Origin of the sequence: Bacillus sp. AFS077874 (assembly GCF_002566505.1) — a bacterium.
Taxonomy (GTDB): domain Bacteria; phylum Bacillota; class Bacilli; order Bacillales; family Bacillaceae_G; genus Gottfriedia.
Map to the genome: position 1 here is coordinate 57672 of NZ_NUYF01000010.1, position 57671 is coordinate 115342.

Below are 57671 nucleotides of genomic sequence, written 5' to 3' on the forward strand. Positions count from 1 at the left end.
CTAATTTAATATCATTTACTTGTTTCATAAATTCTTCTTCTGTTAATTCAACATGGAAGCCTTCTACAGCTTCTAATTTATCGATTGTACCACCAGTATGACCTAAACCACGTCCGCTCATTTTGGCAACTGGAATATCTAAAGAAGCTACTAATGGACCTAATACAAGTGTAGTTGTATCACCTACTCCACCAGTTGAATGCTTATCAACTTTGATTCCTTCAATGTTAGAAAGGTCAATTGTATCACCAGAATGTACCATTGCCATTGTTAAATCACTATATTCTTTTTCAGTCATACCTTTTAAGAAAACTGCCATTGCAAAAGCACTCATTTGGTAATCAGGTACACTACCATCAGTGAAACCTTTGATTACAAAATTAACTTCTTCTGTTGTTAATGTTTTTCCGTCACGTTTTTTTTCGATTAAATCTACCATTCTCATTTTCGAAACGCCTCTTTCTAATTTGTATATATTACTTCTAATGAAAAGTGACTTCCACATAATGTAGAAGTCCTTTTATATTCGTTAACTTTTGAATTAACCGATTTTACGAATAATCTCTTTTACTAATGATAAAAATGAAGCTCTTACTCTTTGTGTTGTTTCAATAACTTCTTCATGGTTTAGCGGTTGATCTAAAATGCCTGCTGCCATGTTTGAAATACATGAAATACCAAGTACTCTTAATTCAGCATGACGTGCCACAATTACTTCAGATACAGTTGACATCCCAACAGCATCAGCACCTAATGTTCTAAACATGCGAATTTCAGCTGGAGTTTCATAAGATGGTCCTGTCAGTGCAGCGTAAACTCCTTCTTGAAGTTTTACATCTACTTCACTAGCAGCATTTTTTGCAAGCTCTCTTAATTCACGGTCATATGGATAAGACATATCTACAAAACGAACGCCTAGCTCTGGGTTATTTGGTCCAATTAGTGGACTAGTACCAGTAAAATTAATATGGTCTGTAATTAACATTAAATCTCCAGGTTCGTATGAAGTATTAACTCCACCTGCAGCATTCGTTACGATTAATTTTTCTACACCTAATTCTTTCATGATACGTACAGGGAATGTAACTTTTTCCATGCTATATCCTTCGTAGTAGTGAACTCGTCCTTGCATTGCTACTACTTCAATACCGTGTATCGTTCCAAAAACTAGTTGTCCTTCATGTCCTTCAACTGTTGATGTTGGATATTCAGGAATTGTATGATACGGAATTTTTTCTTGATTTTCAATTTCATCAACAAGAACTCCTAAACCTGATCCTAAGATCAATCCAATTTTAGGCTGTCTGTCAACTTTACTTTTAATAAAATCAGCGGCTTTATCGATATTTTCTTTATTCATATGTAACTCCACCTTATCTCAATTTTTCAAAAAAACTTGATCCATGTGATGGCATTGAAACTTTAAAGTTTTCTGCAATGGTTGCCCCAATATCTGCAAAAGTTTTTGGTATTTCTAATTCTTTACCTTCTGAAAACTGTTTACTATAAACTAGTAATGGAACATATTCTCTTGTATGGTCTGTACCAGTATATGTCGGATCATTTCCATGATCGGCAGTAATCATTAATAAATCATCTTCTTTTAATAAATCAAATACTTCAGGTAATCTTGCATCGTATTCTTCTAATGCTTTACCGTAACCTAGTGGATCTCTTCTATGACCGTATACTGCATCAAAATCAACTAAATTTAGGAAGCTTAAACCAGTGAAATCCATTTTTAATGTTTCAACTAATTTATCCATACCGTCCATATTTGAAACAGTACGTAATGCTTTCGTAATTCCTTCACCATCGAAGATATCAGCAATTTTACCGATTGAAATTACATCAAAATTCGCATCTTTTAATTCATTCATAACAGTACGTCCAAATGGTTTTAATGCATAATCATGGCGATTTGGTGTACGTTTGAAGTTTCCAGGCTCACCTACAAATGGTCTCGCGATTACACGACCAATCATGTAAGGATCATCTAATGTTAATTTACGTGCAATTTCGCAATAACGATATAAATCTTCTAAAGGAACAACTTCTTCATGAGCTGCAATTTGTAAAACAGAATCAGCAGACGTATAAACGATTAAATCGCCTGTTTTCATATGCTCTTCACCAAGTTCAACTAATATCTCAGTTCCAGAAGCAGGTTTATTTCCGATTATTTTACGATCAAAATGAGTTTCCAATTCGCTTATTAATTCTTTAGGGAATCCATCAGCAAAAACTTTAAATGGCTTATCAATATGAAGACCCATGATTTCCCAATGTCCAGTCATTGTATCTTTTCCAACTGATGACTCTTCCATTTTTGTGTAATAAGCAAGTGGCTTATCGGCCTTTGGAACCCCTTTCAATTCTCTAATATTACTTAATCCTAGTTTTGCCATGTTCGGCATATGTAAACCATTCATTTCTTCAGCAATATGGCCTAGTGTATCTGAACCAACATCATTAAATTTTTCTGCATCGGGAGCTTCTCCGATCCCTACAGAATCCATAACAACGAGGAACACTCTATTAAATTTTCTATTCATTTGTTTTCCTCCTAACTCATCGAAACAAACTGAAACATAAATGATAGCGTCAGATGTCTGACAACTAAAGTATACTTATTGTCCTAATTCTTTTCAAGAATTATATTTTCCAATTTGTGTCTATTGATACTATATTTCCCCAGAATACTGTTATTTTGACATAAATATTTCATAATTTTATTCTTTTTTAGCCGCTAATAAAAATGATATGCTAAAAATTCCTCTTACATACTGTATTGAAAAAATAAAAAGCCCAAGCTTATAAGCTGGGCCTTTTAGCGTATTATGCTGTTTGATTTTCTGAACTTGCAACTTGATGTTTTTGTGCTTTTCTTTTAGCAACTATTGTACCAGCTGCAATTACGATTGCAGTCATGACAATTTTGAACGCTATAATAATTGTTTTACTTTCAAAAACATCATGAATCATTTTTTCATGAGTAATCATACCGGCTGCAGTCCAAGCTAAGATACCTGAACCAATTGTTGTAATAATTGGGTATTTGTTCATAATTTTCATTAATAATGAGCTTCCACCAACAATAATTGGAATTGAAATTAAAATACCAATTACGATTGCAACTAAGCTACCATGTGATACACCAGCTAAAGCTAAAACATTATCAAGACTCATTAACGCATCAGCAATGATGATTGTTCGAACTGCTCCCCATAATGTAGCACCACTTTTAACTTCGCCGTGTCCAGAGTCATCGACTAATAATTTAAAAGCAATCCATAATAACATTAAACCACCGATTGCATAAATAAACGGAATTTTTAATAAATACACGATTACTGCTGCAAATACTATACGTAGTCCAATTGCACCTAATGTACCAAATAATACTGCTTTTTTCTTTTGGTCTGCTGGTAAGTTTTTCGCTGCTAATGCGATAAGAATAGCATTGTCACCACTTAATAACAGGTCGATAAAAATTACATTCAAAAGTACGCCAATACTTAATCCACCTAATAAATCCATGACTCTTCCCCCTTATGAAACTACTATTTTTAATTAAACAACCTGTACCCGTGACTACAAAATAAAAAGACCTTTGCCAATAGTTGTAGTTCTACGGCAAAGGTCTTGCTGAGCATACATATGTATGCCAACAAAGCCGATGAGAATTTCTTCTCATGTAATGACGACTTTGTTTCAGGATCTCTCCTGACGCTACTCCCCTTTGGAGTATTCGATTGTTTATTAATAATATAATAGTATTCTAGCTAGTCCATTATGTCAATAGATTTTTAATTGGTTTTTAATTATCGTTTTTATGCTTTCATTTCAATGTAGATAATTAACTTATTGTTTTGTCAATATTTTTGGTCCATTACTTGTAATCGCTAAAGTATGTTCATATTGTGCTGAATTTTTTCCATCTCTTGTTCTAGCTGTCCAGCCATTTGAATCCATTGTTGATTGCCATGATCCTAAATTAATCATCGGTTCAATCGTAATGACCATCCCCTCACGCAGTCTTAAACCTTTACCAGCCATACCAAAATGAGGAACATATGGCTCTTCATGAAGAGTTGGTCCTATGCCATGTCCAGTAAAATCACGTACAACAGAATAACCTAATGACTCAGCATAAGATTGAATCGCAAAACCAATATCACCAATACGGTTTCCTACTACAGCTTGCTCTATACCTTTATATAGGCATTCTTGCGTAACTTTTAATAAGTCTTTGTTTTCTTTAGCTATATTTCCTACACCATATGTCCAAGCCGAATCAGCAAGCGCACCATTTAAATTTACAACCATATCAATCGTTACAATATCTCCATCTTTTAATGGTTTTTTACGAGGGAATCCGTGGCAAATCTCATCATTAATTGAAGCACAAGTTGCATATTTATATCCTCGGTAACCTTTTTGCTCCGGTTTCGCACCATTTTCAGCTAAAAACTTTTCTACAAATTGATCGATTTCCCAAGTCGTAATCCCAGGTTTAATCATTTTTGCAATTTCCTTATGCGTAGCAGCTAATAAAGTACCTGCTTCATCCATTAAGTTAATTTCACGTTCAGTCTTAATCGTAATCATTTATTTCATCCTTTCAAGTCACCTAAGTTTCAGTTCATACATGATTAATTTAATATATTATGCTTTTCACATTATAACAATCATTTTACAAGAAAAAAGAGCTTAATTTAAGCTCTTAATGTGTAAACAAAATTTTAAAAATCTGAGGTTCAGACTGATTGCAAGCGCNNAGCAACGAAGAAAGCGAGCGTTTTGCGGGCAGTCTGAAATTAGGCTCTTGGATGAAACTCTTTATAAACATCCTTCAGTCTATTTTTCGTTACATGTGTATAAATTTGTGTTGTCGATATATCCGCATGTCCTAGCATTTCTTGAACTGATCTTAAATCAGCGCCATTTTCTAATAAATGTGTTGCAAATGAATGACGTAAAGTATGCGGTGTTAATTCATGTTGAATATTTGCTTTTTCAGCTTGTTTTTTTAAGTTTTTCCAAAATCCTTGTCTAGACATTCTATTACCATGATGATTTAAGAAAAATGCATCATTATTTTTTTTACCCTTTAATTCATTTCTTGACAATTTTAAATAATTTTCAATTGATTCAATCGCAAGCTTACCTAAAGGAATAATTCGTTCTTTACTTCCTTTACCTAAGCATCGCACAAATCCCATAGTTAAATTAATGTCAGATAGATTTAATGATAATAACTCTGACACTCGCATGCCAGTAGCATATAACAATTCTAACATTGCCTTATCTCTTAAACCAAATGTAGAGTGGTCAGGTACTTCTAATAAAGCCTCTACTTCCTGTAGTGATAAAACCTTTGGAAGTACTTTTGGCGCTTTTGGAATTTCTATTAATAGTGAAGGATCGTCTTTCATACCATCAACCTCACGAATTAAAAATTGATGAAATGAGCGAATTGTTGCTAATTGACGAGCCATTGTTCGAGCTGTTAAATCTCTTTCTTTTAAATATTTTAAATAACTAATAATATGTAACCTAGTTATATTTGAGAGACCATTTATATTTTCAACAACGTCTAAATATTTTCCGTAGCTTTCTAAATCCTTACTATATGATAGAATTGTATTTTTAGATAAACCTTTTTCAACTTGGATAAAATGGATAAAATCCTCCGTTGCAAAATCAAATTCTTTTTTAAAAGGTGTTTTATCAGTCGTTGTCACATTTCATTACTCCCCGTTTTGATAAAACCGTACCAATTGGTTAAAAGCACCATCCTTTTTATGAATGTCCACCTTTAACATAGAGCCTTCTGGTCGGTCATATCGATGCATATTTTCATATTCAGAATGAATCCATTGAATAGCAAAATAAAATAAAATTGTACATGTAATAAATAAAATAGTAACTTTTATTACATTAAAAACAATACCTGCTCTTTTTTTCATATGACCACCACCTTTTGCTAGAAGTAAAGACATCATTACTACATACTATGCAAAAATAGGACAAATCATACTTCAAAAAATCAACATTAATCATTCAGTGTCATTTTTTAGAACATGAAAAAGAGCAGACTCTTTTTATTGAACTGCTCCGTCTTTTAAGAATCAAAAATAAAATGATTTTAATTAAATTAAAATCATTTTACTACTCTTCGTTTTGATCATGGCAACGATGACATACACCATGAAATGATAATCGATGATCTTTAATTTTAAAATTCCAACGTTCTTCAACTGTCTTTTCAACTTCACTTAATAGATTTTCATGAATTTCATCTACTGCTCCGCAAACCGTGCAAATTAAATGATGGTGAAAATGTTGTGCACCTTCATGTCTTAAGTCGTATCTTGAAACGCCATCACCAAAATTTATTTTATCAACAATTGTTAACTCAGTTAGTAATTCTAACGTACGATAAACAGTAGCAAGTCCAATTTCTGGCGATTTTTCTTTCACTAGGAGGTAAACATCTTCTGCACTTAGGTGATCTTCTTCGTTTTCTAATAAAACACGAACAGTGGATTCCCGTTGTGGTGTTAATTTGTATCCTGCTAAATGTAGTTGTTTCTTTATTCGTTCAACTCGTTCTTCCATTCTTTTCACTCCCTCGCCACTTGATAATAATTATAACAAAGAAAGAGAAAGTGTCAAAAATTATTTGTTAATTTTTTGAAACAATTATTTCTGAAATGGCTTTTAAAAAATAAGTTGAACCATATGCCTCAATAATACTTGCAATACTTAAGCAAACAGCAACAACTCCAAAGACAATAGAATACGAGACTAACTGTTTCATAATTGGTTCATTATCATTTTTAATAAATTGTTTTCTAATCATTCGAATGGATAGCTGAACTGCTAAAACTGTTAATAGTATATATAATGGTAAAACGATAACATTTTGTGGAAAAACAGAAGAAAATGCTAATAAAATACCATGCCAACCTAACTGATTGACTAAAAATCCAACTGTAAATCCAACTACCAATCCTTTCATAAATAATAGAATAAGAATGATTGGTAATCCGATGATTGAGATCCCTAAAACCCAAATCAATGCTAAAAACTTCAAATGAGAAGAATAGCTAGAAAGGAACACTTCATTTCCGCTAATATAATCACCATTATTTACTTGTCCAAAAAAATGTGTAATAAAGGATAGAATATCCTGCTTTTGACTCACATTCATACTATTTACGATGACTGCTCCAAATACTACACCAAAAAGTAAGATCACACTAACAAAAATATAGAGTGACAAATAATCTTTAACATGTTTTTTCATCGTTGTTTTGACTGAGCTTCTTGTCATGATATCATCTCCTGGACTATATTCTCTCTTCATTTTATGAATGGACAAGTAATTTATTCTATTAATTTATAAAAGTTGAAAAATTAATAATAAAGAAAAAGTGGTTCTTGTTCCTATATTATGGAAAGGAATGATCAGTTCCATGATGCTTGCTTTTCGTACGGCGATTATCTGATTGCGAAATGGAATTATTTCAACAAATAGAAAAAAGCTGTTAAAGTCAGGCAACGACTAAAACAGCTTTGTTTTAATTTAATAATTCAATTTGTTTTTTTATGATATGACCGATCGATTTTGCATTTTCTTCATTATTTCCATAAATAGTTGAATGTGTATGGCCTTCTAATGTTTGACGGCTACCTTGATTCGTTGTTTCACAATATTCATTATGATATTTTTCAACTTTATGTAGTAATTCCTTTTTTTTCTTCAGATTAAGCTGTAAACCACTTTGATTGGAAGCTGTTAATACTATTAAAGGAATATTCATTTTAATTTTCAATGCGTCCTTTATACGTAAGTTACTATAATTTAGGTTTTTCCACTCACTAACAACAGTCTTCCAATGCTTATAGCTCTTAATTGCGCTAATCATTTCGAACTGATTATCTGGGGTAGTTTTCATTATTTTATTAATTAGCTTATTTGGTATTGCCTTAGTAAGATTAAATTGGTTTGCATTTTTCATCATTAACGCAAATTGATATAGTAACTTATCATATAATTTCTGTTCATGTTCCTCTAGAGTCGGATGTGTTGGATCGAGTAAAATCATAGATTGGATAGCATTTGGAAAAAGGCGAGACAATTGGAATACAATATATGCTCCTAGAGAATGTCCTACAGCAATTAATGGACTTTTAATATTTAATGCTAATAAAATATCATAGCATTCAAAAGCTTGTTGTTCTGTTGATCGTTCTGTAGTCCATATTCCACTTTTTCCATAACCTAAGCGATCGTATGTTATAACTCTGGCATATTTACTCAACTCTTCTTGTAAATACTTCCATTGATGAAGAGTATGCATCATTCCACATTCTAAAAGAACTGTGACTTTGCCATCCCCTTTTACTCGAACGTGATATGTGCCAAGCTCACCATTAACAAACAATATTCTCACCTTCATCGTATTTGATTAGTTGTCTTATTGTATACATTTTTCCTGTTTTCTATTTTATCTTTAATTCTTTAATTTTTGCTTAATAAAAATGTTTTTTTTTCGAGATAAGCATTAGAAACGTTAAAAAAAGACGTTAAAAAAATTAACGTCTTTAGTCTTAAAGTTTTTAAATTGTTTCTTTTTTTCCTTCGTAAGCTTCTTTTACTTCTTCGTAAAATTGAGCTTGAGTTGCAGAAAAATATGGTGCTACATAAAATAAAGCTAGCCCAAAAGTAATGATGATTAATAGAAGCCAACCGATGAATGAAAGCCATAATAAAAATAATTTCCATTTATATCCATCCATCATTCTTCTACTTAATGTAATTGCATCCAATGCACCCATATCTGGATGATCTTTTAAAATATATCCAACTTGTGAATAAGCGATTGATTTAATTATACCAGGTACTATTAGTAAAATAAGCCATAGGATTGTAAATAAAGCTACTAAAAATCCAACGATTATTCCTCTTATAAATTGATGTCCACTATTAAAATAGAAAAATAAGTCCGATAAATTTTTTTCCTCATCACGAATAAGGTTTAAAAAGTAAACAATTAATCCATAACCTAGTAATGTGTTTACGACCCAAGTGATAATATCAATGACTGTTTGCACTCCTGCGGGAATTATCACTTTATCATCCATTGGATCCAAAAATAAATTCCCACTGTAATGGTAATTGACTGGTCCATTAAGTAGCATATGAATAAGTCCTTGTACTACCCAAAAAACCACAAGTGTTAAAATCGCTTTACCCCAATTACCAGATAGACGACTTTTAGCTGTTTTTTTAATTGATGAAATTCTCATCTACTCATCCTCTCAAAAAATGTCACTTTATTTTACCATGTTTATTTCCATATTTTGAGAATTATTTTTAATTTTATTTTAATTTTTTTGTAATAATTGTAAATATTGGACTGCAAAACATGTTTTTGCATCATGGATTGAACCTTTTTTTAGTTCCTTTAGACACTCGTCTAGTGTTAGCTCAAAAATTTCAACAAATTCATCTTCGTCTAAAGCAGCACTATTTTCTAGTTTCTTTAAACCTTTTGCTACATATATATGTATGTACTCGTCTGCAAACCCCGGTGAAGTATAAAAAGATTGTATATGCTCCCAATTTGCTGCTTCATATCCAGTCTCTTCTTCTAGCTCTCGTTTAGCCGTTACAAGTGGCTCTTCGCCTTTTTCTAGTTTTCCTGCTGGAATTTCTAGAAGACTTCTTTCTAGCGCTTTTCGGTACTGCTCAACAAAAATAATTTTTCCTTCATTTGTAATTGGAATAACAGCCACTGCGCCGGGATGCTTTACGATTTCACGCGTACTTGTATTTCCATTCGGTAATTCTACCTTTTGATGATAAAGAGAGATAACTCTTCCTGTGAATACTTTTTCTTCCGCTAGTGTTTTTTCTTCAAATTTTTTCATTTTTTTCATCACCTTGTTCTAATTTATATGGTTGTCACATACATTTTATCATTTATTTCATTAAAATACTTTCTGAAATGAGGTAGTCTGATGAAAATGTGTATGACGGAAAATTCTGTTGTCCTTGTAGGCTCCAAAACAGAAATTTTAAAAACCCTCGAAGTTATTGGTATGCAATATAAAACCGTTCAAGAATGGATTCAAAACTCCAATGGAAAGCTTCTATATGTTGTAAAATAATTCTCTTTTCCCTACAATTATATTTGGAGGGATTTATATGAAAAAACGTAAGCTTGGTTCTACTTTATTAGAAATATCCGAAATTGGTTTAGGTTGTATGTCTCTTGGGACAGAAGAAAATGAGGCGATTTCAACAATTCATGCCGCAATCGATGCTGGAATCAATTACTTCGATACAGCTGATTTATATGATTTTGGTAAAAATGAAGAAATCGTTGGAAAAGCTTTAAAAGGTCGTAGAGATCAAGTGGTTATTGCAACGAAAGTCGGAAACCGCTGGAATAATTCAATTGATAATAAATGGTATTGGGATCCATCTAGAGCATATATTAAAGATGCTGTTAAGGACAGTTTACGTAGATTAAATACAGATTATATCGATTATTATCAGCTTCACGGTGGAACAATCGAGGATCAATATGAAGAAACTATTTTTACTTTTGATGAACTAGTAAAAGAAGGCTTAATACGCCATTATGGAATCTCTTCAATTCGTCCAAATGTTATTAATCGATTTGTAAATCATTCATCTATACAAGGTGTTATGATGCAATATAATGTGCTAGAGCGTAGACCTGAAGAATTTTTTCCGTTTTTCGAAAAACATCATATTTCTGTCATTGCACGCGGTTCCGTAGCAAAAGGTCTATTAACAAGTAAATGGGAAAAGAAACTATCTAACAAGGGCTATATGTCCTATACAGAACAAGAATGTAATGAAACAATCCAAAGGCTTCTCCAACTTCTAGATGAGGAACAATCCTTACATAGCTTAGCTTTACAATATGTTCTTTCTCATAAAGCAGTTTCATCGTTAGCTGTTGGAGCTCGAAATAAAGAACAATTACTAGATAATCTTAACGCATATATAGCAAAACCATTAAATTCACAACAAATCGCCAAAATAAAAGAAATTTCACTTCTTACGAAATACGAGGAACATCGTTAAGCCACTCCTTCCTTCCAAGGAAGGAGTGTTATTTCTTCCATTTACTTGCTTTTCGATCGATTTCATCTAAAAATTCTTTTCGTCCCCTTTTATATTCTGTTTTGTTTTTAGCAAGTTCTTTTTTTAATTTTATATATTCCATTGCTTGATCAGTATGCGCAATCATATATTCCCTAAATGCAATATTTCGTTCAACAGCAGCATTTCCTTCTGGGTATACTTGAATATGAAAACTACAATTATCATCACATTTGATAAAAAATCTTCTGTCTTGATTAGATTGATCCCCCAATTTTTCGTAACCTAACGTTTTTAGAACATCACTATACTCATCAAACTTTTTTAAGCATTTAACTACGATCATTAAGTCAATGATTGGCATCGCAAACATATTCGGAATTGAAGTACTCCCTATATGATAAATTGCTGCTTTCTCCGGTAATAATAGATCAATTGCCTTTTTTTCTGACTGAAAATCTTCTTCCCAGGAAGTACGATAAGGTACAATTTCAATATTCTTTTTCATAGTGAACACCTACACTTTTTTCATTAATCTTCCTTTTATAGCATTCGTTAAAGGTCACTTAATTATTGAAAAAATTAATTGGGTGAAATAAGTGTATAAAAATAGATTCTATATCATCATGACTTTTCACCTATCTCCTACTACCTAGAATGAAACTTTTTCTGTTTATATAAACTAATCCCTTTAACCTAAAAATCATTTAATAAATGTTTAAAAATCATCATTTAATACTAAATTAAATTTTGGTTAAAATACTCACAATTTCTACTTTTATTGGTTTCTTTGCATTATAATTATTTTAGTTACTAAGATATTTAGTTACGTTAACTTTTTATAGTACTTCCTATTTTAAGGAGAGAATGAAATGTCAGAAAACCCAATCATTCGAAGTGAATTTATTCCGTCTCTAATAATGGAATTTAGAAAATTTAGCACTTCAATCGTTCTTTTTAATGAAGGGCTTGCCTCGAACCTGCATTTAAATGCGACTGATTTACGATGTCGAGAGTTACTTTGTCATACTGGTCCAATTTCAGCTGGAAAGTTATCTCAATTAACACATCTAACTACTGGTGCTATAACAGGAGTTATTGACCGACTTGAAAAAGTCAACTTTGTTGAACGTATTCAAGATCCGAATGACCGTAGACGAGTAATAATTCAACCTGTGTATGAACGTGATGATGAATTAGCAGAGCTTTTTAAACCATTATCTGACTCTCTTTCTAATATTTTTAACCAGTATGATGACAAAGAGTTAACATTATTATTTAAATTTTGGAATGATATTAATGATTTGATTCCAAAAGAGACTAAAGAATTAAATAAGGGGGAAACTTGATGGTTTCAAAAGACAGCAAGGTTGGCTTTGTCGTAGCAGGTCTATTATTAGGAATGCTCATGGCGGCTATGGATAACACAATTGTTTCAGCTTCGATGCCGACAATTGTTGGAGAACTAGGTGGTTTAGACCAATTTATTTGGGTAACCTCTGCATATTTGGTTGCTACTATGGCAAGTATGCCGATTTTTGGAAAGTTATCCGATATGTATGGACGTAAACGATTTTATTTATTAGGACTTTTAATTTTCTTAATTGGTTCTGCATTATGTGGAACAGCAAATAGCATTGTTCAATTAAGTGTTTATCGTGCGATCCAAGGAATTGGCGGAGGTTCATTAATGCCAATAGCCTTTACAATTATTTTTGATATTTTCCCTCCTGAAAAACGAGGAAAAATGACTGGTTTATTTGGTGCAGTTTTTGGTCTTTCTAGTGTATTTGGACCACTTTTAGGAGCGTATATTACTGATCAAATTGATTGGCGCTGGATTTTCTATATCAACTTACCTTTAGGTATTATTTCTTTATATTTAATCTCTCAGTTTTATAAAGAAAATCTTCACCTTAGAAAACTTAAAATCGACTGGTTTGGTGCAATTACACTTGTTGGTTCAGTTGTCAGTTTAATGTTTGCACTTGAACTGGGTGGTAATGAATACGATTGGAACTCTGGTCCAATTATTTCCTTATTTGCAATCTTTGCAGTATTGTTTATCGCATTTATTCTAATTGAAAGAAAAGTTGAAGAGCCAATTATTTCATTTAGCTTATTTAAAAAGCAGCTATTTGCGGCAACTCAAGGTGTTGCATTTTTCTACGGTTCTGCTTTTATTATTACGACTGTATTAATTCCACTTTTTGTTCAATCAGTTTATGGTGGTACAGCTACAAATTCTGGTATCATTCTTATTCCGATGATGCTTGGTTCAGTTGTAGGTAGCCAGGTAGCAGGACAATCGGTACGTAAATTTAGTTATAGAAGCATCATGTTAGTTTCAGTTGTTTTATTCTTTATTGGAATGTATTTATTAAGTACATTAGATACTAATACAGCTCGATCAACAGTAACGTTTTACATGATTATCGCTGGTCTTGGAATGGGTTGTTCATTCTCATTATTAAGTATGGCAACTCAACACAAAATCGAACCTCAAAAACGAGGCATCGCTACATCAACAAATACTTTCTTTAGAACATTAGGTATGACAATTGGTGTTACTATTTTTGGAACAATTCAAAACCACGTATTTAAAAATAAATTAAGTGATTTACTTGGTAATTTAGGTGCATTTGGCGGAAAAGTTGACTCACGTGCATTATTATCCGCTGATGCAAGAGCTAAAATTCCACCAGAAGTACTTCATAAAATCTCAGAAGCAATGGCCCATTCTGTTGCGACTACTTTTAAATGGACACTTATTCCAATTACTTTAGGTTTTATCGCGATTATCTTAATGGGTAAAGAAAAGTTAACTTTTGAAGTAAAAGAAAATAGAGCGAAAAAAGCTCAATAAAAATAATGCCAAATCCTAGATGGATTTGGCTTATTTTTTTCTCTAAAAAACTAATTATTTTTACATTTTTCAACATTTATTTACTTTTATTTATTATTTTAATCATTTCAACTTTAAATTCGTCATCTATTCTTATAGAGTAATAGATTTATATGAGGAGATGATTAAATTTTGAATAGGAAAAAGTTAATTTTAGCAGCAATGACATCAATTTTGGTATATTCGGGAGTTAACCAAGTTTCAGCACAAACAACTTCTGTGAACCAGAGTGCGTTTAAGTCATTTGGACCAAAAGGATTTGACCTTCAAGCACACCGTGGAGGACTGGGGCTTACAGTTGAATCAACTATAGCTTCATTCTCACATGCACTTGAACTCGGCGTAAGCACCCTTGAGCTTGACGTACAAATAACTGAGGATCATCAAGCTGTTATTACGCACGATCGTAAGATTTCTAGTACAAAATGTTCTGACACAAAGCCAGCATTCGTTGGCGATTCAGAGTACCCATACGTTGGTAAATACATAAAAGATTTAACGCTAGCTCAAGTAAGAACGCTCGATTGTGGTTCAAAAGGTCTACCCCAATTCCCTGGCCAGCAACTAAGTCCTGGTGCTCGTATGCCACTGTTAACCGAGGTATTTGATCTTGTAAAGAAATACAAAGCTAAAAAAGTGTGGATGAATATCGAAACGAAAGTTGAAGCTGGAGCACCAGAACAAACAGCTCCTCGAGAAGAATTTGTTCAAATCGTTGCCAAACAAGTACGTGAAGCTGGGATGTTGAACCAAGTGTCAATTCAAAGCTTTGACTGGGGTTCGCTCAAGCTTATGAATGAAGTTGAACCTCGATTGCCTCTTGTTGCGCTAACGAACGGACCAGAATTTCTACAACCTGGCAAACCTGGTAAATCACCTTGGTTAGGTGGAATCGATATAGATGATTTTGATGGAAATCTCGTTGATGCGGCTCATTCATTAGGTGTAGATGCAATTTCTCCAGTCCATGGATTCCCACAGGATGGCAAAATTACTGATTCGAACTACACGCCTTATATTACTAAAAGTATGGTTCAAGAAGCTCACCAGTACGGTATGAAGGTCATTCCATGGACAGTTGACGACCAGCCAACTATGCAAAAGCTTATTGATGATGGTGTCGATGGAATCATAACGGATTATCCTGACCGACTACGTGATGTGATGAATCAGTATCATTTTAAGTTACCTAAAAGCTACTCTGCAAAGTAAATTTAGTTTATTATTCTCTCATTATATAAAAATCAATGCTCTGTATAATCTAAATGTTGATTTTGAAAAAAAGGGTGTCTATTTAGGCACCTTTTCTAATAGAAGATATATATTTTTCCCACTCGCTATTTGTTTTCTATGGATCTTATTTAATTTTATATCTTTTTTTATTTGAAATAATTTATTTTTTAGTTTATTGATTTCATGTGATTTATGTCACAAACAATGATAATATCCCCCCATATAATGAAGTTAGTAAAAATTGTTAGGGGGATGAAAGATGTTTTGTAACCAATGTGAACAAACTCCGGTTGGTGGTTGTAAAATTGTAGGTGTATGTGGAAAAGATGAAACAATTGCAAGTTTACAAGATACGATGGTTTATGGATTAAAGGGAATTGCAGCTTATCGAACACATGCAGCTCAATTAGGGTATACTGATCCATTTGTTGATCAAGTAACACATGAAGCACTTTATATGACTTTAACAAATTCTAATTTTAACTTACAAGAGCACATAGATATGGCTATGAAAGTAGGTCAAGCCGCAATTCGTGTAATGGAGCTTTTAGATGAAGCTCATATAAAACATTTTGGAATTCCTGAACCTGTAAAAGTTTCTTCTAATAGAATTGAAGGAAAATGCATCGTAGTTACTGGTCACAATTTATTTGCATTAGAAGAATTGTTAAAACAAACAGAGGGTAATGGTATACATATTTACACTCACTCTGAAATGCTACCGGCACACGGTTATCCAGCATTGAAAAAATATCCACATTTAAAAGGAAACATTGGAAAAGCTTGGTTTGATCAACGTCGTTTATTTGAAAAATTCCCAGGAGCGATTTTAGCAACCACAAACTGTGTGATGCCTATAAAAGGAAGTTATGCAGACCGCTTCTTCTCATATGAAGTGGCGGGATTAGAAGGAGTAACAAAGATTATAGAGGAAGATTTTTCACCATTAATTCAACGTGCATTAGAGCTACCAGCAGCAAATATTGAATCTGAAGAAGTAATGACTACTGGTTATCATCACGAAACAGTTTTGTCTATTGCGCCAGAAATTGTAGAAGCTGTAAAAAATGGAAAGATTCAACGCTTCTTTGTTGTAGCAGGTTGTGACGCGCCAGGTAAAGGTGGAGAATATTATCGTGAGCTTGTAACTTCTTTACCAAATGATACAGTAGTTTTAACAACATCTTGCGGTAAATTTCGCTTTAATGATGTAGACTACGGTACTGTAACTGGTACAAATATTCCTAGATTTATAGATTTAGGGCAATGCAATAATTCAATTTCAACAATTAAAATTGCGGCTGCATTAGCAAAAAGCTTTAATTGTAGTGTCAATGAATTGCCAGTGAGTATTATACTTTCTTGGTTTGAGCAAAAAGCTGTTGCCATTTTATTAGGGTTATTTAGTCTTGGAATTCAAGATATTCGAATTGGACCAAAAGCACCTGACTTTATTAATGAAGGTGTATTGAATGTATTAGTTGATACATTTGGCTTAAAATTAATTACAAATGCACAAGACGATTTAAAAGCTATATTACAAGGCTAATAGCCAAATTGAACAAGGAACTTCTCTTACATGAGAAGTTCTTTTTGACGTTGAAACAAAGTAGTCATTTAAACTAGGAATGTCTTGTTGATTTCCTCTACAAAATGTTCACTTTCCATGGGTCATGAGCTAAAGCCTCCCCGTTGCTGTGGGTCTCACCCTTCCTTCATCTCCCATAGACGGACAATAAAAAACAACTATTACAAAAATAGTTGTTTTTTATCCACCAATATATGACATTTCAATTTTACGATTTTTATGACTTTCTTCTGTACGGATCTCAGAGTATCTGTCATCTCGTTTTTCCCAGATTGATTGAATTGTTGCTGAAATGGATTTATCTGTTACGCCAGAACGCAACATATTCCTTATGTCATACCCTTCTGAAGCGAATAGACAGGTGTATAGCTTTCCATCTGTAGATAGGCGGGCTCTCGTGCATGAACCGCAGAAGTTTTCTGAAACTGATGAGATAAATCCTACTTCGGTATTCGTTCCTTTATATCGATATCGTTTTGCTACCTCGCCAAAGAAATCCTGCTCTATTGGCACCAACTCATATTGTTCTTGGATCATATCGAATAATTGCTTCTTTGAGATAACGTCTTTAAAATTCCATCCATTTGTACACCCTACATCCATATACTCTATAAATCGTAATGTAATATTATTCTCTTTAAATAAACGCACCATTGGTAATACTTCAGTATCATTTAGACCTTTCTTTACTACCATATTTACTTTGACTTCTAGCCCTGCTTCCCTAGCTGCAAAAATTCCGTTTAAAACGGTGGAGACGCTCATATTCATATTATTTATCTTCATGAAAACTTTATCTTCCATAGAATCTAAGCTTACATTTACGCGGCAAATTCCGGCTTCTTTAAGTGCTTTGGCGTTTTTTGCCAAAAATACACCATTTGTTGTTAATGTCACATATTTAATTCCTTCAATTTTTGAAAGATGTTTAACCAGTGTTGGTAGATCTTTTCTTAAAAGAGGTTCCCCCCCTGTTAAACGAATTTTTTCCACACCTATTTTTGCAAATAATTTTGCTAATCGAACAATCTCTTCAAATGATAGGATTTCATCTTTACTCATAAAGGGATAGTCAACTCCAAATATCTCTTTAGGCATACAGTAGCTGCATCTAAAGTTACAACGGTCTGTGACAGATATTCTTAAATCTCGTAATGGTCGATTGCGAGTATCGAGAATATTCTTCATTTTTTTCCACCCCTTATTTTTTGTACGACTATATTAGCATACAAAATTATTTCACTGTATGATGTATGTCACAACCTTGTATTTAAACTATTTAGTATTTATGTTCTAGACTGTCTTGTTGGACGATTAACTATCAATTTGCCATATGAAGTTTCAACTGCTACAATGGCAATATTTTCATATTCTATCTCATTAGAGCTATATGCTATTCAATCACATGGTATTATAATAATAAATGTAATACATAAAATACTTGTTTAAATACATAAAAACATTTATGTTCAACTATAACGAAGCGGAGATACTTTGATGGAAAAAAATAATAATAGAAAAAGTGACCTTTCAATCGTTTCTAAAGACTTGGCTTCCTTATTACAGTCAATCGGATCAACTCGTGCAGTAAAAAAAGGCACCTTCTTATTTCAAGAAGGAGAAGATGCTAAAGAATTGTATCTTATTAAATCAGGAATGATCCAAATAAGTAAACTGACTCTAAATGGTGATGAATTAAATCTTCGCATTTGTCAAAAAGATGACTTAGTTGGAGAATTGACTCTCTTTTCAGAGAATGCGACTTATATGCTTAGCGCTTACGCTCTAGAAGCAGCAGAAGTGCAAGTCATTCCTATAGAAATCTTAGAGGAAAAACTAATTAACCACGCTCCATTGACATTTGAATTTATGAAATGGATTTCTACTCACCTTAGAAAAAATCAATCAAAGATTCGAGACTTAGTATTAAACGGTAAAAAAGGCGCACTTTACTCTACACTCATCCGTATATCGAACTCTTACGGGGAAGTTATAGAAAACGGAATTCTTCTAAATATTCATCTTACCAATCAAGAATTAGCTAAGTTTTGTGCTGCTACAAGAGAAAGTGTTAATCGGATGTTAAGTGATTTAAAGAAAAAAAATGTTATTAGTTATTCTCCTGATGGAAAAATTATTATTAAAGACTTACAATTTCTTAAAAATGTAATTGGCTGTGATAACTGCCCAAAAGATATATGTAACATAGATTAGTTCTCTTTAAGACTGTTAAAGTAATATGATTAAAAAATAAGTAACCTTAACTTAGGCTCTAAATAGTTAAGGTTATTTATTTTTTATTACTTTAATTATTTATAAAATAGATTAGTTCACCATAGATTACGCTTGTATAATTAGAAAATCTTCCTTCCTTATAACTGATTTCAAACATAATAACGCTTTTTTTAGCTAGTTGTGTGAAAAGAGTCACAGTTTTACTCAAATCGTTTTTATATAATGATGAAAATATATGGTCTAATACTATAGGGAGAGAAAAAAATTGTATAAACCTGATTATTTACTTAATTTGAAAAGCCTTTGTTTGTTTCAAGATATCAATCATAACCTCTTAAAAAAAATAGTTGTTGCATCCAATCTATACTTTAGGGAAACTAATGAAAATATAACTATTCACAATGAACAGAATATAATTATCATTTTAACCGGAAAAGTAAAAGTCCATATGAAAGAATCGAGTGGTCTTCAATATAAAATTGGCTACTTAAAATCAAGTGATGTATACTTTCCTAGTCTCTTTCTGGATACTCATGTTAACAATTCCATTCTTCTTGAAGTTACCCAGTCTACGACATTTCTAGAAGTCCCTTTTTTATTTATAAAAAAATTGTCTTGTAAAGATCCTGTTTTAAAACGTAATATTTTGCGTTCTTTTCATAAAAACCTACTAAGTACTTACGATGAGATTTTCAATTTGTTGAGTTAACGAATAGTTTAAAATAAGTTATCCATCCTTCCTCCTATTTGTGTGATATAGTTCACAACATTACTTTCGATTGATTGGTAATATTTAGTTAATAAATTTTATTATTGATCCATTGAAAGGGGCATCATTATATGAAAAGTTCTAAAATCCAATTACCTCTTCAAACATCAAGTCTCATCGTAGGGTTCATGGTATGGGTACTCATTTCTTCACTCATGCCAAATATTCGTCAAGATATTGAATTAACAAATGGGCAAGTCTCTTTAGTCACTGCCATCCCTGTAATTTTAGGAAGCATCCTCCGTATTCCAATCGGGTATTACACAAATCGATTTGGAGCAAGACCTATTTTCACCATCTGTTTTCTTGCACTTTTATTTCCTGTATTTTTCATTAGTCATGCTGATTCACTTTTAGATTTAGTTATTGGAGGATTGTTTGTTGGTATAGGTGGTGCAGTCTTTTCAATCGGAGTAACTTCACTACCAAAGTATTACTCTTCAAATAAACATGGTTTTGTGAATGGAATCTATGGATCTGGTAATATCGGTACAGCTATTACTGCATTTTCTGCACCTGTTTTAGCGAAATCATTTGGTTGGGAAACAACAGTCAGATTTTATTTAGTATTACTAATTGCTTTTGCGTTATTAAATTTTCTGTTTGGTAATAAAAATGAGAAGAAAGTAAATGTTCCGATTGTAAAACAAGTAAAAGAGGTTTATCGCAATTCAACTTTATGGTCACTAAATTTATTCTATTTCATTACTTTTGGATCATTTGTTGCTTTTACAATCTATTTACCCAATTTCTTAGTTAATAATTTTAATTTAAGTCCTGTTGACGCTGGTATACGTACGGCTGGATTCATTGCTCTAGCAACACTTTTCCGACCAATCGGTGGCTTTCTTTCAGATAAATTCAATCCTTTCAACATATTATTGTTTGTCTTTGGTGGGCTAACTTTCTCTGGAGTTCTATTATCTTTTTCTCCTACTATTAAACTGTACACTGTAGGGGTTTTATTAGTAGCAGTTTGTGCAGGGATCGGAAACGGTACAATCTTTAAATTAGTACCGCTTTACTTTACAAAACAAGCCGGAATTGTAAATGGTTTAGTTGCTGCTATGGGAGGTTTAGGAGGCTTCTTCCCTCCTCTAATTTTAACATCTGTTTTTAGCTTGACAGGACATTATGCGATCGGATTTATGGCTTTATCTGAATTTGCCCTTCTCAGTTTTGTTATTGTAGTATGGATGACTTTCCGTGAAAAATTGAAAACGGAATATAAAATATTAGAAAATACAGCCCAAGCAATGATGGTTACAAATGAGCAAGGAGTAATTCAAAAAGTAAATCCTTTCTTCACTAAAGTAACTGGCTACAATAAAGAAGAAGTCATTGGGAAAAAACCAAGTATCCTTCAATCAGGACATCACAACAAAGCATTCTATTCACAACTTTGGAAACAGCTCAAAGATCAAGGTAGCTGGCAAGGTGAAATTTGGAACAAGCGTAAAAATGGTGAAGTTTATTTAGAATGGCTGACGATTACTCAAGTGTGTAACGATAATGGCAAAGTGATTTATTATATCGGTCAGTTTAGTGATCTATCGACTAGTAAGAGTAAAATAAACTAACTTAAAATGAAGTTTATTCTATATCTATAACTTGTAAAAACATCACTGAAGTAGATTATAGATTTGATTCTTTACATAATGTGGTCCATTTAATAGGGACCACTTCTTTTTTGTATGAAGACTTATGTTTATAAAACTCCCCACCTACCTGTAATAAATGTCACAGGATCTTTCTTTGTTCTCTTCTATAATAAGGAATGAATCGATTATAACGATAAAGTAACGCAGAGGAGATATTCATAATGTTAACTGTTGAATTACACAGTATTAGCCCTGATCTATCTATAGAAGATGCTCTTCATTTGAGGGGATTTGGAATTCAAAAAGGAACGTATTTTTACACAAAGGGTAACATTAAATTAGAAGGTGTCATAGATTCTGATAAAAGATCTTTAAAAATCAATATTCCCCCACAATTAAATCTAAAACAATATACAATCGTACACCATATTATTAAGAATCTTATTCTAGTTCTTAATGCTGAATATAATGATTCTCAAAGTTTATTAGGCTACTTAACAAATGGAGAAGGAGCATACATCATTACAAATTGGGACTATTGGGTTGCCTTTCTTCAAAAAGCGAAACTACGTAGTTTAGAAGGAAAAAAAGTACAAGTATTCGATGAAACAAATAAAGAGATTGCCTCTGGTATGTTTATTAGCTACAAGATGGATGAACAGTCATCTAATATTATCGAATGTATATTGATTACACATTTTGGAGAGAGATCCTTTAAAGGAAGCAGTTTATTAATTGAAGCAACAAACGAGTGGTAACTTAAAAATACTTAACCTATTAACACACAAAATTTGATTAATAATCATCAATAGAAATCCCCCAGTTTTTTAAAAACCGGGGGATTTCTATTATTACGTCTAAAGCATACACTCTATCACTGTACCTTGATTATTTTTGATATTCTTTCTTTCTCCATTTTAAGTAGGTAAGAAAGCAAACGATAGAAGAAACAACTCCTATAACTGTATATAGCCTAACATGTTCATACTCTTCTCCATAAAAAGACTCAATCGTCCATTGAAGCATCACTACGTTAACAATTAAGGTTATAAATATGATTATCCAATATTTTTTATGCACCATGACGAACTTTCCTTCCGACTGCGTAAACAACCCCATCTACTACTTCTAATTCAATTAGTGGTAATTCACGCTGAGGTGGGCCAGCTAGAGGCTGACCATTGTCCACACTAAAAAATCCGCGGTGACATGGGCATAATAGCTTTGATTCTTCTTTATCATAAAAAACAGGGCATTGTAAATGAGTGCATTTATTATTATAAGCTTTTAGATTACCATCTTTTGTGTGTACTAGTATTGCAGGTTCATCGGCTGTTGGATAGTTAAATTTTATTGAACTATCTTTTGGTAAGTCTTTCAACTTTATAATCTTTTGTCTGTTTAAATCTTCTTTCTTGTTATTAAGGGCAATAGCTGAAAATGGAACAGTCGCTAATCCAAGAGCAACAGAAGCCCCTACAACGGACTTCAGAAAGGATCTTCTGTTTAATTTTAAATCTTCATTTCTGTTTAAATTATCGATTAAGTTAATCATATCATCATTAGATTCTTTTACATTTCGTTTACCTTTATTTTCTTGAGGCATAGGTACGTCTCCTTTCGCGATATATGTACTTAATCTGTATATACTCCAAAGAATTCTGGAACGTATTCCCACTTATTTCCTTCTTGTGGTTTTTTACCTTCAACGAGATTCATCTGAGATCTTTTTCTACGCAACTGCTGCATTTCATCAAAGTCTATAAAACGAATCGCATCACTAGGACATACGGAAGCACACATTGGTGCAATATCGTATTTTGAGCGATCGTAGCACATGTCACATTTGTACATTTTATTTTCTTTAAAATCGAACTTAGGAATACCGAACGGACAGCCAAAAGTACAATTCCTACATCCTATACATTTCTCTTCCATAGCTGAAAGAACTACACCTTCTTCTGTTATTTGAATGGCATTCGCGGGACAAACACGTGCACAGGCTGGATCTTTACATTGCATACAAAGCATCGGATAGGTTTGTCGACTTTCCATGAAATCAACATATTCTACATAGTTTCTTTCTTTTGCGTCATGATCACCGCATTCTCGGCAAGCTGCTTGACAAGAACGACATCCTATACATCGCTCAAATTCTAAATACATGATTTTATTCATCTATCCCCTACTCCATTCAAAAGTTATTTATATTTCTCAATCTTCAGTGAGCATACTTTAAATTCTGGCATTCTCGAAATCGGATCTAAACATGGATTGGTTAATTGATTGACCGCTAATTCTTTTCCCCAATGATATGGAACAAACACCGTATCTCTTCTCGTAGCTTTTGTTAATTTCGTTTTTACAAGCATATGAGAGCGCGGTGTGATCAACTTTACAAGGTCGCCATTCTCCAATCCATATTTGCTTGCAAGCGCTGGATGCATCTCAGCGAATGGTTCTGGACATTGTTCCATAAGAAATTTGACTCTTCTTGTTTGAGCACCAGATAAATAGTGAAACACTACCCTTCCTGTCGTTAAGAACAAAGGATATTCCTTCGTTGGAGTTTCACCTGCTTCTTTCCATTCAACACATGGGAGATTAGCTTTTCCGTCCGGCGTTCCAAACTGGTTTATAAACATCGTTGGAGTTCCTGGATGGTCTTCAGAAGGACAAGGCCAAAACACTCCGTCTTCTTTATCAATTCGATCCCATGTTATTCCGTAATAATCTGCTTTCCCATCTTTAGTGGCTAAGCGAAACTCTTCAAATACTTCTTCAGCATTTATATATGGAAAATATTTACCTTTACCCATTCGTTCGGCAATTAAACTAACAATCTCCCAATCTGGCTTTGATTCACCTAAAGGGTCACGAACTTTACGGATTCGAATTACTCGCCCTTCTAGATTGGTTGTTGTTCCTTCATCCTCTGCCCATGTTGTGGCTGGTAATACTACGTCTGCAAACTCTGCTGTTTCAGATAAGAAGAAGTCACTGACAACTAAGAAATCAAGCTTCCTAAACCCGTTCCAAATATGTTCAAGATTCGGCGCAGAAACTGCGGGGTTACTACAAATAACATGCATACCACGAATAGTACCTTTTTGAATTTCATCGAACATTTCATATGCAGAAACACCAGGCTTTGGCATTTCGCTTGAATCGATTCCCCATACTTTTGATACATACTTCACCGCTTCTGGATCTGTTAGCTTCCTATATCCTGGTAAAAGATCGGCTTTTTGCCCGTGCTCTCTTCCTCCTTGACCATTTCCTTGGCCAGTAAAAGTAGCAACCCCCGAAGCAAATCTACCTATTTGTCCCCTAAGCAATGCCATTGATGTATAAAGTGAAACATTATCTACACCTTTTGACTGTTGCTCAACACCTCTTGCAAACATAACAACTGATTTTTGAGATAGTCCATATATATGAGCGGCTTTTACGATCTTCCCAACCGACACGCCTGTTATCTTTGAAGTATACTCGGGTGTAAACTTTTCAACTGTTTTCTTTAGTTCTTCAAAATTATTACATCTTTCATTTACATAATCATGATCTACATAGCCGTTTTTAATGAGTAGATGAAGCATTCCGTTCGCCAATGCAGAGTCTGTACCTGGCTTTAAATCTAAATGTACATCTGCAACACGTGCTGTTGGAGTCTCTCGCGGATCTACTACAATCAGTTTAGCTCCCTTGTCCTTCGCTCTCCACAACCATTGAATGCTCGTAGGATGACACTCGGCTGTATTTGAACCAGCGATAAAGAAACAATCCGTATGTTCTAATTCAGGCCACGGAAGGGTTGAACCTCTGTCAGTTCCGAGTGTCTTAAGGAATCCACCTGCAGCAGAGCTCATACAGAATCGACCATTGTAATCGATAAACCTTGTACCAAGACCAACTCTCGCATATTTACCGACTAAATAGCATTTTTCATTCGTCATAGATACCCCACCAAAAACAGATAAAGCGTCTCTCCCACTTTCTTTTTGGATCCGTTTAAAGTTTTCTTCTATCAGGTCTAGCGCTTCTTTCCAAGTAGCTTTAACAAATTCACCGTTTTTCTTAATAAGTGGTGTAAGAATTCGTTCATCGTGCTCAACAGTTTGGTATGCTGTTACGCCTTTTGGACACATTTTCCCTCTTGTAACTGGCCAGTCATATCTTGGCTCTACCCCAACTACCTTTCCGGATTTCTCATTCACACGTATATGCATTCCACACTGCATTCCACAATAACAACAATGGGTAGTAATTAATTTTTCTCCTGGTTTTTGAAGGTTTTTAACACCTTCTTTGACGATGTATTGGCTCATTCTTCACGATCCCCTTTTTTATATTGATTAATATCTTTTTGTACTTCCTCTGGAAAGCGATAATAGTCATCTGATCTTTTTTTACTAAAACCAGACATTTGAATTCCATTTATTGTAGATATTGGATCACTGCTTTTAAGATGAGGCTCTGAATTTAATTGCTTCATAACTCTGATTCTTCTTCGACATGGTAAACAATAGTCTGAGAGATAACTTCTATCTTCAAGTTGTAAATCAAAGCTTTGGGCAGCTAATATATCTTTTACATCGCTAATTTGATCATCAGAACTATAGAGTGTCCCACATCTTTTACATGGCCTTGTATCAACCTTAAGTTCTTGTTGATAGTTCATTGGAACTGCTGTTGCTAATGGACGGATCGGTAAATGAAATAACTTTCCGAATGGAAAATAGATAAGTAAAATAACGACTGAGACTTGGTGAATAAGTGTTAAATAATGATGCATCCACCCGTCTAAAAGTACATATGAAACAGTTAATAGAAGTCCCGTCACTGTTACAGTTAGTAGTAAATATAAAGGTAATAAATCAAATTCAGCCCGTTGTGTCACCTTCACATCTTGACTCATAATTCTTCTTACGATTGCCATGATGACACCAATAAGTACCATACTAGCTGTAATGTTTAGCCCGTTGTAAACCATTTCAGCGAAAATACCGTGTGCCGCCATTGTAATGGTATCTACCCCCATAACAACAATTGTATATGTATTTGGATCAACGAGTTCAAAGTGCATCCAACCAAATGTCAATCCAAAGGTTATTGCAAATGAACCGATGCATCCCCAAGAAATTAGAAAATGCTGTATACCTCTGTAAATACCCCTTTTAAAGATAAATTTCTGTAAGAAAATATTTTCAAATGCTGTTTTGGTGATCGATACTAGATTACGTTTTTTTCTAGTATTTTCTTTTAAATTTTTTAAACTACGCTTTATTACCTGATGTGTTGCAGGTCTGATCAGCCATGCTGACATCCTGATTGTTAAACCTACGGCAAAAATAATCGAAGAAATAAAATACCCCGTTAATGCCATATCAAAGTGTAAAAATCGGTCCGTCCCAATCCATGTTGTAAAAAGTAAAAATAAAATAATGAAAAACGAATACTTACTGCTTTTTGAGTAAAATGAGCGTTCGAGGGATTTTCTCATCTCATGTTCAACCTCCATGTGACTTTTTTAACATCGAAGTGCCTGATTAATTGATAAAATTGGGTACATGATGAATTCTTCTTCTTTGTCATAATTGTACAGAAAGACTAATTCCAAGACTGTGAAGTACATCACACAATAGACCCTTAAAATTTTAAAAGAGGTGTGAACATGTTATCAGGTAATGTAATCGCTATAACAAGTGGAAAAGGTGGGGTAGGTAAGTCAATCGTAGTGACAAATCTTGCAGTTCCCCTTGCAATACTGGCAAAAAAGTTGCTTTAATTGATTTAGATATTTATGGATTTAGCATCCCTAGAATGATGAATATTGTCATCAGTCCAAAAACTTTTAACGGAAAAATCATCTCTGTGGAGTCACACGGAGTAAAAATTATTTCTATGGGTTTTTTCATCAAAAACAATGATCCAGTTGTTTGGAGAGGCCCTATGTTAGGAAAAATGGTTGAGCATTTCAGTAAAGATGTCATTTGGGGAGAATTAGACTATTGCATTCTAGACATGCCTCCAGGGACTGGTGATATTGCGCTCGATATGCATCACATTATTCCTCAAAGTAAAGAAATTATTGTCACCACCCCTCATCAAACGGCATCAATTGTCGCCGAGAGAGCAGGTACGATGGCCCAAAAAGCAAATCATGAAATTCTTGGAGTGGTTGAAAATATGTCTTACTTCCAACCTAACGAAGGATCCGAGAAGTACTACATATTCGGAAAAGGAGGTGGCGATTTATTAGCCGATCGATTAGGAACCGAAGTACTTGCCAAACTTCCGATCGAGGAAGTTGTTGAGAATTCACCTACTCCGTCCATATACGATGAGAATACTAGATTATTTCTTCATTATGAAGAGTTAGCTACAACTATTAATCTGAAATTTAACGCATAAAATGATGTTATAAGGGATTGAACTATACTAAAAAAGCGACTTCAATTAGCAGAAGTCGCTTTTGTATGTTGAACCTTTGAATGATAAATGAACTAAATCTACAAAAACAGCAAGCTAGTTACCACTAAGAATATGACAGAATTGATAATCTCAATGATCCCTAATTGCATAATAGTAAGTTTTTTATTGTACAAGGAAATTGCTCTTATCAAACTAGGAGCAAACGGGAGAATCCAAAGCCAAGATTCTTTTAAAGTAAAAATAAATAATAGAACGATAAAATGGTATCCCCACGAATACCAACGAAATCTCTTATTCTTTTTTTCTCGAATCATTGATTTTACAAAGAATGTGCTTCCTAAAAAGAATAAAAATACGAAGAGTGCTACACTCAAGCCTTCGCTTGTAAGTGCCCCCTTTCCTATATAAAAACTAGCCAATCCACCTATACAAAAAACACCAATTGCAACCATGTCATTCGTAAAGGCTCGTTCGTTTTTTCTCTTAACGAAGTATATGTTTAATAAAAAGAATGGAATCATCGCTAAACCGAAGTATATCAATCTCCACTCAACAAACATCACGAGTCCTAAAAATACGAATGAAATGAAAAAATAGCCTACCGCCCAATTAAAATGGAATGACACTTGTTTCCCTTTGATCACCATCATTAAAGGATAGGTTGCAAGGTATAGAAAAAACCAACCTATAAATAAAGGGATATGAATTAAACGAAATGAACTTGCGACAACTCCAAGTAGATAAGGAATTAAAAGCATTGCCCAAGCACCGTGTTGGTTTGGAACTACTAATTTCACAATATAGCACCCACTTTCCTTATTATTCCTACATCATACTGAAACAATAATGGGTTATCTGTGATTTAGTTCACTATTTTTTTATGTTTAAGAATTTCATAAAGCTCTATTTACTTTAATGGCCTCTAAACTATAAAGCGATTCCCAACAAGCAAAAAGCCCCTTAAAAAAGGGACTTTTTTTATTCATCCTTTGCAACTCCACCAACGGACCAATTTTCTTTTTCGAATTCGTTTATTAAAATTCTTACCTGTGCTGGCTGAACGTCCAATGTACGACAAACAACTTCATTTATTTCTCTCATTAATTGTTTTTTTAATTCTGTACTTCTACCTTCAATCAATTGAATTTGAATGATTGGCATAGTTTATTACCTCGTTACTTTTAGATTCATTGTCTCGATTCCATCAAAACGCGCTTCTACAACATCGCCCTCTTCAACGTGGATCGCTTCTGTAATACCGCCCGTTAAGATAATCATCCCTGGCTCAATTTGTTCGCCGTTTTTACTTAGCATCTGCACTAACTTTACGACTGATTCTACAGGATGATCTAGTACATCAGAACTTACTCCACTTTGCACTTTAACCCCATTTTTATATAATTCAACATTAATTTCATCCCAAGATGTATATGTAGGTGAATAGTGTTGTTTACCAATGATAAATTTTGATGAAGATGCATTATCTGCTACGACATCTGTCAGTGTAAATGAGAAATTTTTATATCGACTGTCGATTACCTCTAATGCAGGTACAATATACTCAGTTGCTTCCCATACATCTTTTGCTGTTACATCATGTCCAAATAATGGCTTGTTAATCATAAATGCGATTTCTGGCTCAACCCTAGGATGAATTGAACCTTCCATCTTTAATTTATTTTCTTCTAATTCCATCGATTTTGTTAAGCGTCCATAAATCGGCTCATCAACATTAACAGATTTTTGTTTAGCAATACTTGTTAATCCCATTTTCCAACCAATTAATGGATCACCATTTTTAATCGCATGATCAATACTTAATTTTTGAATTTCGTAAGCATTATTCACGTTTAATTCTGGATGTTCAATCGTAATTTTATCCATCTCTAGACCGTTTTTTTGGTGCATATATATTTTATTCGCGATTTCAGTAATCATTTTTCTTCGTCTCCTCTCAAAAAACAGACAATTTTTTATTTGCTAACATACAAGCAACTTCTTGAATCATATCCTCTTGCCCACCGACTACTTTTTGTTTTCCTAATTCAATTAAGATATCTCTTGCATCAACATTCCATTTTTTAGCTGCTCGATTGGCATGTAATAGAAAACTAGAATACACTCCTGCATAACCTAAAATTAGACTACCTTTAGTAATCTCTTGTGGTGTTTGGAGAATTGGTGCAACAATCTCCTCTGCTAAGTCCATCATTTTATAGAAATCAATTCCTGTCTTGATTCCTAATCGCTCTAATACACCAATTAACACTTCAGTTTGTGTATTTCCCGCACCTGCACCTAAGCAGCGTACACTTCCATCAATTCTAGTAGCTCCTTCTTCAATCGCTACTAGTGTATTTGCCATCGCTAAAGAAAGATTATTATGTGCATGGAATCCAACTTCAATATCAAGAGACCCTCGTAAAGCAGCAATACGTCCTTTTACTTCATGTGGAAGAAACGCTCCTGCAGAGTCAACCATATAGACGACATCCGCACCATAACTTTCCATCAATTTGGCTTGTTCAACTAATTTTTCAACTGGTGCCATATGGGACATCATTAAAAATCCAACAGTTTCTAATCCAAGCTCTTTTGACATAGAAATATGTTGTTTCGAAACATCAGCTTCAGTAACATGGGTAGCTATACGAGCCATTTTTGCTCCAATTTTTGCTGCCGTTTTTAATTCCTTTACTGTTCCAATACCAGGTAATAGTAAGACAGCAATCTTTGAATGATTACATGAATTGACCGCTGCTTCGATCAATTCAAATTCATTCGTTGTTGATAAACCATATTGTAATGAAGAACCACCTAAACCATCTCCATGTGATACTTCAATAAAAGGCATTTTTGCATCATCAAGAGCCTTCGTAATTCGAACGACTTGATCTACTGTATACGAATGAGCAATTGCATGACTTCCATCTCGAAGTGCTACTTCAGTTATAATGACTTCTTTTCCAAACATTGCACTCCCTCACTTTCTTTAGGCACTTTTTCAAACCGTTTTTACCACTTCATATTGTGCAATCTCTTCTGCTACTTTTACTGCTGATGCAGTCATAATATCTAAGTTTCCTGCATAGCTAGGTAAGTAGTCCCCTGATCCTTGAACTTCTAAATAAACAGTTACAGTTGAACCATCTATAATTGGATCCATTCTTAAACGGTATCCTGGTACATAAGCTTGAACCTTTTTCACCATTTGCTTAACGGAATGAATCATGCTTTCATGGTTAAAATCTTCATTCGTAACTTTGCAATAAACTGTATCTCTCATCATAATTGGTGGTTCTGCCGGATTTAAAATAATGATCGCTTTTCCTTTTTTAGCTCCACCAATTTCTTCAAGTCCTCGAGCCGTTGTTACAGTAAACTCATCGATATTTGCTCGTGTACCAGGTCCGGCACTTCTTGAGCTAATTGTAGCAACGATTTCTGCGTACTCAACCTCTGCAATTTGACCTACCGCATGAACGATTGGAATCGTTGCTTGGCCACCACATGTTATTAAATTGACATTACTTTCGACTATATGTGAACCTAAATTTACAGGTGGTACGACAAATGGTCCAATTGCGGCTGGCGTTAAATCAATCACGCGCTTCTTTAATTCACCAAGTACTTTTGCATGATGAAAATGAGCTTTTGCGGAAGTTGCATCAAACAATAAATCAGCCAGTTCTTTTCGTTCAATGAATCCTTGAATTCCATTATCGATTACTTCAATTCCTAATTCTTTTGCACGATTTAACCCGTCAGATTCTGGATCAATTCCGATCATCGTTGTTAATTCTAGAAATGGATTATTCTGTAATTTCATCATTAAATCTGTTCCAATATTTCCCGAACCAATGATTCCGACTTTTAACTTATTCATAATTACCACCTCATTTATTTAAATGAAATCGAGACGTCACCTAATAATGGAAACTTCGCAGTAAATAAGTCCCCAGCATTTACATTAATTGCAGCTGATAAAGCTCCTGATAAAATAATTTCTCCTGCATTTAGAGCGATTCCAAATTCACTTAATTTATTGGCTAACCATGCTACACAATGGATTGGGTTTCCTAACACTGCCTCTCCCTTACCTGAATTCATCAATTCTTCGTTACGATATAATTCCATCGTAACATTCGGTAAGTCAACTTCCTTTACATCGAAACGCTCATTGCCAAGAACAAATAAGCATGATGATGCGTTATCGGCAACTGTATCCTCTAATCGAATTTTCCAATTTTCGATTCTACTATCAACTACCTCTATTGCAGGCACAATATAATCTGTTGCATTCACTACATCCTCAAATGTAATATTTGGACCGATTAAATCCTTTTTTAAGACAAATGCAATTTCAGCTTCTACTTTTGGTAAAATCATATTTGCAACTTGTACTTCACCGAAATTAGGAATATTCATATCTGTTAGTAAGTGACCGTAATCTGGTTCATCTACCCCTAATAACTCCTGCATAGCAATCGAAGTTAATCCAATTTTTTTACCGATAATTTTTTGCCCTTTTTTCAATTTTTCTTCGATATTTGTTAATTGAATTTGATAGGCTTCCCTTTCAGTTAATCCAGGAAAAATCTCAGTTAAAGCTTTTATACTAACTCCACTGTCTTCTGCTTCTTGCAGCAGAATTGTTAACTCGTCTACACTAGTAATCTTCACTTTCTTTGGCCCCCTTTTGTATTCTTATAATTTAATCGTGATATTCGATAATTCACTATAAAACTCAAAGCTATGAATTCCACCTTCACGACCTAAACCGCTTTGCTTCATACCTCCAAATGGTGTACGTAAATCTCTTAAATACCAAGTGTTTACCCAAATAATTCCAGCCTCAATTTGATGAGCAACACGATGAGCTCTGCGTAAATCATTTGTCCAAATTGTAGCTCCTAAACCATAATGAGTATCATTTGCCCATTCAATCACTTCTTCTTCTGAATCAAAAGGCATAACTGTTACGACTGGTCCAAATATTTCTTCTCTTACACATCTAGAATCACGGTTTAATCCTGTAATGATTGTCGGTGAGATAAAGCATCCTTTTTCAATTGATGCTGGTCTACTGCCACCCGTTAAAATAGTTCCGCCTTCTTCTTTTGCAATCTCGATATAAGATAATACTTTTTCGTAATGTTCTTTACTAATGACCGCACCTACTTTTGTGCCTTCTTCAAACGGATCGCCAATTTTTAATTCCTTTGTTTTTGCGACAAATTTATCAATAAATTCATCAAAGATTGATCTCTGAACATAAATTCTAGATCCACATAAACAAACTTCTCCCTGATTCATAAAAGATGATTTTAAAGTTGTTTCAATCACTTCGTCTAAATCAGAATCAGCAAAGATAATGTTTGGATTTTTTCCACCAAGCTCAAACGATAATTTTTTTAACGTTGGAGCTGCCGCCTTCATAATTGAAGAACCTGTTTTTGTTTCACCAGTAAATGTGATGGCATCAACATCTCTGTGCTCTGTTAAAGCTGAACCTGCCGCATTTGCTCCAAATCCGTGAACAACATTCACAACTCCGTCTGGTACGCCTGCATCTTTACAAATTTCAGCTAAAACTGTAGCTGTCATTGGTGTCCATTCTGCTGGCTTCATAACTGCTGTATTGCCAGCCGCTAAACAAGGTGCAAGCTTCCATGTTAATAGTAATAAAGGGAGATTCCATGGGTTAATCATTCCGACTACACCTACAGGCCTACGATATGTATAATGTAAGGCAGTTTGATCTTGCATATGAGACTCAGAGCTTAACGTTGTAATATAATCAGCAAAAAAATAAAAATTGTGAGCCGATCGAGTAATATCAACTTCTAAAGCAAGATCATATGGCTTTCCAGTATCCATTGCCTCTAACGCCGCTAATTCTTCTTTTCGAGCTAATATTCCATCGCCGATTTTTCTTAATACTGCCGCTCTTTGATTGCTAGTAAATTGTTTCCACTCACCTTTTAACGCTCGTTTTGCTGCTTTTACTGCTAGATCAATTTCTAACTCGCCACCTTCAGAAACAGAACCTAATACTTCTTCAGTCGCAGGATTAATATTTAAAAATGTTTTTTGATTAAAAGAAGGAATATATTGTCCATCAATAAAATGCTTACAATCAATCGGTAATGTTTTATTTTTCTTCTCTGTAACTTGCATAATAGGCACCTACCATTCTAATAGAATAAAAGGTGACACGAGTGTCACCAAATTTTTCAATCCTCTATTTCTACAACCATTTCAATTTCGATCGCTGTATTATGTGGAAGCTGTGCCATCCCAACAGCTGACCTAGCATGTTTTCCTCTTTCACCAAACACTTCTACTAAAAGGTCAGAAGCTCCGTTCATCACTTTCGGATGATCGTAGAAATCTTCTGTACTATTTACGAAACCTAATATTTTTACAATTCGTTTTACTTTTGAAAGTTCACCTAATTCGTACTTTAATACACTAATTAAATTTAACATTGACTCCCTGGAGGCAGCATATCCTTCCTCTAGCGTCAACTCTCGTCCAACTTTGCCATGGTATTCATCTACACCTTGACCAGATGTAAATAGTAGATTACCTGTACGAACAGACTTTACATAATTACCTGATGCCGGTCTTATTGGTTTAAGTGTATAACCTAAACTTATTAATCTATCTTCTGGAGTCAATACTTTGTTTTCCATGAACTAAATCTGCCTCCTTAATATTTAAAAATTTCAGGGCATTTTTTCCTAAAATCGCTTCTTTCATTTCTTTATTAATATCCATTTGATTAATCACTCTTCCAGGTGGCGTTTCTCTCAATAAGAAAGGATAATCCGAGCCCATCACAATTTTGTCATAGCCAAATCGGTTAATTAAAAATTGAATATTAATAGGATCATAGTGAAGAGAATCAAAATAGAAATTACTTACATAATGACTTGGTGGATAGGCAGTTTTGCGCAAATGAGGCCATACCTTCCATCCTTGATCTAATCTAGGTAGAATAAATGGGAATGAACCTCCGCCATGTGCAAAACAAATCTTTAATTTCGGATATTTTTCAATCACTCCACCAAATGTTAAGCTAGCAGCAGCTAAAGCTGTTTCACTCGGCATTCCAACCGTGTACATAAAATTATGATCGGGAGTACGATCCTTCGCTAATGTTTCCCATGGATGAATAAACAATGGTACATTCCATTTTTCAGCCATTTCAAAAAATGGACTAAACTCATCACTGTCTAGATTTGTTCCATTTACATTTGTACCAATTTCTAGTCCACTTAATCCAAGTGTATGAATACAGCGATCCATTTCCCTAATAGCTATTTCAGCGTTCTGCATTGGTACTGTCCCTAATCCAATAAACTTTGAAGGATTCTTTTTAACTGTATCTGCAATGAAATCATTTTGAATTTGAGCCATTTCCAATGCTGCTGGAGCTGGTGCCCAATACGAAAAGGTAACTGGAATTGGCGACAGCACTTGCATTGTTACATCTTCATTATTCATGTCCTCAATTCTTTTTTCAGGACTCCAAACTTGATCAGTTACTTCTCTAAATACTTTTCCAGCAACCATAATATTGGCACCACATGAACATGTCGGTTGTAAAATTGGCCATCTTTCATGACCGTATTTTTCAAAAAAATTCGGTAAATCCTCAGGAATGATGTGTGTATGAAAGTCTATACGCATACCCATTCATCCGCTTCCTCTTTCATGACATGACCACAGTTTTTACATGTTCTTAATTCAAGGCTAGCATTAAATTGCTCAATCGCTTCTTTTACTTGCGTACCAATATCCGTTAATTGAACAGTCGTTTTATGCATCTCTTCATTACACTCATCACAGAACCAAACAAAGCTTTCTAATTCACCTTCTGCTCTTTTTCGTTCAAGCACAATCCCATATGAATCTTTTACTCTATGAGGTGAATGTGGAACAAAAGAAGGAAGCATAAAAATTTCACCTTCTCCAACTGTTACAACTTCACGCTTACCATCCGGTGTAATACACTCAACATAGCAATTGCCTTTAATTTGATAAAAAAATTCATCTGCAGGATCGATATGGAAGTCTCTACGTTTATTTGGTCCTCCAATAATCATTGCAGCATACTCTGAATCTTCCCAAATAACTTTATTATTAACTGGTGGTTTTAATAGCTCTTTATTATCCTCAATCAATTTGAAAATATTAAAAACTCGACTTTTAAGATTCATCTCTAATCCTCCAATTAATTCATTTTAATTTGAACTTAAGTAAGCGCTATCATTACGCATTAATATAACCAAGCTGATTTGAGACTGTTTTAGCAGTTTTCACAACATCTTGAATCATTCGACCTATGTCTTGGCTCATCATATACGAAACTGGTCCAACCATATTTAATGCTGCAAAAGTTTGACCTGTATATGTTTGAATTGGAGCTGCAATTCCGAATAATCCTAAATCATTTTCATTGTTGCTTATGCTATAGCCATTCTCTTTAATCGCAGTCATTTCTTTTTTTAATGCATCAATAGTCGTAATTGTATTTGTTGTATAAGCTTTAAAGCCTTTTTCAATCGTTGTTTTTAAGTATGCTGGATTATATGATAGTAGAATTTTACCGGTACTCGTACAATATGCAGGCCGTTTAGCTCCTATAAATGTTGGTACAGGTATCGAATGTTTAGAGGAAACTTTTAAGACAAATCTTACGTCCCCTTTATCAAACATTCCGATATGAACCGTACTATCATAATTTTTTAGCAGATTTTCTACTAACGGAATGGCTTCACGATATATGTCTTGTTGATACATAACGTGATTACTCCATTCAAGCAACTTCCAACCAAGTCGATACTTTTTCTTACTATCCTGAATTAAAATCCCTTCAGCACAAAGAGTTCGAACTAAATGATGGACCGAGCTTGCATTCATATTTAACTTTTCAGCTATTTCTAAATTTCCTAGGACTGGTTCTTCTTCTGTAAAGCAATCTAATATTCTAGAAATCTTTTGAACTGAAGAGATCATTAGATCCCCTCCTCTTTGATGCTAAAAAATTTCATAAAATCCCTGCTTTCTAAAATTAATCAGTTAACTTTAGAATTCGCTAGATTAGTCGATACTCCTTTTAAGTTTTTTGCTCCGTTTAATGCATCGTCCACCATACTAAACGTTTTCTTACGTTTCATTTGGTTATAGTAAATTGCTCTTTTTCGAATTGGATCACCAGTATAATATCTTTCATATTGAAGTGCTCTTTGTCCAAAAGCTTCTCCACATAAATCCCATGCAAGTTTGAATAATTGAACTCGGTCTAATGAGGATACGCCTTCACGTCCAACATAGTATTTATCCATAGCATCTCTTAGTTCAGGATGTTCAAAGTCTGCTTCTGTTGGTGACATTAATAAGCCACCTGCACCAATTGTTTGAATCACTTCAATTGCTCTTGGGTACATAGTTGGAAGCAAGCCACGAATCGTCTCAAGTGGTTCCCATGCCGGTCTTACTTCGCCTGAAGGTAATGTTTCATACTCTATTTCGGAAACTCGAAGTAAAGCACGAATTGTTTCAACTGATTGTAGTAGTTCACCTAAGTCATTTTGGACATTTAAATAAACATCTACTCCAATTGAATCAGCTAACCTGCATGCTACCTCTACTGCAAAAGCTAATTTTACATAGCCTCTTACGCCAGACTGGTGAGCAGGCTGTTGTGCAATACCTGTTTTTGGGTATAGATTATTTGCAGCTTCAACATTATTATGAATAAATACACGATTCCAAGGAATTAACACATCCTCAAATACAAGAACAGCATCCATTTCTTCGAATCTAGATGCTAATGGATGATCAAAAAATGATCTTTTACCATCTTGCATCTGCTCTCTACATAAAATTTTTAATCCTGGCGTGTCAATCGGAAGTGCAAATGCTAAAGCATATCGCTCATCACCTTCGTGGAATCCAGGGAATGAATAAATAATGACTTCATCTGTAATTGGTGCTAATGTTGCAAGCATTTTAGCCCCTCTAACGACTAATCCATCAACCGTTTCTTCAACAGCACCTAAATGAGTAAATAAGTCTTTTTGTTCATAAGATGGCTTGCTGCGATCATTTTGTGGGTTAATAATTGCATGCGTTAAGAAGATGTCGTTATCACGAACAAATTTGAAATAATTTTGGACATTTTTTGACCACTCTGGATTATATTTATCTAAAAACCATGAATTACTTGCCATTGAAGTTAAAACAATGTTCAAGAAATCTGGTGTTCTTCCCATTAAACCAAATGTTGACTTAGCATATGCTTCGAACAAATCTCCACGTTTTTTAATATCTTCAGATGACTTAGGCACTAAAAATGCATTAGAAATTCGCTCACCAGTTTCTTCACTAATATGTGTGATTTTGTCTTGATAAGCTGGATCGAACTGCATATCATATAATTTTGCAATCTCTAGAATTGGTTGTTTGAAAACTGGATGGTTTACGATATCCTCTACCTTTTCTCCACCTAGCCATACCTCTGGCTTTCTAGATTTTAGTCCATCAATATATTGCGCTCCTGTACGAATACCCATTTAATAATTCCTCCACTCCGATATGTAATTTTTTTAACATTTGTTTTTTAAATCGAATTCGGAAATTTTTTTAAGCGCTTTCAAAAAGTTCAATTTCACTATCTTAAATTATTTACACCACCTACTACCTTTTGTTTAACTTAATTTCACTATAAAAAATTATAAAATTTTGAACAATCAAAAAATTTCACAATGTGAAATTTATTATAAAAAAATGATTAAATTAATTTTTTACACGTGCAAAAAAATAAGACGCTCATTTAGCGTCTTATTTAAAGTCCTTCCAAGAGATATTACTCTCGTTAAGTAACTCTTCGAATGATTTATTTTTCTCACGTAATCTCTTTTCTTCACGAATACGTGCTTCTTCTTCCTCTTTTAGCTTTGTTTCATTTTCTTGCAATTGTTTTTTTGTATTTTTTAATTTTTGAAGAATTTCTTCATTCATTAATGATCCTAATGATATTTTTTCTTTCTGTTCGTACGCCGGTTTTACAGGCTGCTGCGGTTTTCTTTTTTTCATTTTATATCACCTTCCATTTCCATTATTTTATCATTAATTTATAGTAGGAAGAGAAGTATTTCATCTTTGCTTATTATATTATAAAACTACTATTTCTCTTTTTTCAAATACTAAAACTCAGTTTCTTTTGGCTCTTCATAAAAACAATAGGATGCCGCAGCATCCTATTGTTCATTTTTCTATTTAAAAATCTGCATTTCCTGGTGTACGTGGGAATGGTATTACATCACGGATGTTTTTCATTCCTGTTAAATACATAACAAGTCGTTCAAATCCAATTCCATAACCAGAATGTTTTGTACCGCCGTATTTTCTAAGCTCCAAATACCACCAGTAATCTTCTTCATTCATACCAAGTTCTTTGATTCGCTCTACAAGGACGTCTTCTCTTTCCTCACGTTGACTTCCTCCGATTAATTCGCCAATACCAGGAACTAATAAGTCTGTCGCAGCAACTGTCTTGCCATCCTCATTCGCTCTCATATAAAATGCTTTAATTTCTTTCGGATAGTCAGTTACGTATACAGGACGCTTATAAATTTCCTCACTTAAGTAACGTTCATGTTCAGTTTGCAAATCTGTTCCCCATTCAACTGGGTAGTCAAACTTTTTACCAGAGTTCTGTAATAATTCAACAGCTTCAGTATAAGTAACTCTACCAAAGTCAGATTCTAATGCATTTTTTAATCTTTCAATAAGAGTTTTATCAATAAAGCTATTAAAGAATTCCATTTCTTCAGGTGCCTGTTCAAATACGTAATTAATTACAAACTTAACCATGTCTTCACCAAGATCCATGATATCTGGTAGTTCTGCAAAAGCAACTTCCGGCTCAATCATCCAGAATTCTGCGGCATGTCGTGCAGTATTTGAATTTTCCGCTCTAAATGTCGGACCAAATGTATACACATTACGGAAAGCAAGGGCATAAGCTTCACCATTTAATTGGCCACTTACAGTTAAGTTAGTTTCTTTACCGAAGAAATCCGCGCCTTCATCGACTTTTCCGCCTTCAGCTTTTGGAAGTTGGTTCAGATCCATTGTTGTCACACGGAACATCTCTCCTGCGCCTTCTGTGTCACTTCCAGTAATAATCGGTGTATGTACATATACATATCCTTTTTCTTGGAAGAATTTATGAATGGCATATGATGCAAGTGATCTTACTCTGAAAACCGCTGAATATGCATTCGTTCTTGGACGTAAATGTGCAATTGTTCTTAAATATTCAAGAGAATGTCTCTTTTTTTGTAATGGATAATCTGTATCTGATAATCCTTCAATCACAATTTTTGTCGCTTTAATTTCAAAAGGTTGTTTCATTTCCGGAGTTGGAATAAATTCACCTTCTATTAAAACAGTAGAGCTAATCGGTAACTTCGTAATTTCTTTGAAATTATCAAGATTATCCTCAAATACTATTTGTACACTCTTAAAGAATGTACCGTCGTTTAACTCCATAAAACCAATTGTTTTAGAATCACGAAGAGTACGAATCCATCCTGAAATTTGAACGGTTTTGTCTTTAAAATTTTCTTGATTTCTGTATAAATCTTTTACTACAGTCTTTATCATAATTAGCCTCCTTATGTTAATTTTCCAATAAAAAAAGCCTTCTATCCCTATAAAAGGGACGAAAGACTAACTTCCGCGGTACCACCCAAATTGTCATAATATGACCAACTTTAAAGCTAACACTGCTTATCCCAGTTAATAACGTGCTGGTAACGTCTAAGCCTACTTAAGAGATCCTGTTCGGTTAGAACTCAAAGGTGTTCTTCATTCATGCTTCATCACTAGGCTTCCACCGTCCCTAGCTCGCTATGGAATATAGCAAAAACTACTTTCCTTTTCATCGATTTAAAATATGTAGTTTTTAAAGGAATTTTTCTTGTATAATTTATCATAAATCATAATCTCTTGTCTAGTTGTCCACCAAAATATATTCATTGATGAGGAACCAAACTCCATCTTCTTCCACTTTTACTTCCTCATGAACACCTCATGAGGAACCAAAACTACATCTTTTCCCTTTTTACTTCCTCATGAACGCCTTATGAGTAAGCATACTCCACCTTATTCCCTTTTTACTTACCCATAGACACCTTATAGCTAATTAAACTCTATTACTCATGAATCTTCTTATATCATAATAGGAGTATTTATGAACATTAAGCGACAATGTTCAATTTTCAAACTTGTATTTCTTAATTTTATTGTCAAAATCCCTTTATTAAATTTTCTTTTTCCTATGATACACTTTACTAAAAAGGAGGGTTTTATTTATGGCTAGAGCAGAAGAATTGTTAAAGGATAAATTTGTTTGTTCGAAATGTAAACACACACACGCTAAAACGAAAGAAGTATCAATGTCGGGTTCAGGTTTAAGTAAGTTACTTGATATCGATTATAATCATTTTTTATTTGTTTCTTGTTTAAATTGTGGCTTTGTTGAGGTTTATAATCCTTCAATTTTAGAAGGTAAAACACGTGGTGAGTTAACAACAATTCTTGATATTCTTTTTGGATAGAGAGTGATGGTTCTATTATGATGATTTGGCTTGTTGTGGCTGTTCTTTTTCTCATTTATTTTATTGGAGTTGGTTACTATTTTACGCAGCAAGTTTTGTTTATGAAAACAAATTCACTCGAGTTTATTTATCAGCGCGAGTTGGAAAATTTCCGATTTGATGAAGGATTGTATCGATCTGTTCAAAAACAGCCCTTTTCTATTCAATCTCGTTATGGGTATGAATTAAAGGGATACTTGTTTGAGGCCTTTGATACAAATAATTGGGTCATTATTACACATGGTGTAACGGTTAATAAGAATAACTCTATTAAATATGCTGAGTTATTTTTAAAGCTTGGCTTTAATGTACTTACTTATGATCATAGGCGACATGGGGAGTCCGGTGGTCATACGACTAGCTATGGTTATTATGAGAAATATGACTTACAAACTGTGGTTCAATATTTAAAGGATTTAAAAGGTGAGATTGTTCTTGGCATTCATGGGGAGTCAATGGGAGCTTGCACTATGTTACAATATGCTGGTTTTGTTGAGGATTCTGCAGCTTTCTATATTTCAGACTGCGCGTTCTCTACATTTGAGGAACAGCTTACATATCGTTTAAAAATGGATTATAAACTTCCTAAATGGGCAATCCTTCCCGTTTCTAGCATTTGGTTAAAGCTTCGGAATGGATTTTTCATTAAGGATATTTCCCCTTTACTGGCTGCACATTATATTAAAAATCCCGTGTTATTTGTTCATAGTAAACCAGACCCTTATATTCCATTTACACATACACTTAAATTATTTGAAGCGAAAAATCAAAATAAGAGAGAACTATTCATTGCTGAAAATGGTGCACACGCTATGAGTTTAAATGAAAATAAAGATGATTACTATTCAATTGTTTCAACTTTTTTAAATAATATTGGCGTTAACCATCATTCAATATAAAAACTGGACAGAGTTATTTCTCTGTCCAGTTTTTCTTAAAGAGCTGCCTCTAAAATTTTCAATGCATCTTCTTGATCTAATTTTTTGAAGTTACCAAATGGACCATATTTAACCGTTTTAGCAGCCATTTCAGGTAGTTGCTCTTTTGTAATACCGTACTCACTTAAACGACTTGGCGCACCTATTTGGTTCCAAAATGTGCGTAAAGCTTTAATACCAGCTAATGCCCATTCTTCTTTTGACATTGACTCTTGCCTGATATCAAATACTCTATCTGCAAATTGGCAGAAACGATCAACATTTTCGCTCATTACATATTCCATCCAATGTGGGAAAATAATTGCTAATCCTCCGCCGTGTGGAATATCTGTTACTGCAGAAACAGCATGCTCGATATTATGTGTAGCCCAATCACCTTGGACACCCATACTTAAGATTCCATTTAATGCCATCGTTCCACTATATAATAATGTTTCACGAGCTTCATAATCATCCAATTTCTCTACTGCGATCGGAGCAGTTTCAATAACTGTTTTTAAAATACCTTCACAGAAACGATCTTGAATTTTTGTATTCGTTCCATGATGGAAATATGATTCAATTACATGTGACATTATATCCACTGATCCATAAACTGTTTGATCACGAGGAACTGTAAACGTATTTTGAGGGTCTAGAATTGAAAACGTTGGGTAACTAAATTTACTTCCCCAACCTAATTTTTCATTTGTTTCCCAATTTGTAATAACTGACCCAGCGTTCATTTCTGAACCAGTTGCTGCAAGCGTTAATACTGTTCCAAATTTTAATGCATCTGTTGGGAATGCTTTACGTGTAATAACATCCCAAATCTCACCATCAAATTTTGCACCAACTGCAATAGCTTTTGTACAGTCGATTACAGAACCACCACCAACAGCTAAAACAAAGTCAATATTTTCTTCTTTACAAATTTGTATCCCTTTATGAACTGTTGATAATTTAGGATTTGGTTCAACTCCGCTTAGTTCATAAACCGTTTTATCAGCTTCTTTAAGAATGCCTACTATTTGATCGTATAGACCATTTCTCTTAATACTTCCACCACCGTATACAACTAAAACATTCTTTCCAAAGCTAGCAGCCTTTTCTTTTAACTTTTGTACACTATCTTTACCAAATATTAATTCTGTTGGATTTGCAAATGTAAAAAAATTCATATGTATCCCTCCTATTGTTCAAACTTAATTTTAACTTAAACAATCGAAAGGATGCATCTTAAACGACTTTTGTTTCGAATATTTTTTCATTTATTGGGAACACTAAATAATCGTATGAATGATTCATAATAAATCTAACTTTCTCATATTTGAATCCCACTTTTTCATATAGTCGGCGAGCAGAAGGTTTGTCTTGATCTACATTTAATGAAACTCTTTCAATCCCTTTGTTTTTGGCAAAAGAAAGTAATCCTTCTAATAATTCAGTTCCAATTCCTTTGCCTTGATATTCTGGATGCACTGACAATGTATCAATATAAAAATCTTCATCATCTGCTTCCTTATCAACTTTAACATCTTGTATATTTAAATTACGACTTATTATTTCAAGCATTTCACGATCAAGTACTGATAGTTCTATGGAATGGTAGGCTATAATCACTCCTACTACTTTTCCTTCAATTTCTTTCACTAAACAATTACGATAACTTAGTCTATTTTGTTCTGATTGAACGTAATATTCTAAAATTGGTGTTGCTTGTTCGTATGATGATGTCCCTGTTAACATAAATACAATATCTTCAATCGCTTGTACAATTAGAGGGACAATTTGTTTGGCATCTTCTTTTTTTGCTATTCGAATCATGAATTGTCACTCCTTATCTTAACTTTTTCTTAGTTTACCTTTATCATTTTTTAGGATAAAAAAAACAACCTTTTCATTTTATACTAAATCCATGTTAATTTCATGTTAAAAATTAATACTTTATTAAAATCACCCATTTATTTTAACTTAAATTTAATATATAATAATTCTAAGATGTGTAGGAGGAAATTTAATATGTCTGATGTTCAAATTAAGGTTTTAGATAATGGTCCTTTACGTGTAACTGGTACTGTTGAGTTAGTTGATGCTGAAGGGAATACATATCCGCAAAAAGCAGCTTTCTCATTATGTCGATGCGGCATGTCAAGTAAATTACCATATTGTGACGGTACCCATAAAGGAAAATTCGAATCTGTCGTTCGAGCTCCTAAAGAATCAGAATAATTTTATTTTTCTGGCGCCGATTATTGAGCAATTTTAAATAATCGGCTTTCTTATGCCCTCATACCTTTATTACCTTTGAATCATTCATTAAACTGATCTAATCACATTTACATATAGGGAATGTACTATTAAGGGGGAAATAATATGAAAAAGGTATTAGCTTCAGTCGTTTTATCTGCAGCATTAGTAGTACCAGGCGTAACTGCTTATGCAGCGCCAAATGCAAATGAATTAAAATCTTATTTAGTAAGTATCAACCTAACTCAAAAACAATTAGAGGATTATTTAAATTCTTACTACGGTGAATCGATCTCTGATTTCGATTCAGTTGATGAGTTAAAAGATACTTTAGGTGAAAGACTTACACAAAAAACTTTAGACGCTCTTCTAGATGAGTACGGTTACACTGAAGAGGAAATTATCGATCTAGCAGTCTACTATGATGATATGGACAAAAATGCATCATTACTAGATACGTATTATTTTACTTCTGATATCGAAAACTTAATTTATTTAGATGAAGATGAGTCAGGTAGTGTAGAAGATGAATTCCCTTCTATGGAAGATATTTCTTCTGCTCTTTCAGAGTTCGGAATTACTGAAGCGGAGATTAATAATCTATCTGCATACCTAGAAAAAGTTGTAAATGATGATCCTGCTATTGAAGCAAAATTAGAAGCACTAGGAGAACGTGCATCTGCTTTAGAAGAAAATTATCCTGAATTTTTCTCAATGGATACTGAGGCTACTCCAGAAGAATTACCAGCTGAATTAAAAGTAGAATTAATGAATATCGTTAAAGAGCTTCAATCTACTTTAAAAATCGATATTAAAGTTGCAATTGAACAAAATGGCGTTAAAACTCCTTTAACTTTTGCTAAATTACTTACTATGGATGATTCTATGGATTCTATGGAAAATATAAAAGTATATTTAGAGATTTATGACAACGCTGGTAATCTATTATTAGACGCTTTATTTTCAGCAGATGAAGTAATTGGTGATGATGAAATAGTAGATATCGTTAAAGATACTCAAAAAGCAATTAAAAACCCAAAACCAGCAACTAAGAACCCAAAACCTAATGTTATTGTAAGAACAGAAAATGGCGGAAAACTTCCAACTACTGCAACTCATACAACTGAATGGACAATGGTTGGTATGTTAATGATGTTAACTGCTGTTGTTTTACGTAAAAAGGTAATTGTTAAACGATAAGCTATGAATCGTAAACGAAAAGTTATACTTATTTTTTCAGCACTCCTTTTTATTGTCGGATTATTTTTTGCTACAACAAATGCTTATTCTTTAATTAAAACTTATGTGCTGTATAAACACTCTAAGGATGATTTCAAAAAAGAAATCAAAACAGAAACAGCAACTAAATTGAAGCAAATTAAAAGAGACGAACCGCTTTATACGACTTATCCTAAATTTGGCGATGAAATGGGTTCATTAACAATTCCTCGAATTTCTGCAACTCTACCAATCTTCCACGGGACAGATGAGGATGAGCTTGCAAAAGGAATAGGTCATTATGCTAAATCTGTGATGCCAGGTGAAAGAGATAATAGTGTTCTTGCTGGACATCGAGATACTGTATTCCGTGAGCTTGGCAAAGTAAAAGTGGGCGATCCGTTAATTGTTAAAACTTCGGCTGGTACATTTACTTACAAAGTTCATAAGATTCGCATCGTTGATAAAGATGATCGTACTGTTATTATCCCAAAACCAAGACCTACTTTAACGGTAAGCACTTGTTATCCGTTTAATTTTATTGGACATGCACCACAGCGTTATATACTTGTAGCTGGTTTAGTTAAATCAGAAGTAAATAAATAAACAAAAAAATGCTTACTATTTAATAGTGAGCATTTTTTTATTAGTAGTTTCATATTTTCATTAATTTTCTAGTGCAGCCCAAAACTTTTCGTTATTTAAATTACGAACACTCCATTGATAGTGTCCATCACTGCAAGTTTCTGAAAAGAAATTTGCCGAATAGATACTATAAAATAGAACGTACAAATAGATTGTACTTCTAACTTCTTCCCCTAATTGATTAACTACTTTATTTAAATATTTTTCTAGCTTTATTTCACCCAATTCATCATATAAATCAAATAAAATCCAGCTTAGTGCAACATCAAATAATGGGTCCCCATATAACGTCATTAATCCGAAATCAATTACACCATTAATTCGTCCATCTGAATTTACTAATAGATTTGATGGATAATAATCACCATGTACTAATGCATATTCCCCTTCATATCCAACTGAAAATGCATCCATTAATCGTTTTAATTTCACTTCGTAATCTAATACATCTCTTTTCAAATATCGATCTACTTCTGTATTTTTTCTTAGTAACGATTGTTTTAAAAAATCGTTCCAGTCCTTTGTATAAATTTCATCATAATCACTTAATAATTTAATGCCTTTAAATTGCTCTTCCAATTCAATCTTTTGAATACTTACTATTGTAGATAGATAGTTTTCAAAGAAAGAATCTAATACTTGCTCATCATAATTTGATAAATCCTTTTGAATATTTTTGCCTTCAATTCGTTTTTCAATTGTTAAAATAACATCCTTCTCTTTTATTATCTCGTGAATTTTTGGTAATTCAAAATTTGCATCACTTGAATTCATTGATTCATAAAATTGCTTTAATATTTCTAACTTTGAATATGCGGTTGGTTTATATAATTTTAAGACTCTCGTTTGATCATAAGAGTAAACTTCTGCTTCTTGCCCTTTTCCTAAAAAATCCACTTCGCTTATATTGTACTTATTCAAAATGTAACCCCTAACATTTTGTGTGATCATCTTTAGTTCCCCATTTTCCTTTATTTATCTTTTTTCAATTCTATTTCCATCCATTACCACTTCTTCCAAAATAGCCTACTATTTCCTATACGACAATATAAATTATTTAATGATGTTTATTATCCGTATTAGCTTCCTACTCTTCTTTTGATACCCATGAACCTAGTGCTTTTCGTATGTAGAGGATTTGCCCAATATGATAAGCATTATGAGTACATAGATTAGATAACGCTCTCCACCAGATTCCATCTACTGGAAAATTTGGAATTTGTTCATAAAGCTTTGATTCATCTGCTTCTTTTATAGCTTGCTGCCAATTCGCTAAATTCTCATCTAACCGTTTAACAAGCGACTGCCAATCTTTTTTTGTTAAATTTTCCATCTCCCGAAAAGTTGAAGCATTACTTTCTATCACTTCAGTTGGTATTTCTCCATTAAATCTTCTCAACCATCGTTCATTATAGAAATACAGATGGTATACGATTTCACCGATCGTATGAGTAAAATCATTTTGTCTCCAACTTATATCCTCTAAACTTAAATTCTCCAATGCTACACTTAAAGGTTGAATCCAACTTTCAACATTTCTACAGACTTCTAATTGATCTAATAGAAACTCTTTTTTACTCATAGATCATTCTCCCTTGTTAATTTTATACTTTACGATATGTACTTTCGTGGTTATTACTAGATTCACCTTTATTACTTTATGATTTATGCCTATTAAAAAATGCACCACTTTTTAAAAAGCAGTGCATTCTTGTAACGCAAATAGGGAATCTTTTGAGGAGTAACGATTAAAACTTGTACTAATGAACTCTGAATAGATTAATTGTAGCTCCAGCGCCTTGTAACAACTTAACATCTCCAACAAAGTCAAACAATTGAAGTGAAATTGTATCTCCAGCGTCTAATGGTAAGATCATTTGGCTACCGTAAATGGATCTATTCACTTCATTTACGATTGCTGATGCATTTATAGGTCTACCATTTACTAATATTCTTGTAGATACGTCTAATAGTGCATTTAAATTCACTGTGTAAGTAATAAAGTAATTACCTGGTACTTCAACTGTTAGTCGATCATTTGCTCGATCAATTGTAACTCCTTCACCTAAATACTGAAATGATGGAAAAGTTACAATTGTACCTTCTTTTATAACAGAAACTGTTCCACCACTATTAGTAACAAATGCAAAACTTTCGCCAGGATGTATTGGTGGAAAATGATGTCTTGGCGGTCTTGGGTATCTCATACTATCACCTTTTCTTATTATTTAGACATAAATCCTCTTAGGAGTAACATATTAAAGGCTTGTCTATATTTGTTGATATAGTTTATTAATATGAAAGTTTTTTCTTTTCGTTACAGCATGTCCACTAGTTTTTTTATTTTTTTTCAATTTTAATAGATTTAAAAAAACTTAGTCATCATCGGACTAAGGTAGTTTTGATAAAAACGTTGATATATCAATGTTTTAGTAGATATAAAATTAATTGTTGATGTAAATTTGATGTAAATAGAAGTTAAATCCCACTTTTTAGTGGGCTTTTTTATTGTATTTGTTAAAGTAAGAGAAGAATGAATATCTAAATTATTCAAGTAATGGCGGAAAACAATAGTGACTGATGTTATACCCGTGTACAATCCCTTCAACCATTTGGCTTTCGGCCCGCCACCTAACTGTCTACGCTTAAAGATTAAAGTTACCTTTAATCCTCCAAGACTCGCTACGAGCGATTGGCTAGTTCTTACTCGACGGGAATCCCACCCGTTATATGACACGACCTATGCTCGGCCGCACACGCATGCGTTAGTTTAAGTACAATGCTTCACAAACCTGTTTATGTACGATGAAAGATGGTTCTTTATCTTAAGGAATCTCTAACAAATCACTTATATCATTTTATGTGTCCTAGTTGTCAATGCTTGTAGCTAAAGTATTCTATATTCTGTGGTACATCTGGTTATAATAATGTTTAACTAGGACACCAATTAAAAATAACACCAACGTCTAAGTAGAAGAAAAAAGGGTGAAAAAATTAGCACCAAATAATTGTTAAATTGGAGATTATTCTTGAATGAATCGTACAGCATTTAATCCAATAATTTGAGAAGGGAGTGAAGTGTTGCCATCTGGTAAAATAGGAGCGACTGAAAGATCAGCTACTTTAAGATTCTTTGTTCCAAAAACATTCAATTCTCCATCTACGACACCTTCCCGAACACTCTTTGCCATTTTGCATTGACCTCCAAAGTGGAAAACATTACGATATGAGGCTCTAACGAAACTTTCTAATTTTTTACGCTTTTCTTTGATATTTTTTATCTCAAAGATATTTTCAGGAGGGAATACGACTTTGAATATTCCTTCAGGATCGATTTCACGTGCTTTCTTCATAATGTTGTGGGTCTCAATAAACTGATCAACCATGAAATTCAGGTCATCTACATCTCCAAGCGGATTAAGGTCTATGGTAGGATATGCCTCAGGATCGCTGTGTGAGACCATAATAGTACCTCTACTTTTTGGGTTATCGTCAAAAAGTCCAAAACTTATGATATTGCTCTTCTTTTTTGGATCGAAATCCCAATTATTTTCCAATACCTCTGAGGCAGGAAGAAACGACGGTGCTGGTGATCCTATTATTTGAAGGCGGCGCCCTCCTTTACCTCGATCTGCATTAAATGCACCTAGTGTAATTGGATTGTCTGGGTCTGCAGCGATGAGTTCTAAAATCCGATCGGTTTTAACTTCAACTCCCAATCCGGTTGTAAATTGGATTTGAAAGTTATGTCCTACATTTGGACTGTAAATTAAAGTTTCTATACCTGCTCTTTTCAGATCATCCGGATCCCCAATTCCCGAACGTTGTAATATAACAGAAGATAAATTTCCTGCACTAAGAATTATTCCCTTTTTCGCGAATGCTTTATTTGATTTGCCGTTTCTGACAAATTCAACTCCAACTGCAACTTGAATTTGTCCTTCTTGCTTAAATAGAATTTTATTTACTGTTGTTTTTACCAAAATAACTAACTCTCTGCCACCAACTCCAACTTCATCTGGATGGAACTCATCTCCTTGTGTCACTATTTTACTGTTTAAATATCCTGTTGCAGTAGATGAGCGAACAAACTTTCCATTTACTTCTTTGTTTAAAAACTGCGATTTAAAAAAAGTACAATCCCTAATACCAGTATTGTAATCCTCGACTATGGGAATATCTAATATTTCTGATGTTGCCTTTGCTAATGTAACGGTAATCCCATCCTTAGGAATGATTTGTTGTCTGACAAAAATAGGGCCCTTTTTCCCTCGTTCTTCTGGTTGTTGAGTCTTTCCAGTATAGGTTTCATTTTTTTTGAATAAAGGCCTTACACTGTTATAACTCCATTGAGGTCCCACTAAGCGTGCCCATTCATCATAAAGTTCCTTGCTTCCCCGTACAGCATACATGGCATTATGCTCGGAGCTTCCACCGATTGTTCTACCGCCTGATACTCTAAGTTGTTGGTTCCCAATTCCGGGTTGTACATTTGTAAATATATTAAAGGAATGCCTATTATCAGCAGACAAAACACCTGATACTGCACCTGAAGGGCTGCTTAGCTCTTGAACCATATTTGTGCCTGGTTCCAGGACCAAAACGGAAGTAATTTTGTCATCTGATAATTTTTTTGCAATTACACCACCTGCTGTTCCTGCACCAATCACAATAAAATCAAAAGTGTTATCATTCGTCACAGTATCATTCCTTCCATTACTGGTTTTGCATAATGTGGACTTTTCATAGTTATGATTTATTATCCAAATTTATTCAAATAAATGGGTTTTACTGACATAATTGGCTTCTTATTGGATATAATTGTATGCAAATATTAACCTTTTAATTAAACAAAAATGAAAATAGATCTATTTTCCATTTAAAGGCCGTTTTTAGAAGAGATAACAGTTCAAGGTGTTTAGGGTGTATTAAAATAATTCCTACTATCAAATTCAGGCTAAATAAAAGCTATTTAAATATAGTGATAGACAATAAATAAAAAAGAACTGCTAAATTTGCAGTTCTTTTCTAATTTAGAAAATGTAAATCTATTATGAATTGATGTAAATCTGATGTAAAAAATGATGTAAAACTATAAAAAACGACGATAAAACATACTAAAATAATTCACTTAAACTCAGTGTTATCAATGGTTTTAAGTTGATTTATATACTAACCTTAGTCATCTTCCGACTAGTTCTTTTAAATCATCTAGGATTGCGAAAGTCTAAGACCTCTCTAGTACATTTACAATCCGATTTAATAGTTCATTGTGCTTCTTTAATTCCTCGTTTCGGATTTTAAATAATTTATAGAAGTAGGAGATTACTACTATAAGACCTACAGGAATTGCAATGTAAAAAAGCATAATAATGATTGGAAATACACCTAAGGCTGCATCCATTTTAACACTCCACATCCTTTATAGTTTATATTTAGATTATGTTAGCCTATACAATCTTTATGTCTTTAATATGGAACTATATCAAATTTTAGAAAATCAGCAATATTTCCCATAAAAAAAAGAGAGTGTCAAAAGTACTTTGACTTTTGATTCCTCTCTTTTGCCAGTCTATAAATTGAATTTAACTTTGCTTTAATTTTTGTTTTTGATCTAAAAAATGATAAATTGCATGGGCTACGCCTGCTTCTTCATTTGTTTTTGTAACAAATGCACAGTGTCCTTTTAGCTCTTCTTTCGCATTTCCCATAGCTACTGGAAAGCCTACTCGATTAAACATAGAGACATCATTAAAACTATCTCCAATTGCCATGCTCTCATTTAAATCTACTCCAAGGATTGGTGCAAGCTTTAATAATGCCGCTCCTTTACTTACATTTGCTGCATTAATTTCAACGTTATTTGAGCCTGACGAAGTAATCAGTAGACCCTCTTCTTGCATTAGTTCTAGACGAATGCGACTAATAACCTCTTCTTTATTGGAAAGAAATAATATTTTATATACATCAAGATTATTAAAATCCTCAATAGAAGAATAAGTTCGAACTTTTCTTAAAGTAGCTGTCACTTTGTGTGTCTTACCAGTTTGCTTATCAGTGAAAAATTCATCATATAGTGTATCTCGACACTTTGTAAATGATCCTTCACTAGTACTAATAATAAATGTTTTATTTTCCGCTTCACATATGCTTAAGGCTTTCGCAAAAATTTCTTTATCCATTGAATCGTTGTGTAAAATTTTCGCCTCATAGTCATATATTTGTGAGCCATTTAAACAAACAATTGGACAAGTTAGTCCAGCTTCATCTAATACTTCCTTCGCACTTTCATACATTCTACCTGTAGAAATGACAACATGGATTCCTTCCTTTTGTGCCGCCCGGATGCTTTCAATGTTTTCCATTGGTATTCCATTCTTACCATTTACCAGTGTACCATCCATATCAATTGCAATTAGTGCCATGTCGTTCTCTCCTTTTCTACTATTCTCTTATAATCTGAATGCTAACTATTCCCCAATTCTACTAAAGCATTCTTATTACAATTTAACTATCTTCTATTTTATGTTTTCATTCTTTATTATTATAACGCAAAAAAAGACCTTCTGCATTTCAGAAGGTCTCAGACTGTTGACAAACNNAATCAGTCTGAAACTCAAGTTTTTGTACTTTGTCAATTAATTTCCAAATTTTTGTAAAGGAGTAGTGATGTTGATTTCCACTACGGGGTGCTCGTTTTCACAACTTCTAGTATTGACTCATGTATATTTTACACCTCTGAAAAGACCTTCTGCATTTCAGAAGGTCTTAAACTACCTACAAAACTCTTTTCCTAATAATACTTATAACTCGATCTCAATAATCTCCTTACCAACCAAGCGTGCGCCTTGTTTGGCTACGACAATTCCACTTGTAGAAGTGAATACATTGTTTGCTACAATTTTATCCATTACTTGATTGATTAATGTCGGATTAACTGGAATTGTTGGATTGTCTACTGTTAGCGTAACAACCTTTTCGTTTTCATTTAAAAATTTAAGCTCTAATGTTTGAATCATATCGCTTTCCTCCTTTTTTATAGACTGTTTAAAAGTAGTCCATTGCTTAATACTTCTAGCTCTACTAATGGTAGATCTTGCAATGATGCTAAGGCACTACCGATTTCACTTAGCTTCACTAAATCAACATCAACTCGGACATTTTTATATGCCTTCCTCTTGATAATGATTTTTCCTTGTGCATCTTTTCCTGCATGTAAATTTACATACAATGTTAGTTGTTGAGTAGCAATTTGTGCCATTTTCAACTCCCCCTTTCGATGTATATGTACTTAAAAAAGGAGGGATTTTCGTTAATGGTTAATTATTTTTTTGGATGTTCAAGATCCGATTTTCACGTCCACAATATCACTTAATAACAGCTCCATATATCCAGCTTGTTCTTCATAAATAGATAGCCTATTTTGGTGTAAATTAATTTTCCCTATTTTTCCTTTTACATTATGGTGATAGTGGTCTTTATAATAAGTAATTTGTACACTTTCATCTTCGTGAATTGCCTGTTGAAGATGACGGTTCATTTCCTCTAATAGTTGTTCATCTACATCTTTTTGTTGTTCATAATTTTGTGATACTTTCCAATCACGAAGCATTTTTACATGTTCTGGTAACATCATTGACGTCCATTTAATTGTGCCACGGTCACGAATCATCGGCATTCTTCTCCTTTTCTTCTCTTTTTACCTTAGGTAGAACTAGTGGCTTTCACTTGCAGGGGGAAAAGGACAAAAGGAAATTTTTTAACCTTTATGTCCACCTACCAGCTTGCTTCTGGCAAGTGCTGTTCCTCCTTCCGCATAAGAAACAGCCCAAAGGAGCGAAGATGATCCGTATTTTTTTCGGACTGCGTCCATCACATATCCTAAATTGCGCTTTTGAGGTTTTTTCTGATCAAACAAATTTAACTGCATGATTTCATCACTTACAATATTCGAAAGAGAAATGAGAATTTGCCGAACTGTCTTCCCTTCATAATATCGATCAAATAGTTTTGTACAGATCTCATACAAATCTGAAGTAATATTTGTAGGTTCATCCATTGTAAACGCATGGGAAAATCCTCCACCGAATTCTTCCCGACTATATCCAATTCCTAATGTAATCGTACGTCCTGCCTTCCTAGCATTACGAGTTCGGCGTGCAACCTCTTCACACATTTCACGAATAACAAATTTAATTTCTTCGACTTTCGTATAATCTCTCATTAATATTTGGCTTTTACCGAAACTAATTTGTCCGTTCATTATTGGAGCACCTAGCTCAGACAGATCTACTCCCCACGCATGATGATATAGTTGATTTCCCATCACTCCGAATTTCTTCTCCAGCAAATGAAGAGGATATTTCGCTAACTGTCCTACGGTAAAAATACCCATTGTATTTAAAGTTCGTTCGGTTCTTTTACCGATACCCCACATTTCACTAAGAGGACTCACCTGCCATAGTTTCTTTTCAACATCTTCATAAGTCCACTCCGCTATCCCATCTTTTTTTCCTTCTAAATCTAAGCAGAGTTTCGACAAAAGCATGTTTGGTCCAATCCCAATCGAACAAGGTAATTGAAATCTTGCCATAATCTCATTACGAATTTTTTCGGCAATCTCCCATGCATCCCCCCATAATCTCTTCACTCCATCGACCTTTAAAAAACATTCATCAACACTGTATACATGTAAATCCTCTAAAGGTGCAAATTCATTTAATAACTTTACTATGTTCGTTGAGATTTCTAGATATTTTGACATTGAAGGATTTACAATTTTGATTCGCGAATCTCTTGGTATTTCAAAAACCCTTGATCCTGTTTTAATCCCAAATTCCTTTTTTAATCGCGGGGAAGCTGCAAGTACGATACTTCCTTCCCTCTCCACATCTCCAACAACTGCTAAATAACATTCTAATGGATCTAATTCGAGCATGACCGCAGAACAACTTGCATAAAAGCTCTTCATATCGATGCATAATATCCGATGATGTGGTAACTCTTCATAACAAATGCTCATACATATCACTCCGATTTTCCAAAAAATAGCAGAACTAATGTTCTTATTTTTATTATAAACATATATTAAACGAATATACGTTCGATTTCAATAAAATTTTTTCGCTAGGAACAATACAAAATTTTAGCTATACTAAAATTAGATTAAGGGAGGAAAGACTAAAAGTGGATGGACAGTTTGTAAAGCAGATGATTAAACGAGCGTTAATGCAATATAGAGGAGAACACGAACAGTGGATTACAGCTGATATGCTAGATAAACTGTACGAACAAATCGTTACCGAACAATTAAATGATGACCGTGAATTACACGAATTAGTACAAGATATTGTTTACGAATACGTAACCAATTATGCCTAAGCAATCGAAAAAACCCGAGAAAGAACGTCGAGTTCTCTCTAGGGTTTTATGAATAGACAAATGATATTTCACTCGTAATTCCATCTTCTTCATCAAAACCAATAATGATTTCCATTGCATAGGATGAAAAACGATGAATCTCTTCCAAGTAAAAACCAATTGCGTCAGATATTTGTTGCTCATAATACAATACGTTCCGATAATTGGCCGAAACTTGGCAGCTTACCCCGTCATCCTCATCAAATTGAAACTCAATTTGCACACTTTCTGGGCGAATTCCTTCTAAATCTGCCACATATACACAAATTGCATTAGCAACATCTTGTTCATCAAAATAGATTTTCACAAGTCACCTCGGGAAGGGGAAAGTTAATATCGGTTTCTACGAAAGATTTTCTTAATAAACCAAATAATCACTATTATTACGAGAAAATCTAATAGTAAACCAAAAAATGAAAAACCAAACTGCTGACCACCATAGTAGCCACCAAATGGGTTTAGCATTGAACCAAAAAGAGAGCCTAACCCAAATGCACCTGCATACCCTAAAAAATTCCTTCCAGGACTTCTATACGATCGATAGCTGGACCTAGGTGCTGTTGGTCGATAACTTCTATTAGAACGATACGATCTCCTAATTGCAAGATGCGTTGATGGTTGTTTGCTAGAAACAAAAGAATTAGTATTCACTTTAATACGTTGATGGTTATACGTATTACTACTGGCATCAACCGGGATTGACAAAGCAAGCATAAAAAACAAAATCCACATGGATATTAGAGAATTTATTTTTTTCAATATTGACCCTTCTTTCATCTTCACATCTTTCTTAGTATGGATCTTTTTTAATAAAAAAATGTGACAATTAAAGAGGTCTATAACCACTTAATACTTTGTTTTGTAAACAACTGATCCGCTAATAGGTGAGAAAAATAACCCACTGTACCAGCTAACCATAACCCATTTATCATTAAGTCTTTTTGCAGCAAATAACAAATTCCACTCCAAACGGCTAAAAAATAAAGAGAATGAGTTGGTCCACGATGCTTTAATCTCGAAGAAACAGCAATAAATAATCCAAGCGCAAAAATTGACCAATAACCATAAAAGAAAAACCAACCAATAACTGCAATTAATATGCCTGTTAACATTAATATTGTTTTCAAGTTCCGTAACCAGCTAACACAAATAATAAATAATAAGAGAATACCTACTGCATAAATCCATGATCCAGAATAAATTAACTTCCCTGTCTTCACAACAATAAATAATGTAACTGCTAAAAATAATAAGCTGAACAGAACTTTTAGCGGCATTGAAACTTTCTTTGTTAGTGAACCATTATGATGATCTAAATCAGGAGCCAAACTACTGATTGCACCAACTATAAGTGGGACGGTCATAGAATCATTTTTTGTTGCATACATTGTGACACCAGTTGCAAATAGTCCTACAATTACATGACTTTTTCCATCCAAAAATTCATACCTTCCTTATCTTACATATTCATACTTTTATTATAGTCGGATAAGGTTAGTTTTCATATTCTTAAATTAACAAATGATGGTAATTTAAGAATAATTAATGTCTTTATATTCATTGACGATTGTTCTTTTTTCTGACAAAATATAGGAAGCTTAGGTATTATAGAAAACTAGTCGAT

At 33.7% G+C, this 57671-nt stretch carries 63 protein-coding genes, 1 pseudogene and 1 other annotated feature (1 of these 65 only partly in view); of the genes and pseudogenes, 17 read left to right on the forward strand and 47 right to left on the reverse strand.

Annotated features, from left to right (window positions below):
* The 12 genes from COJ46_RS11490 to COJ46_RS11545 form a co-directional block, all read right to left on the reverse strand.
* Positions 1-445: the 5' end (the start) of a pyrimidine-nucleoside phosphorylase gene (locus COJ46_RS11490; protein WP_097979038.1), read on the reverse strand. 863 nt of this gene lie to the left of the window's left edge; 445 of the gene's 1308 nt are visible here — the first part of the coding sequence; its start codon is at positions 443-445; the stop codon falls past the left edge of the window.
* A 96-nt stretch (positions 446-541) separates the two neighbouring features.
* Positions 542-1360, reverse strand: coding sequence for a purine-nucleoside phosphorylase (locus tag COJ46_RS11495; RefSeq protein ID WP_098565935.1), 819 nt, complete (start codon positions 1358-1360; stop codon positions 542-544).
* Between the two features lie 13 nt (positions 1361-1373).
* The gene (gene deoB, locus COJ46_RS11500) at positions 1374-2555 is read right to left on the reverse strand and encodes a phosphopentomutase (protein ID WP_098565936.1); all 1182 of its coding nucleotides are present in this window, start codon (positions 2553-2555) and stop codon (positions 1374-1376) included.
* A gap of 283 nt (positions 2556-2838) precedes the next feature.
* Positions 2839-3540, reverse strand: coding sequence for a TerC family protein (locus tag COJ46_RS11505; RefSeq protein WP_097979035.1), 702 nt, complete (start codon positions 3538-3540; stop codon positions 2839-2841).
* Positions 3541-3864: 324 nt separating this feature from the next.
* A complete protein-coding gene (gene map / locus COJ46_RS11510; RefSeq protein ID WP_097979034.1) occupies positions 3865-4611 on the reverse strand; it encodes a type I methionyl aminopeptidase in 747 nt (248 codons plus the stop codon).
* A 209-nt stretch (positions 4612-4820) separates the two neighbouring features.
* Positions 4821-5747, reverse strand: coding sequence for a site-specific tyrosine recombinase XerD (gene xerD / locus COJ46_RS11515; RefSeq protein ID WP_098565937.1), 927 nt, complete (start codon positions 5745-5747; stop codon positions 4821-4823).
* A 6-nt stretch (positions 5748-5753) separates the two neighbouring features.
* Complete coding sequence (locus COJ46_RS11520) at positions 5754-5972, reverse strand: YqzK family protein (RefSeq protein ID WP_097974731.1); 219 nt, start codon at positions 5970-5972, stop codon at positions 5754-5756.
* Positions 5973-6174: 202 nt separating this feature from the next.
* Positions 6175-6624, reverse strand: coding sequence for a ferric iron uptake transcriptional regulator (gene fur / locus COJ46_RS11525; RefSeq protein ID WP_056466931.1), 450 nt, complete (start codon positions 6622-6624; stop codon positions 6175-6177).
* A gap of 67 nt (positions 6625-6691) precedes the next feature.
* Complete coding sequence (gene spoIIM / locus COJ46_RS11530) at positions 6692-7342, reverse strand: stage II sporulation protein M (protein WP_098565938.1); 651 nt, start codon at positions 7340-7342, stop codon at positions 6692-6694.
* Positions 7343-7589: 247 nt separating this feature from the next.
* Complete coding sequence (locus COJ46_RS11535; RefSeq protein ID WP_176522476.1) at positions 7590-8456, reverse strand: alpha/beta fold hydrolase; 867 nt, start codon at positions 8454-8456, stop codon at positions 7590-7592.
* A 175-nt stretch (positions 8457-8631) separates the two neighbouring features.
* Positions 8632-9321, reverse strand: a complete 690-nt coding sequence (locus tag COJ46_RS11540) for a DUF975 family protein (RefSeq protein WP_097974727.1) — start codon at positions 9319-9321, stop codon at positions 8632-8634.
* A 78-nt stretch (positions 9322-9399) separates the two neighbouring features.
* Entirely contained in the window at positions 9400-9945 is a 546-nt protein-coding gene (locus COJ46_RS11545) for an NUDIX domain-containing protein (RefSeq protein WP_097974726.1), read from the reverse strand.
* 90 nt (positions 9946-10035) lie between these two features.
* Between COJ46_RS11545 and mciZ the strand changes: the two genes are divergently transcribed.
* Both mciZ and COJ46_RS11550 read left to right on the forward strand, forming a co-directional pair.
* On the forward strand, positions 10036-10185 hold the full coding sequence (gene mciZ / locus COJ46_RS24155; RefSeq protein WP_129688645.1) for a Z-ring formation inhibitor MciZ: 150 nt from the start codon (positions 10036-10038) through the stop codon (positions 10183-10185).
* Between the two features lie 37 nt (positions 10186-10222).
* Positions 10223-11134 carry an aldo/keto reductase gene (locus tag COJ46_RS11550; protein WP_098565939.1) on the forward strand — a complete coding sequence of 304 codons (912 nt, stop codon included), beginning with the start codon at positions 10223-10225 and terminating at the stop codon, positions 11132-11134.
* Between the two features lie 28 nt (positions 11135-11162).
* Here COJ46_RS11550 and COJ46_RS11555 read toward each other — a convergent pair whose 3' ends face one another.
* Positions 11163-11660: a GrpB family protein gene (locus tag COJ46_RS11555; RefSeq protein ID WP_098565940.1), complete on the reverse strand. Its 498-nt coding sequence runs from the start codon at positions 11658-11660 to the stop codon at positions 11163-11165.
* 364 nt (positions 11661-12024) lie between these two features.
* Here COJ46_RS11555 and COJ46_RS11560 point away from each other — a divergent pair, with 364 nt between their 5' ends.
* From COJ46_RS11560 to hcp, 4 genes are all read left to right on the forward strand, one after another.
* Positions 12025-12501: a MarR family winged helix-turn-helix transcriptional regulator gene (locus COJ46_RS11560; RefSeq protein ID WP_097974721.1), complete on the forward strand. Its 477-nt coding sequence runs from the start codon at positions 12025-12027 to the stop codon at positions 12499-12501.
* Positions 12501-14018 (forward strand): MDR family MFS transporter, encoded by a 1518-nt coding sequence (locus COJ46_RS11565; RefSeq protein WP_097974719.1) that lies wholly within the window; start codon positions 12501-12503, stop codon positions 14016-14018. Before COJ46_RS11560 ends, COJ46_RS11565 begins: the two co-directional genes overlap by 1 nt.
* Before the next feature lie 171 nt (positions 14019-14189).
* On the forward strand, positions 14190-15269 hold the full coding sequence (locus COJ46_RS11570; protein WP_286145505.1) for a glycerophosphodiester phosphodiesterase: 1080 nt from the start codon (positions 14190-14192) through the stop codon (positions 15267-15269).
* Positions 15270-15549: 280 nt separating this feature from the next.
* Positions 15550-16839, forward strand: a complete 1290-nt coding sequence (gene hcp, locus COJ46_RS11575; RefSeq protein ID WP_097974718.1) for a hydroxylamine reductase — start codon at positions 15550-15552, stop codon at positions 16837-16839.
* Between the two features lie 219 nt (positions 16840-17058).
* Here the strand turns inward: hcp and moaA are convergent, their stop codons facing one another.
* Positions 17059-18066: a GTP 3',8-cyclase MoaA gene (gene moaA / locus COJ46_RS11580; protein WP_098565941.1), complete on the reverse strand. Its 1008-nt coding sequence runs from the start codon at positions 18064-18066 to the stop codon at positions 17059-17061.
* A 309-nt stretch (positions 18067-18375) separates the two neighbouring features.
* Here moaA and COJ46_RS11585 point away from each other — a divergent pair, with 309 nt between their 5' ends.
* The 4 genes from COJ46_RS11585 (at position 18376) to COJ46_RS11600 (ending at position 22241) form a co-directional block, all read left to right on the forward strand.
* Entirely contained in the window at positions 18376-19092 is a 717-nt protein-coding gene (locus COJ46_RS11585) for a Crp/Fnr family transcriptional regulator (RefSeq protein WP_098565942.1), read from the forward strand.
* 286 nt (positions 19093-19378) lie between these two features.
* Positions 19379-19822 (forward strand): cyclic nucleotide-binding domain-containing protein, encoded by a 444-nt coding sequence (locus tag COJ46_RS11590; protein WP_098565943.1) that lies wholly within the window; start codon positions 19379-19381, stop codon positions 19820-19822.
* Between the two features lie 131 nt (positions 19823-19953).
* Positions 19954-21462, forward strand: a complete 1509-nt coding sequence (locus tag COJ46_RS11595; RefSeq protein ID WP_098565944.1) for a nitrate/nitrite transporter — start codon at positions 19954-19956, stop codon at positions 21460-21462.
* A gap of 242 nt (positions 21463-21704) precedes the next feature.
* Positions 21705-22241 carry a hypothetical protein gene (locus COJ46_RS11600; protein ID WP_098565945.1) on the forward strand — a complete coding sequence of 179 codons (537 nt, stop codon included), beginning with the start codon at positions 21705-21707 and terminating at the stop codon, positions 22239-22241.
* A gap of 314 nt (positions 22242-22555) precedes the next feature.
* Here COJ46_RS11600 and COJ46_RS11610 read toward each other — a convergent pair whose 3' ends face one another.
* The 4 genes from COJ46_RS11610 to COJ46_RS11625 are packed head-to-tail and all read right to left on the reverse strand — an operon-like array spanning position 22556 to position 26986.
* Positions 22556-23089 (reverse strand): QcrA and Rieske domain-containing protein, encoded by a 534-nt coding sequence (locus COJ46_RS11610; protein WP_098565947.1) that lies wholly within the window; start codon positions 23087-23089, stop codon positions 22556-22558.
* Positions 23090-23118: 29 nt separating this feature from the next.
* Complete coding sequence (locus COJ46_RS11615) at positions 23119-23661, reverse strand: 4Fe-4S dicluster domain-containing protein (RefSeq protein ID WP_098565948.1); 543 nt, start codon at positions 23659-23661, stop codon at positions 23119-23121.
* Positions 23662-23684: 23 nt separating this feature from the next.
* Positions 23685-25811 carry a formate dehydrogenase subunit alpha gene (gene fdhF, locus COJ46_RS11620; protein ID WP_098565949.1) on the reverse strand — a complete coding sequence of 709 codons (2127 nt, stop codon included), beginning with the start codon at positions 25809-25811 and terminating at the stop codon, positions 23685-23687.
* Positions 25808-26986 carry an MFS transporter gene (locus tag COJ46_RS11625; protein WP_176527941.1) on the reverse strand — a complete coding sequence of 393 codons (1179 nt, stop codon included), beginning with the start codon at positions 26984-26986 and terminating at the stop codon, positions 25808-25810. The genes fdhF and COJ46_RS11625 overlap by 4 nt, the downstream gene beginning before the upstream one ends.
* Before the next feature lie 171 nt (positions 26987-27157).
* Here COJ46_RS11625 and COJ46_RS11630 point away from each other — a divergent pair.
* Positions 27158-27897 (forward strand): annotated as a pseudogene (locus COJ46_RS11630) (Mrp/NBP35 family ATP-binding protein).
* 98 nt (positions 27898-27995) lie between these two features.
* Here the strand turns inward: COJ46_RS11630 and COJ46_RS11635 are convergent.
* The 14 genes from COJ46_RS11635 to asnS form a co-directional block, all read right to left on the reverse strand.
* Positions 27996-28715 carry a YwiC-like family protein gene (locus COJ46_RS11635; protein WP_098565950.1) on the reverse strand — a complete coding sequence of 240 codons (720 nt, stop codon included), beginning with the start codon at positions 28713-28715 and terminating at the stop codon, positions 27996-27998.
* A gap of 181 nt (positions 28716-28896) precedes the next feature.
* A complete protein-coding gene (locus COJ46_RS11640) occupies positions 28897-29079 on the reverse strand; it encodes a tautomerase family protein (protein ID WP_097974712.1) in 183 nt (60 codons plus the stop codon).
* A gap of 6 nt (positions 29080-29085) precedes the next feature.
* Positions 29086-29856 carry a 2-keto-4-pentenoate hydratase gene (locus tag COJ46_RS11645; RefSeq protein WP_098565951.1) on the reverse strand — a complete coding sequence of 257 codons (771 nt, stop codon included), beginning with the start codon at positions 29854-29856 and terminating at the stop codon, positions 29086-29088.
* A gap of 16 nt (positions 29857-29872) precedes the next feature.
* A complete protein-coding gene (gene dmpG / locus COJ46_RS11650) occupies positions 29873-30892 on the reverse strand; it encodes a 4-hydroxy-2-oxovalerate aldolase (RefSeq protein ID WP_097974709.1) in 1020 nt (339 codons plus the stop codon).
* A 30-nt stretch (positions 30893-30922) separates the two neighbouring features.
* Positions 30923-31804: an acetaldehyde dehydrogenase (acetylating) gene (locus COJ46_RS11655; protein ID WP_097974707.1), complete on the reverse strand. Its 882-nt coding sequence runs from the start codon at positions 31802-31804 to the stop codon at positions 30923-30925.
* A gap of 14 nt (positions 31805-31818) precedes the next feature.
* Positions 31819-32595 carry a 2-keto-4-pentenoate hydratase gene (locus tag COJ46_RS11660; RefSeq protein WP_420488138.1) on the reverse strand — a complete coding sequence of 259 codons (777 nt, stop codon included), beginning with the start codon at positions 32593-32595 and terminating at the stop codon, positions 31819-31821.
* Positions 32596-32625: 30 nt separating this feature from the next.
* Complete coding sequence (locus COJ46_RS11665) at positions 32626-34098, reverse strand: aldehyde dehydrogenase (protein ID WP_097974703.1); 1473 nt, start codon at positions 34096-34098, stop codon at positions 32626-32628.
* A gap of 56 nt (positions 34099-34154) precedes the next feature.
* Complete coding sequence (locus tag COJ46_RS11670; RefSeq protein WP_097974701.1) at positions 34155-34616, reverse strand: RidA family protein; 462 nt, start codon at positions 34614-34616, stop codon at positions 34155-34157.
* Complete coding sequence (locus tag COJ46_RS11675) at positions 34585-35622, reverse strand: amidohydrolase family protein (RefSeq protein WP_176522475.1); 1038 nt, start codon at positions 35620-35622, stop codon at positions 34585-34587. Before COJ46_RS11675 ends, COJ46_RS11670 begins: the two co-directional genes overlap by 32 nt.
* Complete coding sequence (locus COJ46_RS11680; protein ID WP_056475668.1) at positions 35607-36146, reverse strand: 3-hydroxyanthranilate 3,4-dioxygenase; 540 nt, start codon at positions 36144-36146, stop codon at positions 35607-35609. The genes COJ46_RS11675 and COJ46_RS11680 overlap by 16 nt, the downstream gene beginning before the upstream one ends.
* A gap of 52 nt (positions 36147-36198) precedes the next feature.
* On the reverse strand, positions 36199-36945 hold the full coding sequence (locus COJ46_RS11685; protein WP_097974700.1) for an IclR family transcriptional regulator: 747 nt from the start codon (positions 36943-36945) through the stop codon (positions 36199-36201).
* A 59-nt stretch (positions 36946-37004) separates the two neighbouring features.
* Positions 37005-38504 (reverse strand): 4-hydroxyphenylacetate 3-hydroxylase family protein, encoded by a 1500-nt coding sequence (locus COJ46_RS11690; RefSeq protein ID WP_097974698.1) that lies wholly within the window; start codon positions 38502-38504, stop codon positions 37005-37007.
* Positions 38505-38772: 268 nt separating this feature from the next.
* A complete protein-coding gene (locus tag COJ46_RS11695; protein ID WP_056475570.1) occupies positions 38773-39027 on the reverse strand; it encodes a YqkE family protein in 255 nt (84 codons plus the stop codon).
* Positions 39028-39210: 183 nt separating this feature from the next.
* A complete protein-coding gene (gene asnS / locus COJ46_RS11700; protein ID WP_097974696.1) occupies positions 39211-40602 on the reverse strand; it encodes an asparagine--tRNA ligase in 1392 nt (463 codons plus the stop codon).
* A gap of 51 nt (positions 40603-40653) precedes the next feature.
* Positions 40654-40892: a binding site (T-box leader), on the reverse strand.
* A 420-nt stretch (positions 40893-41312) separates the two neighbouring features.
* On the opposite strand from asnS, the gene COJ46_RS11705 reads away from it, so the two are divergent.
* Together COJ46_RS11705 and COJ46_RS11710 are read left to right on the forward strand one after the other, a co-directional pair.
* The gene (locus tag COJ46_RS11705) at positions 41313-41558 is read left to right on the forward strand and encodes a zinc ribbon domain-containing protein (RefSeq protein ID WP_097974694.1); all 246 of its coding nucleotides are present in this window, start codon (positions 41313-41315) and stop codon (positions 41556-41558) included.
* Between the two features lie 17 nt (positions 41559-41575).
* Entirely contained in the window at positions 41576-42496 is a 921-nt protein-coding gene (locus COJ46_RS11710; protein WP_097974693.1) for an alpha/beta hydrolase, read from the forward strand.
* 35 nt (positions 42497-42531) lie between these two features.
* On the opposite strand, the gene COJ46_RS11715 is transcribed toward COJ46_RS11710, so the two are convergent.
* Both COJ46_RS11715 and COJ46_RS11720 read right to left on the reverse strand, forming a co-directional pair.
* Positions 42532-43695, reverse strand: a complete 1164-nt coding sequence (locus COJ46_RS11715; protein WP_097974691.1) for an iron-containing alcohol dehydrogenase — start codon at positions 43693-43695, stop codon at positions 42532-42534.
* Between the two features lie 58 nt (positions 43696-43753).
* Entirely contained in the window at positions 43754-44341 is a 588-nt protein-coding gene (locus COJ46_RS11720; RefSeq protein ID WP_097974689.1) for a GNAT family N-acetyltransferase, read from the reverse strand.
* A gap of 195 nt (positions 44342-44536) precedes the next feature.
* Between COJ46_RS11720 and COJ46_RS11725 the strand changes: the two genes are divergently transcribed.
* The 3 genes from COJ46_RS11725 (at position 44537) to COJ46_RS11735 (ending at position 46588) form a co-directional block, all read left to right on the forward strand.
* Entirely contained in the window at positions 44537-44746 is a 210-nt protein-coding gene (locus COJ46_RS11725; protein WP_069033382.1) for a CDGSH iron-sulfur domain-containing protein, read from the forward strand.
* Between the two features lie 144 nt (positions 44747-44890).
* On the forward strand, positions 44891-45964 hold the full coding sequence (locus tag COJ46_RS11730; protein ID WP_098565952.1) for a processed acidic surface protein: 1074 nt from the start codon (positions 44891-44893) through the stop codon (positions 45962-45964).
* 3 nt (positions 45965-45967) lie between these two features.
* Complete coding sequence (locus COJ46_RS11735; protein ID WP_097974686.1) at positions 45968-46588, forward strand: class D sortase; 621 nt, start codon at positions 45968-45970, stop codon at positions 46586-46588.
* 60 nt (positions 46589-46648) lie between these two features.
* Here COJ46_RS11735 and COJ46_RS11740 read toward each other — a convergent pair whose 3' ends face one another.
* The 10 genes from COJ46_RS11740 to COJ46_RS11780 all read right to left on the reverse strand — a co-directional run bounded on the left by COJ46_RS11740 (position 46649) and on the right by COJ46_RS11780 (position 55649).
* Positions 46649-47548 carry an aminoglycoside phosphotransferase family protein gene (locus COJ46_RS11740; protein WP_176522474.1) on the reverse strand — a complete coding sequence of 300 codons (900 nt, stop codon included), beginning with the start codon at positions 47546-47548 and terminating at the stop codon, positions 46649-46651.
* Positions 47549-47714: 166 nt separating this feature from the next.
* The gene (locus tag COJ46_RS11745; protein WP_097974682.1) at positions 47715-48209 is read right to left on the reverse strand and encodes a DinB family protein; all 495 of its coding nucleotides are present in this window, start codon (positions 48207-48209) and stop codon (positions 47715-47717) included.
* 178 nt (positions 48210-48387) lie between these two features.
* Entirely contained in the window at positions 48388-48834 is a 447-nt protein-coding gene (locus tag COJ46_RS11750; protein WP_097974680.1) for a BclA C-terminal domain-containing protein, read from the reverse strand.
* 816 nt (positions 48835-49650) lie between these two features.
* Entirely contained in the window at positions 49651-51327 is a 1677-nt protein-coding gene (locus tag COJ46_RS11755; protein WP_097974679.1) for a GMC family oxidoreductase, read from the reverse strand.
* 527 nt (positions 51328-51854) lie between these two features.
* On the reverse strand, positions 51855-52031 hold the full coding sequence (locus tag COJ46_RS24475; RefSeq protein ID WP_176522473.1) for a hypothetical protein: 177 nt from the start codon (positions 52029-52031) through the stop codon (positions 51855-51857).
* Between the two features lie 181 nt (positions 52032-52212).
* Positions 52213-53052 (reverse strand): Cof-type HAD-IIB family hydrolase, encoded by an 840-nt coding sequence (locus tag COJ46_RS11760; protein WP_097974677.1) that lies wholly within the window; start codon positions 53050-53052, stop codon positions 52213-52215.
* 378 nt (positions 53053-53430) lie between these two features.
* On the reverse strand, positions 53431-53646 hold the full coding sequence (locus COJ46_RS11765) for a DUF2922 domain-containing protein (RefSeq protein WP_056475532.1): 216 nt from the start codon (positions 53644-53646) through the stop codon (positions 53431-53433).
* Between the two features lie 17 nt (positions 53647-53663).
* Entirely contained in the window at positions 53664-53888 is a 225-nt protein-coding gene (locus COJ46_RS11770; protein WP_097974675.1) for a DUF1659 domain-containing protein, read from the reverse strand.
* A gap of 78 nt (positions 53889-53966) precedes the next feature.
* On the reverse strand, positions 53967-54299 hold the full coding sequence (locus tag COJ46_RS11775; RefSeq protein ID WP_056475525.1) for a YolD-like family protein: 333 nt from the start codon (positions 54297-54299) through the stop codon (positions 53967-53969).
* Between the two features lie 87 nt (positions 54300-54386).
* Positions 54387-55649 (reverse strand): Y-family DNA polymerase, encoded by a 1263-nt coding sequence (locus COJ46_RS11780; RefSeq protein ID WP_097974673.1) that lies wholly within the window; start codon positions 55647-55649, stop codon positions 54387-54389.
* Positions 55650-55813: 164 nt separating this feature from the next.
* Here COJ46_RS11780 and COJ46_RS11785 point away from each other — a divergent pair, with 164 nt between their 5' ends.
* The gene (locus COJ46_RS11785) at positions 55814-56008 is read left to right on the forward strand and encodes a YqzH family protein (protein WP_097974672.1); all 195 of its coding nucleotides are present in this window, start codon (positions 55814-55816) and stop codon (positions 56006-56008) included.
* Positions 56009-56054: 46 nt separating this feature from the next.
* Here COJ46_RS11785 and COJ46_RS11790 read toward each other — a convergent pair whose 3' ends face one another.
* The 3 genes from COJ46_RS11790 to COJ46_RS11800 all read right to left on the reverse strand — a co-directional run bounded on the left by COJ46_RS11790 (position 56055) and on the right by COJ46_RS11800 (position 57486).
* Positions 56055-56354, reverse strand: a complete 300-nt coding sequence (locus COJ46_RS11790) for a DUF2653 family protein (protein ID WP_097974670.1) — start codon at positions 56352-56354, stop codon at positions 56055-56057.
* A gap of 23 nt (positions 56355-56377) precedes the next feature.
* Complete coding sequence (locus COJ46_RS11795; protein WP_097974668.1) at positions 56378-56806, reverse strand: hypothetical protein; 429 nt, start codon at positions 56804-56806, stop codon at positions 56378-56380.
* A 77-nt stretch (positions 56807-56883) separates the two neighbouring features.
* Positions 56884-57486: a metal-dependent hydrolase gene (locus COJ46_RS11800; RefSeq protein ID WP_097974666.1), complete on the reverse strand. Its 603-nt coding sequence runs from the start codon at positions 57484-57486 to the stop codon at positions 56884-56886.
* Positions 57487-57671: the final 185 nt, after the last annotated feature.

Bases quoted from the DNA above. Each gene is read 5' to 3' on its own strand.
- asnS (WP_097974696.1), bottom strand. From the start codon at position 40,602: ATGATAAAGACTGTAGTAAAAGATTTATACAGAAATCAAGAAAATTTT.
- COJ46_RS11545 (WP_097974726.1), bottom strand. From the start codon at position 9,945: ATGAAAAAATTTGAAGAAAAAACACTAGCGGAAGAAAAAGTATTCACA.
- deoB (WP_098565936.1), bottom strand. From the start codon at position 2,555: ATGAATAGAAAATTTAATAGAGTGTTCCTCGTTGTTATGGATTCTGTA.
- COJ46_RS11615 (WP_098565948.1), bottom strand. From the start codon at position 23,661: ATGAATAAAATCATGTATTTAGAATTTGAGCGATGTATAGGATGTCGT.
- COJ46_RS11695 (WP_056475570.1), bottom strand. From the start codon at position 39,027: ATGAAAAAAAGAAAACCGCAGCAGCCTGTAAAACCGGCGTACGAACAG.
- COJ46_RS11730 (WP_098565952.1), top strand. From the start codon at position 44,891: ATGAAAAAGGTATTAGCTTCAGTCGTTTTATCTGCAGCATTAGTAGTA.
- COJ46_RS11495 (WP_098565935.1), bottom strand. From the start codon at position 1,360: ATGAATAAAGAAAATATCGATAAAGCCGCTGATTTTATTAAAAGTAAA.
- COJ46_RS11665 (WP_097974703.1), bottom strand. From the start codon at position 34,098: ATGCAAGTTACAGAGAAGAAAAATAAAACATTACCGATTGATTGTAAG.
- COJ46_RS11775 (WP_056475525.1), bottom strand. From the start codon at position 54,299: ATGATTCGTGACCGTGGCACAATTAAATGGACGTCAATGATGTTACCA.
- COJ46_RS11765 (WP_056475532.1), bottom strand. From the start codon at position 53,646: ATGATTCAAACATTAGAGCTTAAATTTTTAAATGAAAACGAAAAGGTT.
- COJ46_RS11550 (WP_098565939.1), top strand. From the start codon at position 10,223: ATGAAAAAACGTAAGCTTGGTTCTACTTTATTAGAAATATCCGAAATT.
- COJ46_RS11595 (WP_098565944.1), top strand. From the start codon at position 19,954: ATGAAAAGTTCTAAAATCCAATTACCTCTTCAAACATCAAGTCTCATC.
- COJ46_RS11540 (WP_097974727.1), bottom strand. From the start codon at position 9,321: ATGAGAATTTCATCAATTAAAAAAACAGCTAAAAGTCGTCTATCTGGT.
- COJ46_RS11715 (WP_097974691.1), bottom strand. From the start codon at position 43,695: ATGAATTTTTTTACATTTGCAAATCCAACAGAATTAATATTTGGTAAA.
- COJ46_RS11735 (WP_097974686.1), top strand. From the start codon at position 45,968: ATGAATCGTAAACGAAAAGTTATACTTATTTTTTCAGCACTCCTTTTT.
- COJ46_RS11685 (WP_097974700.1), bottom strand. From the start codon at position 36,945: ATGATCTCTTCAGTTCAAAAGATTTCTAGAATATTAGATTGCTTTACA.
- COJ46_RS11780 (WP_097974673.1), bottom strand. From the start codon at position 55,649: ATGAGCATTTGTTATGAAGAGTTACCACATCATCGGATATTATGCATC.
- COJ46_RS11560 (WP_097974721.1), top strand. From the start codon at position 12,025: ATGTCAGAAAACCCAATCATTCGAAGTGAATTTATTCCGTCTCTAATA.
- hcp (WP_097974718.1), top strand. From the start codon at position 15,550: ATGTTTTGTAACCAATGTGAACAAACTCCGGTTGGTGGTTGTAAAATT.
- COJ46_RS11705 (WP_097974694.1), top strand. From the start codon at position 41,313: ATGGCTAGAGCAGAAGAATTGTTAAAGGATAAATTTGTTTGTTCGAAA.
- COJ46_RS11750 (WP_097974680.1), bottom strand. From the start codon at position 48,834: ATGAGATACCCAAGACCGCCAAGACATCATTTTCCACCAATACATCCT.
- COJ46_RS11655 (WP_097974707.1), bottom strand. From the start codon at position 31,804: ATGAATAAGTTAAAAGTCGGAATCATTGGTTCGGGAAATATTGGAACA.
- mciZ (WP_129688645.1), top strand. From the start codon at position 10,036: ATGAAAATGTGTATGACGGAAAATTCTGTTGTCCTTGTAGGCTCCAAA.
- COJ46_RS11585 (WP_098565942.1), top strand. From the start codon at position 18,376: ATGGAAAAAAATAATAATAGAAAAAGTGACCTTTCAATCGTTTCTAAA.
- COJ46_RS11520 (WP_097974731.1), bottom strand. From the start codon at position 5,972: ATGAAAAAAAGAGCAGGTATTGTTTTTAATGTAATAAAAGTTACTATT.
- fur (WP_056466931.1), bottom strand. From the start codon at position 6,624: ATGGAAGAACGAGTTGAACGAATAAAGAAACAACTACATTTAGCAGGA.
- COJ46_RS11675 (WP_176522475.1), bottom strand. From the start codon at position 35,622: ATGGGTATGCGTATAGACTTTCATACACACATCATTCCTGAGGATTTA.
- map (WP_097979034.1), bottom strand. From the start codon at position 4,611: ATGATTACGATTAAGACTGAACGTGAAATTAACTTAATGGATGAAGCA.
- COJ46_RS24475 (WP_176522473.1), bottom strand. From the start codon at position 52,031: ATGGATGCAGCCTTAGGTGTATTTCCAATCATTATTATGCTTTTTTAC.
- COJ46_RS11645 (WP_098565951.1), bottom strand. From the start codon at position 29,856: ATGATTACTGAAATCGCGAATAAAATATATATGCACCAAAAAAACGGT.
- COJ46_RS11745 (WP_097974682.1), bottom strand. From the start codon at position 48,209: ATGAGTAAAAAAGAGTTTCTATTAGATCAATTAGAAGTCTGTAGAAAT.
- COJ46_RS11600 (WP_098565945.1), top strand. From the start codon at position 21,705: ATGTTAACTGTTGAATTACACAGTATTAGCCCTGATCTATCTATAGAA.
- COJ46_RS11505 (WP_097979035.1), bottom strand. From the start codon at position 3,540: ATGGATTTATTAGGTGGATTAAGTATTGGCGTACTTTTGAATGTAATT.
- dmpG (WP_097974709.1), bottom strand. From the start codon at position 30,892: ATGTTTGGAAAAGAAGTCATTATAACTGAAGTAGCACTTCGAGATGGA.
- COJ46_RS11670 (WP_097974701.1), bottom strand. From the start codon at position 34,616: ATGGAAAACAAAGTATTGACTCCAGAAGATAGATTAATAAGTTTAGGT.
- COJ46_RS11720 (WP_097974689.1), bottom strand. From the start codon at position 44,341: ATGATTCGAATAGCAAAAAAAGAAGATGCCAAACAAATTGTCCCTCTA.
- COJ46_RS11760 (WP_097974677.1), bottom strand. From the start codon at position 53,052: ATGGCACTAATTGCAATTGATATGGATGGTACACTGGTAAATGGTAAG.
- COJ46_RS11565 (WP_097974719.1), top strand. From the start codon at position 12,501: ATGGTTTCAAAAGACAGCAAGGTTGGCTTTGTCGTAGCAGGTCTATTA.
- COJ46_RS11680 (WP_056475668.1), bottom strand. From the start codon at position 36,146: ATGAATCTTAAAAGTCGAGTTTTTAATATTTTCAAATTGATTGAGGAT.
- COJ46_RS11770 (WP_097974675.1), bottom strand. From the start codon at position 53,888: ATGGCACAAATTGCTACTCAACAACTAACATTGTATGTAAATTTACAT.
- moaA (WP_098565941.1), bottom strand. From the start codon at position 18,066: ATGAAGAATATTCTCGATACTCGCAATCGACCATTACGAGATTTAAGA.
- spoIIM (WP_098565938.1), bottom strand. From the start codon at position 7,342: ATGACAAGAAGCTCAGTCAAAACAACGATGAAAAAACATGTTAAAGAT.
- COJ46_RS11625 (WP_176527941.1), bottom strand. From the start codon at position 26,986: ATGAGAAAATCCCTCGAACGCTCATTTTACTCAAAAAGCAGTAAGTAT.
- COJ46_RS11725 (WP_069033382.1), top strand. From the start codon at position 44,537: ATGTCTGATGTTCAAATTAAGGTTTTAGATAATGGTCCTTTACGTGTA.
- COJ46_RS11555 (WP_098565940.1), bottom strand. From the start codon at position 11,660: ATGAAAAAGAATATTGAAATTGTACCTTATCGTACTTCCTGGGAAGAA.
- COJ46_RS11640 (WP_097974712.1), bottom strand. From the start codon at position 29,079: ATGCCAATCATTCAAATTCAATTGATTGAAGGTAGAAGTACAGAATTA.
- COJ46_RS11610 (WP_098565947.1), bottom strand. From the start codon at position 23,089: ATGCCTCAAGAAAATAAAGGTAAACGAAATGTAAAAGAATCTAATGAT.
- COJ46_RS11710 (WP_097974693.1), top strand. From the start codon at position 41,576: ATGATGATTTGGCTTGTTGTGGCTGTTCTTTTTCTCATTTATTTTATT.
- fdhF (WP_098565949.1), bottom strand. From the start codon at position 25,811: ATGAGCCAATACATCGTCAAAGAAGGTGTTAAAAACCTTCAAAAACCA.
- COJ46_RS11690 (WP_097974698.1), bottom strand. From the start codon at position 38,504: ATGGGTATTCGTACAGGAGCGCAATATATTGATGGACTAAAATCTAGA.